The following is a 56,512-nucleotide window of genomic DNA, read 5'->3' as shown; positions in this document are numbered from 1 at the left end:
CTTGGGATTACCCGGAGGGTTCAGAATCGCCTGCATGTGCCCGGAATGCGACAGGACGTAAGTGATGTCCTTCGAACCGAAGAGGCGGGTGGAGCGATAGGTCGCCTTCCACGGTGTGATGTGGTCGGTCACGCCGCCCAGGATGAAGAGGTCGCTGGTCACCTTCGACAGGTCGATCTTGTGGTCGACCATCTCGACCTCGCCCTGCTTGGTGAAGGCGAGCGTTTCGAACACGGTCAGGAAGTCGCCCATCAGCGCGCCCGACAGGTTGGTGGCGTCCGCATTCCAGAACAGCACGTCGAAGGCCGGCGGATCCTGTCCGAGCAGGTAGTTGTTGATGACGTAATTCCAGATCAGGTCGTTCGGGCGCAGCCATGCGAACCCTCGGGCAAGATCGTCACCCTTGATGACACCCTTCTTTGAAGCGCGGCGGCGGGCCAGTTCGAGCCCGTTCTCGCTCACCAGCGAACCTGCCTCGATATCGTTCTGTTTGGGGTGCAGCACGCAGACCATCAGCGTGAGCGCGCCGAGGAGGTCGTCCTCGTCTGCCGCCATCTTGCTGGCTAGCATCGATGCGGTCTGGCCGCCCGAGCAACCGGCCGAGACATTGACCTTCTTGCTGCCGGTGATCTTGCTGACCGCCTCCATCGCCTCGCGGCAGGAGCGGACATAGTCGGCCATATCCCAGTGGCCTTGGTCCTTGCTGGGGTTCTTCCAGCTGATGACGAAGGTCTGGATGCCGTTGTCGACCTGGTACTTCACCACCGATTTTTCGGGGCTGAGGTCGTTGATGTACATCTTGTTGATCTGCGGCGGGATGGTGAGCTGCGGGATCTCGTAGACCTCGTCGGTCGTGGGTGCGTAGTGCACCAGTTCCATCATTTCCGTGCGCAGGACGACATCGCCCTTCGAGGTCGCGATGTTCTCGCCCAGCTTGAAGGGCTTCTTGTCGACCTGGCTGACCATGCCCTTGTTGTTGACCATGTCGTCATAGGCGTTCTTGAGACCCTTCACGAGGGAGAGGCCCCCGCTGGTGATGGCCATCTTCTGCGCGCTGGGATTGCCGACGAGCGTATTGGTCGGCGCGAGGCTGTCGATGATGATGTTGGAGATGAACCGGGCGCGGTCCTTTTCAAGCTCGTCCAGCTCGAGATCTTCGAGCCAGCGCGATGCGCCCTTCTGTACCGCAAGGTAATACTGCATGCCGGCACGCATGAAGGGGTTGTACTGCCAGGTCGGGTCCTGGAAGCGGCGGTCCTTCGGGTCGGGAGCAAGATCGCTCTTGCCGGTCATGATCTTGATCATGTCCTCGCCCATCGCCTGGCTGTGTTTCATCAGGCGCTGCGGATCGGAGGCCGTTTCGCGCAGCATGACGGCAACTGCGCCGAAAATGTCTTCGCGCGTCAGGCCGATGAGAGGTCCAAGGGCGCTGGTATGCTGGGCGGCTTCGTCTTCGAGCTTGGGCATTTGGCAGGCTTGTCCTTGTTCGATCAGTCTTGTTTCAAATCAACGGGCGGTGCGACCCAGCCGTTCCGTGTCAGTTTCTTGCGGCGATCATGCTTTCGATATCGACGAATTTCTCTCTTGGCGAGCCATCGCGTGCCGCGGCAGCCTCGGCCTCTTCGATCTTCTGCCAGTCGCGGAAGGTCACGATATCCAGCCCGCGTTCGGCGGCAAGATCATCGAAACCGTCGCGCCCGCGCTTGCGCGAGCCCATGCCGATGTCCTCTGAGACCAGCTCGATGACGCCGTAGCCGTCGGGCCGGTTGGTACCGATGGTGCCGGTCGGACCGCGCTTGGCCCAGCCGACGGCGTAGAGGCCCGGCAGGATGCGCCCCTCGTCATTGGCGAAGCGTCCGGCGCGCTCGTCGAATGGCACGCCTTCGATGGGCGAGGAGCGGTAGCCGATGCAGGTGATGACCACGTCTGCCGGTACCTCGTAGGTTTCCCTCGTACCGACCGCGCGGCCTTTTTCGATAGTGGTCCGCTCGACCTCGACGCTGCGAACCTTCCCGTTCTCGCCGAGGAAGGCCTTCGGGTTGGCGAAGAAGTCGAACTCGATCGTGATCGGGGTTTCGCCATGGATGTTCTCGGGGATGGCGGCGAAGTCACGGAGCAGGGTCACCGACTTGCGCAGCCCCGGCTCGAGGATCGCATCGTCATCTTCCGGCGGAAGGTCGGACTTGTCGACATAGGGGCTTGCCCGGTCGAGCCGCATCAGCTCGCCCAGTTCCTTGGGCGTCATCATGATCTGGTGCGGCCCGCGGCGGCCGAGAATGGTGACTGTCTCGAGGTTCGAGGTCTTCAGCGCCTCGAGCGCATGCGCGACAATGTCGGAGCCCTCGAGTTCGGCCTCGGTCTTCGACATGATCCGCGCCACGTCCAGCGCGACATTGCCCATGCCTACCACCACCGCGTGCTTGCCGGAGAAATCCGGATCGAGCGAGGCGAACTGGGGGTGGCCATTGTACCAGCCCACGAATGCAGCGCTGCCGAAGACGTTGCCGAGATCTTCGCCTTCGAGGCCGAGCTTGCGGTCATGCGGCGCGCCGGTGGCAAAGATCACCGCATCGTAGAATTCCTGCAATTCGGTGACAGATACGTCCCTGCCGACGTGGACGTTGCCGACGAAGCGGACATTCTCGCTCAGTGCGGTCTTCTCGTAACGCAGAGAGACTTTCTTGATCGACTGGTGGTCGGGGGCGACGCCGGTGCGGATCAGTCCATAGGGGACGGGCAGTGTATCGAACACGTCGACACTGACATCATCGCCCCATTGCTTGCCCGCCGCTTCGGCGGTGTAATATCCCGCCGGACCCGAACCCACGATAGCGATGTGACGCATTGACGGTCTCTCCCCCCGGTCAATTTCACCCTTCATGAAGCGACTGCAGTCCGGAGGCAAGCGCGCAGCGCCGCTGTCCTGCTTACTCTGCATGGTTATGCGTTTGGTAAGGAATACTGACTATGCGGATTTGCGGCGTGTTTCAGGACCGCCTCATAAAGAACAAAAGGGTTGCAAGCAGGGTGAGTTGAACTGGGATGGGCGGCTTCTTTTCCATAAAGGCCAAGCGGGGTCATAATGGTGACGCAGCCGCACCGGTCGTGCCCATTACCCCGAAGGATTTCGCGCGGCGCGTAGAACTTCTCGACAGCTTCGAAAATGCAGGCCTTGGATGGTTCTGGGCCACCGACGCGCACGGTCGGCTCATCTACCTTTCCGAAAACGCGATGGAACGCTTCGGCCTCGACCCCAACGAAACCATCGGCAAGCCGCTGACCGACCTCTTCATACCCTGCAGCCAGAACCCGGACGGGCAGCTGGCTTCCAGTGAACGTCCGCTGGCGTTCTATCTGAGCGCGCGTAACTCGATTGCGCAGATCGAGGTTCAGCTCGCCTGCGCCAAGAAGGTCGCCTGGTGGGAACTGGCCGGCAAGCCGCAGTTCGATTCCAAGCAGCGCTTCATCGGCTATCGCGGCAGCGCGAAGGACATCACGATTACCCGTGAATCGCAGCGCGATGCCGAACGGCTGGCCCAGTACGATTCGCTGACCGGCCTTTCCAACCGGCACCGCATGAACAAGGTGCTGAGCGCCAAGCTCACCGCATTCCGCAGCTCGAAACGCGTCTGCGCGCTGATGATGCTCGACCTCGACCGGTTCAAGCAGGTCAACGACACGCTCGGCCATCCGGCGGGTGACGAACTGCTAAAGCAGGTCGCCGCGAGGCTCGAGCGCATCGTGGGGGATCGCGGCGAGATCGGACGGCTCGGCGGCGACGAGTTCCAGATCATCCTGTCCGATATCGACGATCGCGGAGAGCTGGGCGACCTTGCAGCACGCGTGATCCAGATGGTCGGCCAACCCTACTCGATCAACGGTTCGCGAGCGATCATCGGCGTCTCGCTCGGCATCGCGATTGCTCCCTACGACGGCCTCGACGCGGACGAACTGGTCAAAGCGGCGGACCTTGCACTCTATGCTGCGAAAGGTGGCGGGCGAGGGCAATACCGCTTCTACTCGAGTGACCTAAAAGAAGGCGCCGCATTGCGCCGTATGCTCGAGGAAGACCTGCGCGATGCGCTCGTCAATGACGAGCTGAGCATGCATTACCAGCCGATCGTCAAGTCGGACACCTACAAGGTCGCCGTTTTCGAGTCCCTAATACGCTGGGAGCATCCCCAGCGGGGCTTCGTGTCTCCCGAGGAGTTCGTCGCGGTCGCGGAAGACCTCGGGATCATCAACGAGATCGGCGAATGGGCCCTGCGCAAGGTGTGCGAGCATGCCGTCCATTGGCCGGTGGAGCTGCGCGTGGCGGTGAATGTCTCGGCGACGCAGTTCGTGCAGGAGAACTTCGTCGACATAGTCAAGAGCGCTCTTCAAACCAGCCAGCTCGATCCCGCGCGCCTCGAACTTGAAATCACCGAAAGCGTCTTCATCGGCGATGCCGAGCAGACGCAGAAAACCTTCCTCGCGCTCAAGAAGCTCGGCGTGCGGCTGGCACTCGACGATTTCGGGACCGGCTATTCCTCGCTCAGCTATCTGCAGCACGCGCCGTTCGACAAGATCAAGATCGACCAGAGCTTCGTGCGCGGCGCGACCGAACCCGACAACAACAATGCTGCGATCATGAGCGCCATCGTCGGCCTTGCCGATGCGCTCGGCATGGAGACCGTCTGCGAAGGCGTGGAGACGAAGGACGAGCTCAAGCTCGTGTCGGCGCGCGGCGCAACGCATATCCAGGGCTATCTTTTCTCGCGTCCGATCACGCACGAGCAAACGATGGAGAAGCTGGGGACCGGCGATCTCGTCTATGAACCGCGTGGTCCGGAGCATTCACGCTCGGAACGCCGGAGCGTTTTCCGCCGGATCGGCGCGATTCACGACGATCATCGCTACAAGGTCGTGCTGCGCAATATCTCCAAGACCGGTGCGAAGATCGAAGGCCTGCTGGATGTGCCGGTCGGAACCGATTTCGTGCTCGATCTGGGCGACGGGCAACTGGCAGTGGCGAAGGTGCGCCGCTCCAAGGGCCATGTCCTGGGTCTCGAATTCGAAACGCCGCTCATCAGCGACGGCGCCGACGGTTTCTGTACGCGCCACCGCGTGTCGCCTTACGCCATCGAGGCCGCCGGGCGTCCGCTGGCCGCTCTTCCGTCGGATGCCTATGGCGCTCTGAAGGGACCGGGGGCCGTCGCGACATCGTCCATTCCGCAGTTTGCCGAAGTGGAAGTCAGCGGCGGATAATCGCCTCGATTGCAGCGCTTTTTCCTGGCCGCGTTAGGTCAATACTAACCATTTCTCGCTAGGCCGAATGAACCAAAACGGGTTTGACGAGGTCTGACTGATATGGGCGCCATGCCCTTCACAGAATTTTTCAAGGGCAAGAAAGGGTCTGGCGGCGACCGGGGTGTACCCGCGCCTCCCGAGTTCTCTGCCTCTGAAAAGCTCGCCATCGTCGAACAGCTTGAAAGCACCGGCGCCGCCTGTTTCTGGGCCACCGATTCCAAGGGTGTGCTGACCTATCTCAGCAACGCCATATACGAGCGGATGGGGCGCAAGGCTGCCAAGGCCTTCGAACTCCCGCTGCAACATGTCTTCGATCCTGCGGCCGGTGATGGCGATGCCCGTTCGCTCGGCCTCAAGCTCGGGACCCGCAAGAGCTTTGCCGGCCTGACCGTCGAGACGGGTGATCCGGATGCCGATCTAGTGCTGCGCCTCTCCGGACGGCCGCTCCATGACCGTTCCGGCGAATTCATCGGGTTCCGCGGTACCGCGACCGACATCACCGAGGAATACCGCAGCGAAGAGGAGGCAAGCCGCCTCGCCAAGTTCGATTCCCTGACCGGCCTCGCCAACCGTCACCGCATGGAGCAGCGGATCGATTCCACGCTCCACGCTTTCCGCAGCGCCAAGCGCGCAGCCGCGCTGCTGATGCTCGACCTCGACCGGTTCAAGCAGGTCAACGACACGCTCGGCCATGCGGCCGGCGACCAGCTGCTGCAGCAGGTCGCAGAGCGCCTCAACGGCGTCATCTCGAGCCGCGGCGAAATCGGGCGCCTGGGCGGAGACGAGTTCCAGATCCTAGTCCCCGACATGGATGACCGCGGCGAGCTTGGCGAAATGGCCAAGAAGATCATCCAGATCATCTCGCAGCCTTATTCTGTCGAAGAAGGTCGCTGCTCGATCGGTTGTTCGGTCGGTATCGCGATCGCGCCCTATGACGGGGTCGAGCGCGAAGAGCTGACCCGCGCAGCCGACCTCGCGCTCTATGCCTCGAAGAACGGTGGCCGCGGCCAGTTCCGCTTCTATGCCGCCGACCTGGAACATGAAGCCAATCTTCGCAAGCGCATGGAAGATGACCTTGCGCAGGCGATCGATGCTGGCAACTTCACGCTCGAATACCAGCCTTGCGTCGATCTCGGCAGCAACAAGGTCGTCGCCCTCGAAGCCCAGTATTGCTGGGAAGACGAGGAGCGCGGCAGGGTCGCCCAGGAAACCTTCCTGCCGGTGGCAGAGGGCAGCCGCCTGATCGTCCCGATCGGCGAATGGGCCCTGCGCAAGGCCTGCGAGGCGGCCAAGGACTGGCCGGAGAGCCTGCGGCTTTCGATCAACATCTCGCCCGTCCAGTTCGAGGCCAACGGCTTCGTCGAGATGGTCGCATCGGTGCTCGAGGAGACCGGGCTCGATCCCGCGCGTCTCGATCTAGAACTCAACGAATCCGTCCTGCTCGGTGAAGCGAGCAGGGTCGACGGGGCGCTCGGCGCGCTGTTCAAGCTCGGTGTACGCCTGACGCTCGACCAGTTCGGCACGGGCCTGTCCTCGCTTTCCTACCTCCGCCGTGCGCCATTCAATTCGCTCAAGATCGGGGCGAATTTCTTCGAGCCCATGATGGGCAACGAACTTGGCGACATGGAACTGGTGCAGGCCGTCGTCGCGCTCGCAGGCGCGATGGGCATGGAAACCGTTGCCAGCGGCGTTCACGCCATGAAGCTGATGGACGAACTCAAGAAGATCGGCGTCAGCCACGTCCAGGGCTTCGTCTTCTGCGAAGCCGTGAATGCCGAACGCGTGCTCGAGGAAATCGCACAGGGCGAATGGGTGCTCGAGCCGACCGACCAGGGATCTCAGCGCGCCAGCCGCCGCACCGTGTTCCGCAAGATCGGCCTGATCCACGAGGATCACTATTACGACGTGACCCTGCGCAACATGTCGCGCTCGGGTGCAATGATCCAGGGTCTCGAAGATGTGCCTGTCGGCACGCAGTTCGTCCTCGACTTCGGCCAGGGCCAGCTTGCCGTGTGTACCGTGCGCCGCTCGATGGACGATACGCAGGGCGTTGAATTCGAACAGGAACTGGTCGACGACGGGGCAGGGGGCCTTTGCACCCGTCATCGTGTCAGCCCCTATGCACTTGCAGCTGCCGGAGCTCCGCTCACGGCGCTTCCGCCCGGCAAATACAGCCAGGCGCCCGAGGCCGCGCCGGGCACCTTCGCCCAGTTCAAGCTGTCGGCAAACGCGCCCAAACAAGGCGGCGGACCGCAGGAAGGCATCTAAGCGCTCGCTTTGCTGCTGACAGGCCCTTGCACTGCGGCTAAAGGCGCAGCGCAATGACCGACCTTTCCAAGATCCGTAACTTTTCGATTATCGCCCATATCGACCACGGCAAGTCCACACTTGCCGACCGGTTGATCCAGCATTGCGGCGGCCTGACCGAGCGCGAGATGTCCGAGCAGGTGCTCGACAACATGGACATCGAGAAAGAGCGCGGGATCACCATCAAGGCGCAGACCGTGCGCCTCAACTACACCGCGCGCGACGGCGACACCTATGAGCTCAACCTCATGGACACGCCCGGCCACGTCGACTTCGCCTATGAAGTCTCGCGCAGCCTCGCCGCTTGCGAAGGCGCGCTGCTGGTGGTCGACGCCGCGCAGGGCGTGGAAGCGCAGACCCTCGCCAACGTCTACCAGTCGATCGAGCACGACCACGAGATCGTGCCCGTCATCAACAAGATCGACCTGCCCGCCGCAGAGCCCGACAAGGTCAAGGCGGAGATCGAGGACATCATCGGCCTCGACGCATCGGACGCCGTCCTCACCAGCGCCAAGTCCGGCATCGGCATCGAAGATACGCTCGAGGCGCTGGTCGCCCGCATCCCGCCGCCCAAGGGCGACCGTGACGCACCGCTCAAGGCCATGCTCGTCGACAGCTGGTACGACCCCTACCTCGGCGTCGTCATCCTCGTGCGCGTGATCGACGGGGTCATCAAGAAGGGCCTCAACGTCAAGTTCATGCAGGGCGGCACGCAGCACCTGATCGACCGCGTGGGCGCCTTCACCCCGAAGCGCGTGGACCTGCCCGAGATCGGCCCGGGCGAGATCGGCTTCATCACCGCGCAGATCAAGGAAGTCGAACAGGCCCGCGTCGGTGACACGATCACCACGGTAAAGGGCGGGGCAGAGAAGGCGCTGGCGGGCTACAAGGAAGTCCAGCCCGTGGTCTTCTGCGGCCTCTTCCCGGTCGACGCCGCCGATTTCGAGAAACTGCGCGAAAGCATCGGCAAGCTGCGCCTCAACGATGCGAGCTTCAGCTACGAGATGGAAAGCTCCGCCGCGCTGGGCTTCGGCTTCCGTGCCGGCTTCCTCGGCCTGCTGCACCTCGAGATCATCCAGGAACGCCTCAGCCGCGAATACGACCTCGACCTCATCACCACGGCCCCGTCCGTGGTCTACCGCGTGCACCTCGCCCGCACGAAGAACGAGGACGCCGCCGTGGTCGACATCCACAACCCCGCCGACTGGCCGGACGTGAACCGTATCGACGTGGTGGAAGAGCCGTGGATCAAGGCGGTGATCTACACGCCCGACGAATATCTCGGCGCGATCCTCAAGCTGTGCCAGGACCGCCGCGGCATCCAGACCGACCTCACCTATGTCGGCGGCCGCGCGCAGGTGACCTACGAGCTGCCGCTGAACGAGGTGGTGTTCGACTTCTACGACCGCCTGAAGAGCATCAGCCGCGGCTATGCCAGCTTCGATTACGAGCAGATCGGCCTGCGCGAAGGCGACCTCGTGAAGATGAACATCCTCGTCAACAACGAGCCGGTCGACGCGCTATCGCTGATCGTCCACCGCTCCGTGGCGGAAGAGCGCGGCCGCGGCATGTGCGAGCGCCTGAAAGACCTCATCCCGCGCCACCTGTTCAAGATCCCGATCCAGGCCGCGATCGGCGGCAAGATCATCGCCCGCGAAACCATCGCCGCCCTGCGCAAGGACGTCACCGCCAAATGCTACGGCGGCGACATCACGCGTAAGAAAAAGCTGCTCGAGAAGCAGAAGAAGGGCAAGGCAAGGATGCGCGAGTACGGAAACGTGAGCATTCCTCAGGAGGCGTTTATTGCTGCGCTGCGGATGGGAGAGGAGTAGGGCTCCTCGTCATCAGTACCTAGCTAAGCGGCGATGTCGTTCAGGAACTCGCCGACGGCGGTTTCGAGTTCGCCCAGCTGGTCGGTGATCAGCGCGAACATGTCCTCGACGCGGCTGCACTGCTTGTCGACGTCCTGCGCGGCGGTGCTGACGCCGGCGATGGTCTCGGCCATGGAGCTGGCGGTCATCGCGGTCTCGTCGATCATGCTGGCGATGCTGGTCACCTGGCCGGTCTGCTCCTGCATGGTGCGCTCGAAGGCTTCGCTGGAGTTGCTGACGGCGCCGATGTGATCGCTGATCGAGCGGTTGGCCTCGACCGTGCGGTCGCCCGAGGAGCGGATCTCGGCGATGCGGCGGACGATCTCGTCGGTGGCGTTCTCGGTCTGGCGGGCGAGGGCCTTCACCTCCTCGGCGACGACCGCAAAGCCTGCACCGGCTTCGCCCGCGTGGGCGGCCTCGATGGTGGCGTTCAGTGCGAGCATGCGGGTGAGGTCGGCGACTTCGCGGATGATGTCGACGACGTTGGCGATCTCGCGGGTGTCCTTGCCGAGCGTCTCGATGACCTCGCTGGCGTGGAGGGCCTGGCCGGCGGCATCGCGGCTCGCCTGGCTGATCGCGCCGACTGAGCCGCGCACGTTCTCGATGCTCTGGACGAGGTCGCCGCTTTCGCGCGCGGCATTGCCCATGACGGTAGCCGACTGCTCGGCCGCAGCGGCGATCTCGGCGGCGTCGGACGCCATCGAGGTGGTCGAGCGGCGGGCGCGCTGGGCGAGCTTGCTGACGAGCGAGCTGCGCTTGGTGGTCTCGCCGACGAGTTCGGCAATGGTGCTGTGGAACCGCTCGGCGATCTCGGCGCGGCGGGCTTCCTCGAGGCGGCGGGTGATCCGGTTGAGGCGGGCGACCATGAGCTCGGCAGTGATGCGGTCGACGGCGCCGAGGACGAGCATACGCGCCTCACGGTCTTCCTTGTCCGAAGCGTGTGCACTGGCGAGCTGAGAGGCGCGCGAGAAGACGTGGTGGAGCACGCCGACGACGCGGTAGGGCACGGCAGCGTTCTCGTGCGTCCAGTTGCCGAGCGAGGCGGCGGCCTTCATCCAGGCCTCGTCGACCGGCTGCGTGAGGCGGTTGACCATCCAGTCGTGGAACTGGGTGCAGGACTTGTCGATGTCGCAATCGGCCGAGAGGTTGCCGCTGTCGCGCATGCTCTCGAGTGACGGGCGCAGCGGTTCGAGGATCCAGTCGATCTCGCCGACGATCTCGCTGCCGATCTTCGACAGCAGGTCCTGTTCGGCAGCGCCGATGCCGAACGCCTCGAGGCGTCCGTTAACTTCGATGCGGTTCTTGCCGTTGCTTGCAGCCATGCGGCCTGTGTCCCCCGGGAATAGATCTCGGGGGAGGCCATAGCCCTAGCTATTTACCTTATGGTTAACGCGGCGTTTGAGAATTGGCTCAGGGACGCGTCTGGCCGGTGCCGTGGACGAGGTACTTGAAGCTGCACAGCTGTTCGAGGCCGACGGGGCCACGTGCGTGCATCTTGCCCGTCGCGATGCCGATTTCGGCGCCCATGCCGAATTCGCCGCCGTCGGCGAACTGGGTACTGGCGTTGCGCATGACGATCGCGCTGTCGATCGAGGTCATGAAGCGGCGCGCTGCATCGTCATCCTCGGTCATGATCGCATCGGTGTGGTGCGAGCTGTGCTCGTCGACCCATGCGATGGCTTCGTCGAGACCGCCAACCACCTTTACCGAGGCGATGGGATCGAGATATTCGGTGTTCCAGTCGGCTTCGGTTGCAGGCTTGATGCTGCGGTCGATAGCGACGGCTTCTTCATCGCCGCGCAGTTCGCAGTCGCTGCCCATGATCGCGGTGAGACGGGGTACGAATTCCTTTGCCACTGCGCGGTCGACGACGATGCTCTCGGTCGCGCCGCATACGCCGGTGCGGCGCAGCTTCGCGTTGCGGATGACCTCGGCTGCCTTGTCGAGATCGGCCGCCTCGTGGACGTAGCTGTGGCAGTTGCCGTCGAGGTGGAGAAGGGTGGGGACGCTCGCCTGGTCGCGGACCAGTTCGACGAGGCCGCGGCCACCGCGCGGAATGACGAGGTCGACGAATTCGTCGGCCTTGAGCAGCGCTGCCACAGCATCGCGATTGGTGGTGCCGACGGTCTGAACGGCGTCTTCGGGCAGGCCTGCTGCCTTGAGGCCTTCGCGCATGCAATCGACGATGACCCTAGTCGAGTGGCGGCTTTCGCTGCCACCGCGCAGGATCACGGCATTGCCGCTCTTCAGGCATAGCGCGCTGGCGTCTGCACCGACATTCGGGCGGCTTTCGTAGATCATGCCGATCACGCCGATGGGGACGGCGACGCGTTCGATGCTGAGGCCGTTGGGGCGTTCGAAGGTCGCGAGCGTGCGGCCGACAGGGTCGGGCAGCTCGGCAATCTCTTCCAGCGCACCGGCCATGCCTTCGACCCGGTCTTCGGTCAGCTTCAGGCGGTCGATGAAGCTGTCGGGCTTCTTACCCTCGACGCTTTTCACGTCTTCGGCATTGGCAGCGAGAAGCTCATCCATCGAGTTGCGCAGTGCCTTGGCGGCTTCGCGCAGCGCTGTGTTTTTCGCCTCGGTGCTCGCCGAGAGCAGGCCCTTGGCTGCTTTACGGGCATTCCGGCCGAGCGTGGCGATATGGATCTGGGGGTCTAGGGTCTGGTCGTTCATGATATCTCTCTTGTTCGTTTGCGGGGCAGGAGGCGCTGTGATGTCAGCGCAGCTCGACCGCCCTGTCGTAAGCTGCCTGCAATGTAGCATGCAGGCGATCGGAAAGGCCATCGTCGGAATTGAGCGCATCGAGGCCAGCGGCGGTGGTGCCCCCCTTGCTGGTGACCGAATTGCGCAATTCCTCGAGACCGGGTGCTGATGGCTCGCTGGCCATGGCGACCGCGCCGCCCATCGTGCCGAGCACCATGTCGCGTGCCTCGTCCTCGTCGAAGCCCTGCGCCATCGCTGCCTCGGCATAAGCGCGGGCGATCTCGAAAACGTATCCGGGGCCCGAACCTGCGACAGCCGTCACGCGGTCGAGCTTCTCTTCGCTGTCGACGGTGATGGTCGAACCGGCGCGGCGCATGAAGGCCTCGGCATGGACGAGGTGATCGGACGAAGCGTGGGGGCCAGGGCAGATACCGCTCACTCCGCGGCCGATGGCTGCCGGCAGGTTAGGCATGGTGCGCACAACAGGTGCATCGCCCATCAGGCGCGATAGGCGCCCGGCGGAATAGCCCGCCGCGATCGAGAGGATGTAGCCACCCGGCGCGATGTTTTCGCGATACGCGGGCATGACCTCGTCGATGAGCTGCGGCTTCACCGCTGCAACGATGCAATCGAAGCGCTGCGAAGCGATTTTCTCGCGGTCGGGCACCAGCGCGACCCCTTCAGGAAGGTCGCTCGCCATCGGGTCGACGACGGTTACCGATTCGGGTCCGGCCACCCACTGAGAAAGTAAAGCGGAACCCATTTTTCCGCATCCGATAATAAGAACTGAATTAATGATGTTAGAAATCCATTCCCGTGCAAATCACACGTTATGTAATTCTTGAAGTTAGTTGAATGTAAAATATCGATCCGAGAAACGTAGATTTATTCTGATTTAATTAAGGTTCTCTACTTGCGCATTCGATATTTTAGAAAAGGCGGTTGTGCACTGCACAATCCCTATCTACATTGTGTGCGAGAAATTTCAAGTTATGCAGATATTCGGAATATGACCCAGAAACGAAACATCGTTGTCAAAATCGGTTCGGCGCTTCTTGCGAACCAGGACCTGCTGACGCCGCGTTACGGTTTCCTCCAGCGCCTGCTGGAAGACATCGCCGTACTGCGCTCGCAGGGCTTCAATGTAATCCTTTGCTCCTCCGGCTCGGTCGCGCTCGGCCTGCGTATCATCGGCGAAACGCCGGACAGCGCGGGAGTTTCCGACAAGCAGGCAGCTGCCGCTTGCGGAATGCCGCTGTTGCTCAACGCCTATAAGCAGGTCGGGCACGAGTTCGGCTTCGAGATCGCGCAGGTTCTCCTGACCCTCGGCGATTTCGAGGACCATCGCCGTTTCCTAAATACGCGCAACACGGTTCATCGCCTGCTGGAATCGGGCATCGTACCCATCGTCAACGAGAACGATACGATCACTACCGAGGAAATCCGGGTGGGTGACAATGACCGTCTGGCCGCCAAGGTTTCGCAGATGGTCGGGGCGAGCGATCTCATCATCCTGACCGGCGTAGACGGCCTCTACGACCGCAATCCCGACGATCCCGAGGCGCAATTCGTGCCCGAAGTCGAGGACGTGAACCAGTATATGGACGCGACCAAGGGCAAGAGCACGCTCGGCACGGGCGGCATGGAAACCAAGCTCCAGGCTGCAAACATGGCGCAGGAAGCAGGCGTGACCACCTGGATTGCCCAGGGCGAGATCGATCGTCCGCTTTCGACCGTCCTCAATGGGGAGCGCCGCGCGACCAAGGTCATCCCCAATCCCAATCCGCTTTCAGGCTGGGACAGCTGGATCGCGAACCGCCTGCAGATGGCGGGCAGCATCGTCGTGAGCGAGCAGACAGCAGATGCACTCGGGCAGGATGACCGCCCGATCTCGCGCAGCGACATCCTTTCGATGGACGGCGATTTCACCCGCGGCGACGTGCTGCATGTCTACGACAGCAAGGGCATCGAGCGGGCGAGGGGGCTCAGCGATTTCACCTCGGAGGAATTGCGCGTGCTGATCCACAACCCCGATACCGCTGCCGAGCAGCTGCTTGGCTACAAGACACGGGGCGAGATTATCCGTTCGAACAACCTCGTCATGCTCGAGAACCGGCACCTTCTGTGGGATGCTCCCGAGGCCGTGGTCGGATAAACCGCTAACAGAAATCGACGAAATAAATCCGGTTTTTCTTGGAACCGGACCGATCCTGTCGTATTTAAGTTTGTGCGGACCGGGCCCCTCTGGCGGGTGTCTTTCCAGGCACTCGTGATGTCGGACCGTATCGGATTAGCCGATGCGAGCTGGTGGGCCCCTTTCCCCTCCCAATCCCCAGCCCGCGGCCGCATCGGCTAACCGATCGAACCCACGATTTCGATTGCGGAGGTCCCGATGACGGCCCGGATGTACAGACTTACCCAGATCCACCAGCGTATCGACGAGCGCCTGCGGTTCGAGGCGCGCAAGGCAAGGCCCGATGGCCTGGAAGTCTTGCGCCTCGCCGCGCTGAAAGCGCGCGCAAAGACTGCTCTCGCTGTGTTGACTGGACGCACCGTCGTACCTGCCTGAGGGCGGCCACAACCGATCAGATCACGAAAACCGGCACCGTTCCCTTGGTGAGCGTTCGTGCCGTGCCGTTTTCGTCAGAAGAACAGGGGCCGGAATATGGTCAGAGCGATAACACCCATGCTGCGCGATTTCCTCCAGAAGGAAAGCGCCGGCGGCATAGTCCTGATACTTGCAGCAGCCTTGGCGTTGGCCGTGGCCAACTCGCCGCTCTCGGCTGGCTATTTCGACTTTCTCGACATACCCGTCGTTGCCGCTTTCGGCAGCTTCGTGATCGACAAGCCTCTGCTGCTCTGGATCAACGACGGTCTGATGGCCGTCTTCTTTTTCCTCGTCGGGCTAGAGGTTAAGCGCGAGGTTCTCGAGGGCCAGCTATCGAGCTGGAACAAGGCATCGCTGCCGCTGATCGCAGCGATTGGCGGTATGGCTATCCCCGCGCTGGTCTTCATCGGCCTCAACCTGGATTCGCCCGACAACATCCGCGGATGGGCCATCCCCGCCGCGACGGATATCGCCTTTGCGCTTGGCATCCTCTCGCTACTGGGCCCCCGCGTCCCGGTGGCGCTCAAGGCGTTGCTGCTCGCCATTGCGGTGATCGACGACATCGGAGCCATCGCGATTATCGCCCTGTTCTATTCCGGCGAGCTCGACACAGGCATGCTCGGTGCCGCCGCCATCGTATTCGTGTTCATGCTGGCCCTCGGGCGGGCCAAGGTCCAGTCAACCATTCCCTACGTCCTGCTCGCGATCCTTATGTGGGCGTTCGTACTGAAATCGGGTGTCCATGCGACGCTGGCAGGCGTGGCGGCGGCTTTGACGATCCCGCTGGACGCGAAGAGCGATCACGGACCGCTTGAGCGAATGGAGCACGCGCTTCACCCCTGGGTGGCGTTCCTCGTCATCCCGATCTTCGGTTTTGCGAATGCCGGCGTGACGCTGGTCGGCCTGCAGCCTTCGGCTCTGCTCGAGCCTCTGCCTCTCGGCATCGCTCTGGGTCTCCTGATCGGCAAACAGCTCGGCATCTTCGGATTTGCCTGGCTCGCTGTGAAGGCCAGGCTGGCCGAGCTCCCCGACGAGGTGAACTGGCGCCAGATCCACGCGCTTTCACTGCTTGCGGCGATCGGTTTCACCATGAGCCTGTTCATCGGAAACCTGGCCTTCAGCACTGCCGAACAGGTCGATGCGGTTAAGCTCGGCGTGCTGTCCGGTTCCACGATTGCGGCCATCGCCGGATACATCCTCCTGAAGATCTCGCTGCCCGCCGGCGAGGCCGAGAACGAGATCGACAAGACATGGTAGAATTCCTCGCTCAAGACTGGCTCGGAACCCCCGTGTGGTTCTGGGCCGCTTTCCTCACGATCGTCATCGTCCTGACGGCCTTCGATCTCGGCTTCCTGCACAAGGAAGACCGCGAGCTCGGGATACGTGAAAGCCTAAAGCTCTCGGTCTTCTACATCGGCGTAGCGATGCTCTTCGGCCTGTGGGTCTGGTTCGAGCGCGGACCGGACGCGGGAATGCAATATTACACCGGCTTCTTCATCGAGAAGGCTCTGTCGATCGACAACGTCTTCGTGATCAGCCTGATCTTCACCTATTTCGCCATTCCTGCGAAGTACCAATACCGCGCGCTCCTCTGGGGCATCATGGCGGTGATCGTCCTGCGCGGCCTGATGATCGCAGGGGGCGCGGCACTCCTCGCAGAGGCATACTGGGTCCTGTACCTCTTCGCGGCCTTCCTGATCGTGACCGGCATCAAGATGTTCTTCGCCGGCGACGAGCCGATGGATGTGGGCAACAATCCCTTCGTGAAGTGGATCTCGCGCCACATGCGCGTGACGCCCGAGCTGCATGCCCAGAAGTTCTTCGTAAAGGTGGAGGACGAGAAGACCGGCCGCATGGTGCGCGCCGCGACGCCGCTATTCCTCGCGCTTGTGGTCATCAACCTCGCCGACCTCGTCTTCGCGGTCGACAGCGTGCCGGCGATCTTCGCGATCACGACCGACACCTTCATTGTCTACACTTCGAATATCTTTGCGATCCTCGGGCTGCGCGCTCTCTACTTCGCGCTGGCGGCGATGGTGCACCGCTTCCATTACCTGAAGTATGCGCTCGCAGCGGTCCTAGTCTTCATCGGCAGTAAGATATTCGTCGCCGATTTCCTGATGGACGGGGCGAAGTTCCCGGCCTGGATCAGCCTCGGCGTGACTGCCGCGCTGATTGCAGCAGGCGTGCTCTATTCGCTCTGGAAAACCAGAGGGGAAGATGAGGCCGACTGGCCCGCAGTGAAGGAATGATCAGACGTTGGCGGTGGACATGGTCGTGCTGACCGTGTCCAGCGTCGCCCCGAATTCGTTGCCGAGGGTCTGCATGGCCGCGATAGCGGTCACGGCGATGAGCGCAACGATCAGACCGTATTCGATCGCCGTCGCGCCTTTGTCGTCCTCAAGGAAGCGCTTGATTGCGTTCATTTTTGCCAAATCCCGTCCATGATTCTGCGGACCGAGCCGCACTGCTGACAATATTTGGCCACGTTTCCTTAAAATCTACTTAAGTTTCGGCCCGCTGGCCGGCGTCATCGCGCACGGGGAAATCCTGACGAACTTCACTTGGCGTTCAGCAGGGTGCTGGCTATAGGCTCGACCCTATGAACACAGTTTCGCGCTTCCGTCGCCTGCCGGCCATCGGCTCCGTCCTCGCCGCCACCGTCTTCCTCGCGGCCTGCGCGGGTACGGGTTCCGCCCCGAAGGACACCGCTTACGTGGCCCGCGACGTCGAGACGCTTTACGCCGAGGCGAAGGACCGCCTCGATCGCGGAAACGCGACTCTGGCGGCTGCCCTGTTCGACGAGGTCGAGCGCCAGCATCCCTATTCGCCCTGGGCCCGCCGTGCGCAGCTGATGAGCTCGTTCAGCTATTATGTCGCGAGCGACTACAACAAGTCGGTGCAGGCCGCGCAGCGCTTCCTCTCGATCCACCCGGGCAACAAGGACGCGCCCTATGCCTACTACCTGATCGCTCTAAACTATTACGAGCAGATCAGCGACGTGCAGCGCGACCAGAAGATCACCGAGCAGGCGCTCACGGCTCTCAACGAAGTCGTCCGCCGCTTCCCGCAGACCGAATATGCCGCCGATGCGCGTCTCAAGATCGACCTCGTGCAGGATCACCTCGCGGGCAAGGAGATGGAAATCGGCCGCTTCTACCAGCGCTCGGGCAAGTGGATTGCCGCGCAGGTCCGTTTCCAGAACGTGGTCGACGATTACCAGACGACCAGCCACGCGCCCGAAGCGCTTTATCGCCTGACCGAGACCAGCCTTGCGCTGGGCATCCCCTCGGAAGCGGTGAAGTATGCTGCCGTCCTCGGCGCGAACTATCCCGGGAACGAGTGGTACGAGAAAGCCTATGAGCTCGTTCAGGACCACGCGCCGGACGTCACCGCCAGCTGATAAGCCAAATATTCACACCCGATCATAACGGGAACGGTGACGCGGGCTTTGGCCTGCGTTAAGGGATTGGCGATGCTGACCCGCCTGTCCATCCGCAACATCGTGCTGATCGAAGCGCTCGATCTCGATTTCGGGCGTGGCCTTGGCGTGCTCACGGGCGAGACGGGTGCGGGCAAGTCGATCCTCCTCGATTCGCTCGGGCTGGTGCTGGGCAACCGCGCCGACAGCGGGCTGGTGCGCGCTGGCGAGGAGAAGGCCAGCGTTTCGGCGAGCTTCGAATTCGCAAAGCTTCCTGATGCAATCGCCGAAGCGCTCGACGATGCGGACATCGAGATCGAGCCGGGCGAACCGCTAATCATCCGCCGCCAGCTCAAGGCAGACGGGGGCAGCAAGGCCTTTATCAATGACCAGGGCGTGGGCGTCGCGCTACTGCGCGAGATTGCAGGCGTGCTGGTCGAGCTTCACGGTCAGCATGACGATCGCGGGCTGGTCAATCCTCGCGGGCACCGTGCGCTGCTCGACCGGTTTGCAGGTTCAGATACCGCGAAGGTCGAACAGGCCTGGACCAAGTGGCGCAGCACCGAGGCACGGCTTGCCGAAGCGCGCGAAACACTCGAACAGGCGAAGCTCGATCAGGACCTGCTGCTCGCGCATCTTGCCGAGCTGACCGCGCTCGAACCGCAGGCGGGTGAAGAAGCAAGACTAGCGGAAGCGCGCGCCGACATGCAGAAGGGCGAGCGCCTTTCGGGCGATCTCGAAGAACTCCGCCATCTCTGGGAAGGCTCGGACTCGCCGCTCGCGTCATTGCGTGTGGCGGCCCGGAAGCTTGACCGGATCGCGCCAGAACACTCGCTCTTGGCCGACGCATTGGCCTCACTTGATCGCGCCGTGATCGAGGCCGGAGAGGCGGAGGAGAAGCTGGAAGCTGCCGCAGCGGCTCTGGTCCACGATCCTGCCGCTCTGGAAGAGGCGGAAACCCGCCTGTTCGAACTGCGCGCTCTGGCCCGCAAGCATCGCTGCGAAGTCGACGAGCTACCTGAGAAGATCCGCGAGATGCGCAGCCAGCTCGATTCGATCGAGGGCGGCGAGGCCGAGCTCGATGCGCTCGAAGCCGCCGCAGAGGAAGCGGGCAATCGCTATCGTGCCGAGGCCGAGGCGCTCCATGCGAACCGTGTGGCTGCGGCATTGCGCCTCGACGAAGCCGTCGCGGCGGAACTGGCGCCGCTCAAGCTCGATGCGGCTCGCTTCAAGACGGCTGTGACTGCACTTCCGGAAGAGCGCTGGGGCGCTCATGGGCTCGACAGCGTCGAATTCCTCATCGCCACCAACCCGGGTGCCGATTTCGCGCCGCTCGCGAAGATCGCCAGCGGTGGCGAGCTATCGCGCTTCATCCTCGCGCTGAAAGTCGCCTTGGCCGAGCAGGGCGGGGCAGCGACGGTGATCTTCGACGAGATCGACCGCGGCGTGGGCGGCGCAGTGGCCAGCGCTATTGGCGAACGCCTCGCAAGGCTGGCCTCGGACGGACAGCTGCTGGCTGTAACGCACAGTCCGCAGGTCGCTGCGCGCGGGCAGACGCACTACATGATCGCCAAGAGCTCCGACGGCACGGTGACGCGCACTAGCGTGGCGCTGCTGGACGAGGCCGGTCGCCAGGAAGAGATCGCCCGCATGCTTTCGGGCGCTGAAGTCACGCCCGAAGCGAGGGCGCAGGCGGATCGATTGCTCGAAGGCGTCTAGGGCCTAGTCGGCAGCTTCGGGCTGGCAAAGATAGATCAGCACGAAGAAACCGAAAGCCGCGAAGGTAAATGCGTCGGCCATCGAGCCGTGCCCGATCTGTGTCTGCCACATGTTGTAGGCCGCGCCGCCGAAGACGTTGAACAGCCCGAACCAGGTAAAGATCACGAGACCGCAGCCCAGCTTCGCCAAGGTCATCGCATTCGCATATGCCGCGGCATCGCTCCTTCCGGTCCACAACTTCAATCCGGCCCAAAGGCTGGCTACACCGGCAGCGATTTCGCTTGCGAAGATCACGATCAGAACGATCCACGCGACACCCGGACCCATCGCGGGCATGATGTTGGCCGGATAGATTTCGTGATCCTTCTGCGAAAGCACATAGCCGATGTTCTCGTGTGCTATCGCGAGGTTGATCAGGTTGTGGCCGACATAGAACAGGGCCATCAGCCCTAGCAGCACCATGAAAAGGGCTTTGAGATTACGGTCGATCATAGTTTCCCCCACCTGTGAAACCGCGACCCGTCTGATGCACTTTTCCCCGTGCCTCTGCTCATGCATAGCGATGGAAAGGGGAATCGACCAAATGCCCGCGAGCAAGCCTGTGGACATGACTGAAGCCGACGCCGCCAACGAGCTCATGCGGCTCGCGCGAGAGATCGCGAAACACAACAAGCTCTATCACGCCGAAGACGCGCCCGAGATCAGCGATCCGGAATTCGACGCGCTGGTCCGCCGCAATGCGGTGCTGGAAGAGGCTTTCCCGCATCTCGTGCGCGAGGATTCGCCTTCCAAGGTGGTCGGCCACGAAATCGCGGCCTCGCCGCTGTCCAAGGTCACCCACGAGGTTCGCATGATGAGCCTCGACAACGCCTTCTCTGCCGAAGAGGTCGAGGAGTGGGTGGCACGCGTACGGCGTTTCCTGTCGCTCGACGAAAGCGAGCAGGTCTCGATCACCGCAGAAGACAAGATCGACGGCCTGTCCTGTTCGCTGCGCTACGAGAAGGGCAAGCTTGTTCGTGCTGCGACCCGCGGTGACGGGCAGGTTGGCGAGGACGTCACGCCCAATGTCGCGCATATCGCGGATATTCCGCAGCAGCTCGCGGGCGATGTGCCGGAGGTCTTCGAGATCCGTGGCGAGGTCTACATGTCTAAGGCCGACTTCCACGCGCTCAACGCCGCGCAGGAAGAAGCAGGCGGCAAGCTCTTCGCCAATCCGCGCAATGCCGCTGCCGGCTCGCTGCGCCAGAAGGATGCGAGCGTGACGGCAAAGCGTCCGCTCAGGTTCTGGGCGCACGGCTGGGGCGCGGCCTCCGATGTGCCCGGTGCCACGCAGGAGGAGGTGGTGCGCAAGATCGAGAAGTGGGGAGTGCCGGTCTCACCGCTATTTACTGTCGTTCAGGATGTCGCAGAAATGCTGGCGCATTACGAAAGCATCGGTTCGCAGCGTCCCGACCTTCCGTATGAAATCGATGGGGTCGTCTACAAGGTCGACCGGCTGGACTGGCAGCAGCGCCTCGGCTTCGTGGCCAAGGCGCCGCGCTGGGCGCTGGCGCACAAGTTCCCCGCGGAGCAGGCCGAGACCACGCTCGAGGCGATCGACATCCAGGTCGGGCGTACAGGCAAGCTTACCCCTGTAGGCCGCCTCGCACCGGTCCTGGTGGGCGGTGTCACCGTAACGAACGTCACGCTCCACAACCGAGACGAGATCGAGCGGCTCGGCGTCAGGCCCGGCGACCGCGTCGTCGTGCAGCGCGCGGGCGACGTTATTCCACAGCTTGTGGATAACCTGACCCGCGAGGTGGAACGCGAGCCTTTCATCTTCCCCGATCACTGTCCCGAATGCGGCAGCGAGGCCGTGGCGGCAGAAGGCGAGGTCGATGTACGCTGCACAGGCGGTCTCATATGTCCCGCACAACGTACTGAAAGATTGAAGCATTTCGTCAGCCGAGGTGCGCTCGACATCGACGGGCTCGGCGAGAAGACCATCGACCAGTTCTTCGCACTGGGCTGGCTCGAAAGTCCTGCGGATATTTTCCGTCTCCACGAACGTCGTGACGCCATTCTCGCGCTCGAGGGCTGGCAGGAGCGCTCTGTGGATAAGCTTGTGGATAGCATCGAGGCACGGCGCCAGCCGGATGCGGCGCGATTGCTGTTCGGGCTTGGCATCCGCCACATCGGCGCTGTGACGGCGCGCGACTTGATGAAGAATTTCCACGAGTTGCCGGCCTTGCGCCAGACAGCCGAGGCTGCACGCGCGGGAGACGAGGAAGCTGCGCAGGCGCTGACGTCGATCGACGGCATCGGCGGCGCGGTGGTCGAGGCGCTCGGCGACTTCTTCCACGAGGATCACAACAAGGCAGTCTGGGACGACTTGCTCAATGAAGTTTCGCCCCCTCGCTACGAGGTCGAGACGAAGGAAAGTCCGGTCAGCGGCAAGATCGTGGTATTCACCGGCAAGCTCGAGACCATGAGCCGCGACGAGGCCAAGGCCCAGGCCGAGCGTCTCGGAGCCAAGGCAAGCGGTTCGGTCAGTGCCAAGACCGACCTGTTGGTCGCCGGTCCCGGTGCGGGCAGCAAGCTCAAGAAGGCCGCCGACCTCGGCATCGAGGTGATCGACGAGGCTGGCTGGGCCAAGATCGTGGCGGAAGCGGAGTAGGGATCATGAACGCGCAAGGCATCTCGCTAGGGCTGATTTTCGGGGTCATGTTCGGGGTCGTCTTCGACAATCTCGCGATCGGTCTCGGGCTGGGTGTCGCTTTCGGAGCCGCCTTCAGCGCTTCCATGTCGAAGAAGGACGAGGACGATGAAGAGGACGACGAGGGCGCGGATTCAAAAAGCTGACGGCAATCTCGGAAACCATCTGATTTGATGGCGTTAGTTGGATGTGAGACGCTCCCCGATCCTGTTCCTGACTGTCCTGATCGTAGGCGCCTTCCTGGTGCTGGCGACGTCCGTAAGCACGCCCGGCGAAACGCCCGAAGAATTCGAACGGCGCGTCATGGCCGCGGCATCCCAAGAGCCTCCCCCGCCGCCCGAACTCGATGCAGCGCAGCTGGCACTCCAGGAAGATCTGCGGGGCATAGGCGAAAGGTTTGCCGGTGAGCTCGGCATTGCCGTCACGCGAGTGTCCGATTTGTCGACGATGGCCCACAATGGCGGTGAGCCGTTCCCGCAGCAGAGCGTAACGAAGCTGTGGGTCGCGTTGACCGCGCTGGACCTTGCGGAAGAGGGCGGCCTCTCGCTCGACGAGATGGTGACCATCCGCAACGCAGATCTCACGCTGTTCTACCAGCCCGTCAGGAACATCGTGAAGGCGCGAGGGGCATTCACGAGCGATTATCGCGACCTCCTGACCCGCGCGATTACGCAGAGCGACAATACCGCCAACGACCGCCTTCTCCGCCGGATAGGTGGGCCTCAGGCGGTGGAGGCATTCCTCAGGAGAAACCGGATTAGCGGCGTGCAGTTCGGCACCGACGAGCGCAGCAAGCAGAGCGAGATTGCCGGGCTGGAGTGGCGCCAGTCCTATTCGACGGGAAACGCCTTCTACGAGGCGCGCGACCGCGTACCCGAGGAGCGCCGGCGACAGGCATTCGAAGCCTATCTTGCGGACCCGCTCGACGGAGCCAGCGCTGCAGGGATCTCCGAAGCGCTTGCGAAGCTTGCGCGCGGCGATCTCTTGTCGCCCGCGTCCACCAGCTTCATGCTCGACACGCTAAAGCAAACGAAGAGCGGCCCGCGGCGCCTCAAGGGCGGTGTACCCGGGGGCTGGGAGTTCGGTCACAAGACCGGCACGGGCCAGTACTTCGACGGTGTGCAGTCCGGCTATAACGACGTCGGTATCCTCACCGCTCCCGACGGCACGCAATACACCATCGCCGTCCTGATCGGGCAGACCCGCACATCCTATGCGGAGCGTTTCGACATGATGCAGGAAGTCACGCGTTCTGTGGTCCGCTATCACGAGGGGCGGCAGGACCCGGTCGCCTAGTCGGCGGTCGGATCGTCCACCCATTTCATCACGCCGCCCGCAAGCGGTGTCCACTGGCCCATTTTCACTCCTGCACGAGCGAGCGTGTCGCCCACCCACTGGTTGCATGTATTGCCGAGCGTGTAGCGGCCAAGCGCGTCGTAATTGCGCGCGCCTTTCTCGAAGCTCTCGTAACTGAAGCGCTCGCCGGTTTCCGGGGGCGGGGGCAGGGTCGCCTCGATCTCCGCCACCAGAAGCCGGTATTCCTCCGGCCTCAAGGTCAGGTAGCGATGGTATTCGGATGGGCGCGGGTTCACGTAATGGCCGACGCGCATCAGGCCGTCACCGCCCATGAAGGCGATCCGCAGCGCGGTGCTGACCTTGAGATCACCCCATGTCGGCGTGTTGAGGAAAACCTCTTTCTCACCCCATCCGATCGCCACGTGGGTCGGTATCCAGCCATCGGTATCGCGGGGCATTCCCGCCGAGGGGAAGGTTTCGCGCCAGTCCTTCTCCTGCGTGATGATGGGCATCACGATGCCGGTGTGGATGCCATTGGTTTCGATCATGATCCGGATGCCCGTTTCCGGCTCGGTCCAGTCCGCGTTTCGCGGTATCGAGCTCCCGATCCAGGCCGCAAGGAAGAACAAGGCCGCAAGTAAAAGCGGGACGGCGAGAATGCCGCCGAGCCACTTCAACGCGCGTTTGCTTCTCAACGCACCCGGCTCCGGCGCAGCCACAGGATCGACCAGTCGCCATTCGTGACACGGCGGGCGAGGCGGAAGCCCTGCCTCGCGTATGCCGCGCGGACTTCGGCTTCCTGCGTCTGGAGCAGGCCTGCAAGGAGGAGGCTGCCACCCCTCTCGGTGACTGCAGCGAAGTCGGGCGCCAGTTCCACGAGAGGGCCAGCGAGGATATTGGCGATCAGCAAATCGTAAGGCGCGCGCGCCTGGATCAGCGCGTCATCGGTACCGGGAGCGATGATCATCGTCAGTTCGCCGGGACCGGCACCTGTGGGAACATCGTTCATGGCGCAATTGTCCTCGACCACTCCGGCGCAGACATAATCGATGTCCGACGCGGTCGCCTTGGCATTGGGCCAGAGGTGCATGGCGGCGAAGGCGAGCAACCCGGTGCCGGTGCCGATATCGGCGTGATTCTTCACCACCAGCCCCTCGCGCTTCATCAGGTCGAGCATTGCGAGGCAAGCGGCGGTCGTCTCGTGCTGGCCGGTGCCGAATGCCTGGCTTGCAGGGATGATGAAATCGATCAGTTCCGGATCGGCCGGATGCTCTGGCGTGCGCACGTGGAAACGACCGGCCCGGATGGGCTCGACGCCCAGCTGGCTTAGCGTCACCCAGTCCTGTTCGGGCAGCTTCTCGGCCTCGAAATCGGGCGCGCCGTCGGCAAAAAGCGATGCGACGGCCTTCTTGTCCGCCGCAGTCGGCTTGTGATCGAGCCAGACCTCGAGGATCCATTCGTCCGGCTTGTCCTCGGCGATCTCGCGGCCGGATACGACCAGCTCCTCGGGAAAATCCCATGCGTCCTCATGGGCGAGGAGAGCTGCCTGCACGACCTTCTTGGGAGCCTCGCCCGATAGCTTCCAGGCGCTCACTGCGCGGCTTCCTTCGCAAGGCGCTCGTCGAGGCGTTTGCCAAGCGCATCGGCATAGCGCTGGCACTCGCCGGGCTTGCCATAGGTACCTTCGCGCCAGCGCTCGATCATGTTGCTCGATGACGGGTGCGGAGTGGTCAGAATATCGCAGGGCAGGAAGCGCACCTTGTCGATGCTGGTACGGAAGGCGCCGACAGTCTCAGGATGGTCGGTGAAGCGATAGTCGTCCCCGGACACTGCGGAGAGGCTGTCGACATAGACCATTCGGCTGCAGACCGGTGGTTGGTCGGGCGGCGTGCACGACCACCAGGTCCAGCTAAGCGCGCCCGGTGTGTGTCCCGGTGTCGTATGTGCAGTGATCCTGAGATTGCCCAGCTCGACGACATCGCCGTCCGCTGCGATCCTGCTCACCTCGACCGGTTCCATGTCAGGATGCCCCGAGTTAGCCTGCGGGTCGTCGCTCGCCACTTTTCCGCTCACGAGGACCGGCGCGGCGCGCTCGGAAGCCACGATCTCGGCTCCGGTCGCTTCGGCGATCGCTGCATGACCGGCGACATGGTCGAAATGCTCATGGCTCATGAGGATGTAGCGGATGTCGGAAGGCTCGAAGCCGAGCGACCGGATGCTCGCGAGCACGTGGGGCGCAGCGGCTTCCACTCCGCTGTCGAGCAGGATGTGACCCTCGTCGCCCGCCACCAGAATGGCCGAGATGCCGCAGGTGCCGACATACCAGCTGTTGCCCATCAGGCGGAACGGCCGGGCAGGCTTGTCCCACTCGTCCCACTTTTCGCATGCGTCCACGAAGCGCTCTTCCGGTACTTGCGGCTCCGCATGTGCGGACGGGACGGGGTCGGTATGACCGGTGTGAGCGTTGGCACAGGCACCAAGCACCATGGCGAGGGGAAGCGCAAGTCTAGCGAACATAGCTTGCCCCGTTGGCATCAAGCGTCGCGCCCGTCATGCTGGGCGGTGCATCGAGTGCACAGAATTCGATGATCTTCGCGATTTCCTCCGGTTCGGCCACGCGGCCCAGCGGAATGTCTGCAAGCAATCCTGCCCCGCCGCGGCTCTCCAGGTAATCGCCTGCCATGGCCGTATCGGTGAAGCCCGGCGTGATCGCGAAGCTGTAGATCTTCTCCGAAGCGTAGGCGCGCGCGATGCTCTTGTGCATCGCAAGCATGCCGCCCTTGCTGGCAGCATAGTGCCAGTGCGCCGGCGAATCGCCGCGGTGACCGGCACGGCTCGCTACGTGGACGATACGCCCCTCGCTTCCGCGTGCGCGCCAGTGCTTGATCGCAAACCGGCTTAGCTGGGCCGCAGCGGTCAGGTTGATGCGCATCGTATCTTCCCAGGCATCGAGCCATTCGATGTCGGAGCGCTCGATCGGGTTGGGCGCGAAGAGCCCGGCATTGTTGACGAGCACGTCGATCTTGCCGCCCGCGCGGGCGAGGGCGGCCTGCCACAACTCCTGCGGTGTGAAGGGCTCGCGAAAGTCCGCCGGCACGGTATCGGTGGCGTCACTCGAGGTTGCCTGCCCGATGACTTTGGCGCCTCGCGCCTCGAGAGCTGCCTTGGCAGCAGCGCCGATCCCGCGCGATGAGCCGGTGAGAAGAATGCATGTCATGCATCACGCTATTCGAAACTTTGCGACAAATGTCGAGGCCGCGCGCCTTGCCTCGCACGCCAGCTTCGCTAAGGAGGCGCGACGAATTACCGTAACGGACGATAACGCATGGCAAACCGCCCGCTCTCACCGCACCTGCAAATCTGGAAATGGGGCCCGCATATGCTGGTCTCGATCCTCCACCGTATCACCGGCGACGGTATGGCCATTGTCGGCCTCGCCGTCCTGCTCTGGTGGCTCGGCGCAATGGCCGGTGGTCCCGAAACCTATGCGACCTTCCAGGAAGTCATGGGCTCGCCGATCGGCATGATCGTGCTCGTCGGTCTGAGCTGGGCTTTCTTCACCCACATGATGAGCGGGCTTCGCCACTTCGTCCTCGACATCGGCGCCGGCTATGAGCTGGACATGAACCGGGTCTGGTCGATCCTTTCGCCGATCATCGCAATCCTCCTGACCGCCGGTTTCTGGGCGGTCGTCCTGCTTCGCTAAGGAAGACCCGGACACATGGCACACGACACACCCATCAAACGCGTGCGCGGGCTCGGCTCCGCACATGAGGGCGCGCATCACTGGCTGGTGCAGCGCTTCACCGCTATCGGTAACCTGGTGCTGATGCTGTTCCTCGTGATCAGCCTCGCGCTGCTTCCCGACTATGGCTATTCGACCGTGACCGGCTGGGCCTCGCAGACGCTGCCCGCGACCGCGCTGGCGCTGCTGATCATCAGCGTGTTCTGGCACGCGCGCCTCGGCCTGCAGGTGCTGATCGAGGACTATGTCCACGATGCCGGAACCAAGTTCGCCACGCTTACCATTCTCAATCTTGCAACCATTGGCGGCGGCGCATTCGCTCTCGTTTCGATCGCCCGCATCGCCCTTGGAGGAGCCGCCTGATGGCCCACAGCGCTACTTTCGAAATCGGCGGTCGCAGCTATCCGATCGTCGACCACCTCTATGACACCGTAGTCGTCGGCGCCGGCGGCTCCGGCCTGCGCGCCACAATGGGTAGCGCGGAAGCCGGCCTCAAGACGGCCTGCATCACCAAGGTTTTCCCGACGCGTTCGCACACCGTGGCCGCACAGGGCGGTATCGCCGCATCACTCGGCAACAACACACCCGACCACTGGTCGTGGCACATGTACGATACGGTGAAAGGCTCCGACTGGCTCGGCGACCAGGACGCGATCGAATACATGGTCCGCGAAGCACCGCAGGCAGTCTACGAGCTGGAACACGCGGGCGTGCCCTTCAGCCGCAACGACGATGGCACGATCTACCAGCGGCCCTTCGGCGGCCACATGCAGAACATGGGCGAAGGCCCGCCGGTGCAGCGCACCTGCGCCGCAGCCGACCGTACCGGCCACGCCATGCTCCACGCGCTCTACCAGCAGAGCCTGAAGTATGACGCGGACTTCTTCATCGAGTATTTCGCGCTCGACCTGATCATGGAAGACACGGCCGACGGCAAGGTCTGCCGCGGCGTGATCGCGATGTGCCTCGACGATGGCACCATCCACCGTTTCCGCAGCCAGGCCGTGGTCCTCGCGACCGGCGGCTATGGTCGCTGCTACTTCACCGCGACGTCGGCCCACACCTGCACCGGCGACGGTGGCGGCATGGTTCTGCGCGCGGGCCTGCCGCTGCAGGACATGGAGTTCGTGCAGTTCCACCCGACCGGCATCTACGGTGCCGGCGTGCTCATCACCGAAGGTGCGCGCGGCGAGGGCGGCTACCTCACCAACTCCGAAGGCGAGCGTTTCATGGAACGCTATGCGCCCTCCGCGAAGGATCTCGCATCGCGCGACGTCGTCAGCCGGTCGATGGCTCTGGAAATGCGCGAAGGTCGCGGTGTCGGCCCGGATGGCGACCACATCTACCTGCACCTCGATCATATCGATCCCAAGGTGCTGGGCGAGCGTCTGCCGGGCATCACCGAAAGCGGCAAGATCTTCGCTGGCGTGGACCTGACGAAGCAGCCTCTGCCGGTTACCCCGACGGTTCACTACAACATGGGCGGCATCCCCTGTAACTATCACGGCGAAGTGATGGCGGGCGATCCGAACGATCCGGAAAAGATCGTTCCCGGCCTGTTCGCAGTCGGCGAAGCGGCCTGCGTCTCGGTCCACGGCGCGAACCGCCTCGGCTCGAACTCGCTGATCGACCTCGTGGTGTTCGGCCGTGCAACCGGCCATCGTCTGAAAGAAATCATCAAGCCGGGAGTGAGCCAGGACGAACTGCCCAAGGGCAGCGCCGAACTTTCGCTGTCGCGCCTCGACCACTTCCGTCATGCCGACGGCAGCACGCCGACTGCAGCCCTGCGTGCCGACATGCAAAAGGGCATGCAGAAGCACGCTGCCGTGTTCCGCGACAGCAAGCTGCTTTCCGAAGGCGTCGAAGTCCTCAAGGACGTCAACAAGCGGATGCAGGACGTCAAGGTCCACGACCGCTCGCTCATCTGGAACAGCGACCTCATCGAGACGCTCGAGCTCGACAACCTCATGGCGCAGGCCAACGTCACCATGGCATCGGCCGAAAACCGCAAGGAAAGCCGCGGCGCCCACGCGCACGAGGACTTCCCGGAGCGCGACGACAAGAACTGGATGAAGCACACTATCGCCTGGTTCGATGGCTGGGGCGGCAACGGCGGCGGCGTGAAGATCGATTATCGCCCTGTCCACGAGTACACGCTGACCGACGATGTGAAGTATATCGAGCCGAAGAAGCGCGTTTACTGATGCGATGGCGGCGAGGCTTCGTTCTCGCCGCCGTTTCGCTTTCGGCCTGTACGACAGTTCCCGGAGCGCCTCCCACAGGGCTGGGCGCAGAAGCGTTTTATGCGAAGCATATAGACGCAAGCGGCATTCCCATACTGTCGTCCGGACAAGTGCCGGACGAGGCGCTGGTTGCAGCGCGCGACATGACACGCGGTATGCTCGCCCAACGTCCCGACCTCGCCGAATGGCTCGCTGCCAACGACTACCGCATCGCCATCATCGCGGAGGACGAGGCGCTGCTGGACCTTCCGGACAAGGCTGGCTGGACCAAGCCTGCGCGCGATGATCCGCGGCTAACGCGGTGCGAGCTCAAGCATTACGATGTACGCATCGGGGCCAAGACCGATCGCGAATACTGGAACGAGCGCGCCCGCGCCATCGGCGGCAAGCGCATGGCAGACGGGGCGGAGGATGTGCTCGGCCTGCCGTCGAGCCGCTATTGGGGCGAGACGATCTTCGTGCACGAGATGGGGCATCTCGTGCTCGATGCCATCCAGGCCACCGATCCCGTGCTCTATGCCGAGGTTGAAGCTGCGTATGCCAACGCCTTGGCGAATGATCTCTGGCTCGACGAGTATACGACCACGACGATCCAGGAATATTGGGCCGAAGGTACGCAATTCTGGTTCAACTCGAACCGCATCCAGTCATTCGACGGGCGCCGCATCCTCAACCATGCCGATCTCGAGGCCTACGATCCGCATCTCTATGCCGCGCTCGCCAAGGCCTATGGCGACAGCCACCGTCTCAAGTCCGATCCCTTCTGGATGAGCCCCGCGCGCGTGCCGCCCGGACCCATTCCCGAAAACACCGCCGAGGTTTGCTGAAGACCCGCGGCAACGATAAGTTTACGTCCCGGGTCTATTCGGCGCTTTCAAGTATTTGAAAGACGGGGGCAATCATGGGTTTCGGACGCAAGGGTCTCGCATCTGGTGAGATAGCAACAGGCCCAGCGGGAATGCAGCAGGGTTTCGGGCAAACGCCTCGGCAAAACCTTGCCGCCGCCCCGCCGGCAGCAGGCGCGCGCCAGTTCGACGTGACACCCAATCCGCTGCTCATGCTTTTCTGCCTCCTCTTCTTCGGAGCGGTTGCTGCCTATCTCGCCTATGAAGTGACCGATCCGCGCGGCTTGATCCTCAACGGCATCATCGAGCTTGGCCCGTTCGGTGCGGACATCTTTTTCGGCGTGCTGGCCCTTTCGGCTGCAGGCTGGGCGCTCATCGGCGGTGCGGGTTTCATCACCAGCCTCAGCGGGAAGAGCTACCTGAGGCTGGACGCGAACGCGGTCGAAGGCACTTCGGGTGTCTTGTCGCGCACCCCGACACGCATCCAGTATGCGCTCATCAAGGACATCAAGCTGGACGAGTATCAGGGGAAGTTCAGCGTCGAGATCGTCGACCGCGGCGGAGAAAAGATTTGCGCCGCATCACAGAACTTCAAATCGCATGACGAGTTCGAGGAGTTTCTCGAACTGCTGAACGAGCGGATGGCAGCCGTTCGCCGCTAGTCGATTTCGACCGGTTCCACGCGCCGAACGTCGACAATCGTCACCGGTTCGGCAAGCATCTGACCCTTCATCCAGCCTTCGCCTGCCTCCGGATCGCGGGGGCTGTCATGGATTGCGTGGACCACATCCATTCCGTCGACAACGTATCCGAACACGGCATAACCCGCCTTGAGATTGGGGTCGTCGCTGTCGGGCTGGGCGTCGAGACCTTTCTGGTCCTTGATCATGATCGAGAAGTCGCCGGTAGCCGTTCCGGGATCGAGTCGTGCCATCGACAGCGCGCCATTCGTGTGGCTGAGCCCCGTCTCGTTGGTCGGCTCGTGCGGCACGCCTTCGAGGATGCGGTCGGGATTGTTCTGGGTCCCGCCTTGCAGCAGGCCGTTGGGCGGTTCGCCCCACTGAAGATGCATGGCGCGGTAGAAGACCGTCCCGTCGAACCTGTCCTCGTCCGCATAACGCAGGAAATTGCCCGCCGTGATCGGCGCGCGTTCGGTTTCGAGCGCTACGGTAATGTCGCCCATGGTCGTCTCCAGGACCACCAATGTCGTCTCGAAATCAACCTCTTGGGGCGGAGCTGCGGTCTCGTCCTGCGCTGCAAGCGGCGTGGAGAGGAGGGCGAGCGGAGCAAGGATGCGTGCGATCATGGAGCGAAGAATACCGCGCGCATGATTGTCGTCCATCGAATTCTTGATGGTCCACGCAGAGCTCCGCTGGACCGCGAAAACGGAAAATGCTTCCTGAACGCGCGTTCATCTACGCTTCATGTTTACAATCGTAGTCGATACGGCTACAGGCGTAATCGAACGCAATTCGAGAGGGGAGTACGGAGTGATGGCCAGGCGCAAGCAGGGACCCGGTGACCGGATCAGCGAAGCCGAGCACGCCGTCATGGAAGCGCTGTGGGACGAGAGCCCGTTGTCCGCTGCCGAGGTCTGCGACCGCGTCTGCGCGGCCAACGACTGGTCGATCCCCACAGTGAAGACGCTACTGAGCCGCCTTGTCGCGAAGGATGCGGTGGGGACGGAGCCTCAGGGCCGCAAGTTCCTCTATCATCCGCTGGTCGAGCGATCGGACTATGTCGGCGGCGAAAGCCGTCGTCTCGTCGATCGCCTTTTCGGAGGCCGTGCAGCACCGCTTTTCGCCCATCTCGCCGAGAGCGAAGCGCTCACCGATGACGATCTCGCCGAGATCGAGGCACTCCTCAAGGAGATGCGCAAATGACCGAGCTCCTGAGAGAATACTGGGACTGGTTCCTGTTTGACACGCTGGTGTGGACGGGCGCGCTGATTGCGCTGGTCATGGTGCTTCGCCGCCCGGTTGCCCGCCATTTCGGAGCAGGAGCTGCTTACGCGCTCTGGTTCCTCCCGCTTGCCCGCCTTGTCATTCCCCCTTTCACGCTCCCGGCCTGGATGCGCCCGGTGACCGAGACGGTCGTCGAGACGGAACCGGCCTTCGCGTTGCAGTCCGAAACCATCGTCCTGCCGGTTGCCCAATCGGGCGCCGCGCTTCCGACGACGCTCACCACGGCTGCCGAGCCGGTCGATTTCCTGACGCCGCTGCTCCTCCTGTGGCTGGGCGGGGCAATGGTCATGCTTGTGCGCCGGTTCTGGCTCTACTTCGCGCTGCGCCGCGAACTGCTCGAGGATGCGCGTCCGGTCGGCGAGGTCGGCTCCATCAGGCTGATCGAGACCTCGGCCATTTCCGGCCCGATGGCCTTCGGCGTGCTCGATCGCGTCATCGCGCTGCCCAACGGTTTCATGTCGAGCCGAGAAAGAGCGGCCCGCGACCTCGCGATTGCGCACGAGCTTTCGCACCACCGCGGCGGCGACCTCATCGTCAACATGCTGGTCCAGCCGCTGTTCGCGATCCACTGGTTCAACCCGCTCGGCCATATCGGGTGGAATGCGCTGCGGCGCGACCAGGAAGCTTTCTGCGATGCCCGTGTCGTGGCCGCCCGTTCGCATGACGAGCGTGCCACCTACGCCAATGTCATCGCCGATTTTGCACGCCGTCCGGCACTTGCACCGCGCCCTGCGCTGGCTGCGCCGATGGCTTGTCCGGTTCTGGGGGACAAGTCGATAATCCATCGTTTGAGGAGTTTATCCATGTCCGATATTTCGCCGCGCCGCCGCCTTCTGGGCCGGGGTGCACTGGCTTCGGCCTTCCTGGCCGTGCCACTGACTGCATCGATCTGTTATGCCGAAGGTACGCCCACTCTGCTGGCTGCTACGGCGCAGGCCGCGGAAACCTCCGTCGAGGAGTGGACCGAGGCCGATGTGCAGGAAGTCCGCGAGGAGCGGATCGAAACCGAAATCGAGGTCGAGCGCGAACTCGCTGAAGCCGAGCGTGAAGTCGCAGAGGCCGAGCGCGAGGTTGCCGAGGTCCGCCGCGAGATCGTCGAGATCGAGCGTGAACTGGCCGAGGGCGACGAGCGCCGTGTCGAAAAGCGCCGCATCCGTATCAACGGCAAGGACTGGGACAAGATGAGCGAGGCCGATCGTGCCGAGCTCCGTGCCGAAATGGCCAAGCTGCGTGAACAGTTCGCCGAAGGCGGCGACTTCGACATCGAGATGAAGAAGCTGCGCGAGCAGTTCGCCGAAGGTGGCGAGTTCCGCCGCGAAATGCGTCTCGCTGTCGCACAGGCAGGCGAGGCCGCGAAGATGGCACCCGAAGTGGTCGTATCCTGCAAGGACAAGTCGAAGCCTGTCACTTCCTCGACCGACGCCAAGGGCAAGACCACGCTCTTCGTTTGCGAGACAGCTGCCAATGAGCTGGCGCTCCAGGCGCTGAAGTCTGCTCGTACGGCGATCGCTAGCGAGAGCTCGCTGTCGGCCGAAGAGCGTGCCGAAGCACTGCGCTCTGTCGATGCCGAGATCGCGGAGCTCCAGAAGAAGAAAAAGTAAGAGGCGCAGGGACTGCGGGTCCTGCGTAACCCGACGGTCGGTGCAGCGATGCGCCGACCGTTTTCGTTCACCTGAGCGCAATTCAATGCGTATTCAGTTCGTCGCTCACACAGAACGCTTCATCGCAGCAACGATGGAGATGTGTGATGCAAGAAAGATCCCCCGGTTTCAAATTGGTCCTCGCCGGACTCGTCGGGCTTGTCCTGATGATCCCGCTCATCATGGTCTATGGGCTGGTGTCCGACCGGCAGCACCAGGCGCGTGTTGCGCAGGACTCGATCACGGCCGGGTCGGGCGGTGCGCAGGTCGTCTCCGGCCCGGTTCTAGTCATTCCTTATGAAGAGCGGCGCGTCAGCAACGAGACGGTGAACGGAGTTGCGACGACGCGTACGCAAACTATCCGCAAGCAACTTTTCCTGTCGCCCGAGCAGCACACGCTCGAAACGACACTGGAACCCGAACGCAAGCGCAAGGCACTCTACGAGACGGTCATCTACCTTGCGCAGATGGACGGGACGGCGCGTTTCGTACTGCCCGATGACCTGTCGCGTTTCGGTGCGACGCGCGAACAGCTTCTTCTCGACGAGGCGCAGATCCGCTTCGGCAACTCCGACCCCCGGGGGCTCCGCGCGGTGGCGGATGTGCGCGTCGATGGCGAGCCGATCGAATTGCAGCCGGGTGAGGGCGTTCACTCAAGCGGAGGCGCCGGATTCCACGGCAATATCGACTGGTCTTCGGGCGAGCCGCTTTCGGTCGCCTATGATTACACCTTGCGTGGCAGCCTCTCGCTGACGCTGGTGCCGCGTGGCGGACAGACCGACTGGAAGGTTTCCTCGCCCTGGGCACACCCCGGCTTCGGCGGAAGTTTCCTGCCCGACCGCAGCGAGATTTCATCCGACGGCTTCACCGCGAACTGGTCGATCGGCAATCTGGCACTGGGCCAGTCGATGGTCATGCAGGAAGACCTGCCGCCGGTTCGCGTGAGCAATTTCTCCGGTGACGTCTACACCTCCTCCGAGCCCGTCGAAGCGGCGTCGGGCAAGACCGCAACCATCAGGATGGTCGAGCCTGCCGATATCTATGCGCAGGTCGACCGTAGCGTGAAGTACGGCTTCCTGTTCATCGGCTTCACCTTCCTCACCTACCTGCTGTTCGATGTGGTCGGTGGCGCTCGTGTCGCCCCAGCGGAATACCTGCTGACCGGTGCCGGTCTGGTGCTCTTCTTCGTGATGTTGCTCGCTTTTGCCGAGGTGATGGGCTTCGCCCTTGCATACGTGCTGGCAAGTGCCGCGATCATCGGGCTCCTCACCGCCTATAGCGCTGCGGTGTTGGGCGGGTGGAAGCGCGCCGGCTTCATCGGGGTGCTGCTCACGGCCCTTTATGCCGGGCTCTACATCTTGCTCAGCCTCGAGGCCGCATCGCTGATCGTGGGATCACTGTCGATGTTCCTTGCACTGGCCGGTGTTATGTACGCGACCCGCAATGTCGAATGGTCGCGCGCAGGAAGGAGCGATGAGCTCGCCGAGAGCTGACATACGCTCTGCAAATGAGAAGGGGGCGCGACCAAGCCCGGTCGCGCCCCCTTTTTCGTGCGTTCTGATCTCTCAGCGCAGGACCGTGATCTCGTCACAGGCCCGGTCGTCTCCCCGCAGACCCAATCGAAGGGCCTGGCTGCGCTGGGCGCTGGTGCCATGGGTGAAGTTCTCGGACGAAACGCGCCCGCCGGTGAGCCGGTCGTCGCCGATGGCTGCAGCAGCCTGCATGCCTTCCTCGATATCGCCCGGCTCGATCAGGTTGCGGTTCCTGCCCGCCCATACGCCGGCATAGCAATCGGCCTGGAGTTCCATGCGGACCTGCAGCTGGTTGGCCTCTGCCCTGCTTGCTCGCTGTTGGGCGCTGCGGATCTGGCCCGAGATGCCGGTGATCGTCTGGATGTGGTGGCCATACTCATGCGCGAGGACATAATAGCGCGCGAAGTCGCCGCGGTTGCCCGCCATGCGTGCCAGCTGGTCGTAGAAACTGGTGTCGATGTAGATCGTCTGGTCGGCCGGGCAGTAGAACGGGCCTGAAGCCGAAGTGGCACTGCCGCATCCTTGCGTGGTCACGCGCCCGTTGCGGAACAGGTCGAGCGTCGGCTGCTGGAAGCGGTCGCCGAGGCCCTGTTCTTGGAAGAGGCGTGCCCATGTCTGGTTCAGCGACTGCAGCCCGTTGCAGGCTTCGAGCGCATATTCGCTCGAATTGCAGATCTCTTCCTCGTTCGTATTGGCAGGCCCGCTTTGCTGCGTGGTCTGCTGAACGCCTTCGACGGTCGAGATGGTCTGCATCGGGTCGAGCCCGAATGCGAAATAGCCGATCGCTGCAAGGATGATGGTCCCGCAACCGATGCCGCCGGCCTTGCCCACGCCACCGCCGCCGCTCGAACGGACCTTGATATTATCGCTGTTGAACGGATTGAGCCGCATTTCCTTCCCCCATCATTGGCCGCTTTACAGAGCCGCGCCGGTGCGCGATGGCCGCTATCGATGTAACCCTAACGCTCGGAGAGCCAAATGTTTCTCGAAGGAAAGCGCGCACTTGTCACCGGATCGACCAGCGGGATCGGCCTCGCCATCGCCCGGGCACTCGCGGCCGAAGGGGCGAAGGTCGTCCTGAACGGCTTCGGCGACGAGGCGGAGATCGCAAAACTTTGCGAGGAACTGGGCGCGACCCACAGCGGCGCCGATCTGACGGACGTGGCACAGGTCGAAGCCATGATGGCCGAGGCAGGCGAGATCGATATCCTCGTGAACAACGCCGGCATGCAGCACGTCTCGCCGGTCGAGGATTTCCCGCTCGACAAGTGGGACAAGCTCGTTGCGCTCAATCTTTCGGCCGTCTTCCACTGCACGCGCCTCGTCGTGCCGGGCATGAAGAAGAAGGGCTGGGGGCGCATCATCAACACCGCCAGCGCGCACTCGAAAGTCGCGAGCCCGTTCAAGAGCGCCTACAATGCGACCAAGCACGGGGTGGATGGTTTCACCAAAACTATTGCACTCGAACTCGCTGAATTTGGTGTGACTGCGAACTGCATCAGCCCCGGCTATGTCTGGACTCCTCTCATCGAGGGCCAGATCCCCGATACGATGAAGGCGCGCGGAATGACCCGCGAGCAGGTGATCAACGATGTGCTGCTGGTGAAGCAGGCCACCAAGAAGTTCGTCCAGCCCGAGGAAATCGGCGCGCTCGCCGCATTCCTTTGCCGTGATGAAGCGCAGAACGTGAACGGTGCAAACTGGAGCGTGGACGGAGGCTGGACGGCGGAGTAACCGCGCCCTCTAGCATCCGCCACAAACCGTCGTTACATGGGCCGCCACATTCCTCCGGCAGGCGATTCTCATAGTGGCACATCTCGACATTCCCCTCGGTCTTACCTTCGACGACGTTCTCCTGCGTCCGGCCGAGAGCGAAATCCTTCCGTCGATGGCGAATACCGCCACGCGCCTGACGCGCGAGATCCAGCTCAATATTCCCGTGATCTCATCGGCGATGGACACGGTGACCGAGGCGGACATGGCAATCGCCATGGCCCAGCTCGGTGGTATCGGCGTGCTGCACCGCAATTTCGAGATCGACGAACAGGCCGCCGCGGTGCGCGCCGTGAAGCGGTATGAGAGCGGTATGGTGGTCAACCCGATCACCATCACGCCCGACGCGACGCTGGGCGAAGCTCAGGAGCTGATGGCCTCGAACCGCATCAGCGGCATCCCGGTGACCGATACCTACGGCAAGCTTGTCGGCATCCTGACCAACCGCGACGTGCGTTTCGCCGAAAACCCGCGCCAGCCGGTCAGCGAGCTCATGACCACCGAGAACCTCGCTACCGTTTCGCTCGGTACCAGCCAGGAAGAAGCGCGCCGTCTCCTGCACCAGCGCCGCATCGAGAAGCTGCTGGTGGTCGACGATGGCGGTCACTGCGTCGGCCTCATCACCGTCAAGGATATCGAGAAGGCGGTTGCCTATCCCGCCGCCACGAAGGACGAGCAGGGCCGCCTGCGCGTTGCTGCAGCCACCACGGTCGGCGACAAGGGCTTCGAGCGCACCGAGGCGCTGATCGATGCCGGCGTCGATGTCGTGGTGATCGACACCGCGCATGGCCACAACAAGGAAGTCTCCAAGGCTGTCGAGCGCGTGAAGAAGCTCTCGAACGCGGTCCAGGTCATTGCAGGCAACGTCGCGACCGGCGAAGCGACCAAGGCGCTTTGCGGCGCAGGCGCGGACGCGGTGAAGGTCGGAATCGGCCCGGGCTCGATCTGCACCACGCGAGTGGTCGCCGGTGTCGGCGTGCCGCAGCTCACTGCGATCATGGACAGCGTCGAGGAAGCCGAAAAGATGGGCGTCCCCGTCATCGGCGACGGCGGCCTTCGTACCAGCGGCGATGCGGCCAAGGCTCTCGCTGCCGGTGCATCGAGCATCATGGTCGGCTCGATGCTCGCAGGCACCGAGGAAGCGCCGGGCGAAACCTTCATCTACCAGGGCCGCAGCTACAAGAGCTACCGCGGCATGGGCAGCGTCGGCGCGATGGCGCGCGGCAGTGCGGACCGTTACTTCCAGGCGGACGTCAGCCAGCAGAAGCTGGTCCCCGAAGGTATCGAGGGCCAGGTCCCCTACAAGGGCCCGGCAAGCGCGGTGATCCACCAGCTCGTCGGCGGCATCAAGGCGGCGATGGGTTACACCGGTAGCGCCACGATCGACGACCTGCGCAAGCGCGCGCAGTTCGTGCGCATCACCAACGCGGGTCTTACCGAGAGCCACGTGCACGACGTGTCGATCACGCGGGAAGCCCCGAACTATCCGACACGCTGATCGGGGAGGGGAGACATGACCCCCGCCGCACGAGTCCAGACCTCGATCGAGCTGCTCGACGCGATCATCGAATCCGCACGCTCCAAGGGCGCGCCCGCGGACCGGATCCTTGCCGAGTGGTTCCGCAACAACCGCTTCGCCGGATCGAAGGACCGCCGCGCTATCCGCGAGCTGGTTTTCTCCGCAATCCGCGCTTGTGGCCCCGTGCCGGAAAGCGGCAGGGCCGCCATGCTTCGCCTAGCCGAGGTCGACGATAGCATCCTGCCCCTGTTCGACGGCTCGAACTACGGGCCCGATTCTGTGAGAGACGACGAGGTGGCAACTGCCGGCGGTGTTGCTCCGGAGTGGCTGGCTCGCCTGCTCGAGAAATCCGACATCGGGGAGGCTGAAGCCGACGCATTGCTTGGCCGGGCGCCGCTCGACCTGCGCGTGAACACGCTCAAGGCAGATCGCGCGACGATCTCGCTCCCTACCGAAGCGGTAAAGACCGATGCGCCCCATGGGCTGCGTCTCGAGCCCGGCACGCATGTCGAGCAATGGCCCGAATGGCGCGAAGGCAAGATCGAGGTGCAGGACACCGGTTCGCAGCTGGCCTGTCTTGCTGTCGATGCGCAGCCCGGCGAGACCGTGATCGACCTGTGCGCCGGTGGCGGGGGCAAGACGCTCGCACTTGCCGCGGCAATGGACAATCTCGGTAAGCTCGTCGCCTCCGACACCGATCGCAATCGCCTCTCGCGCCTCGCCCCGCGGGCAGAGCGCGCCGGAGCGACAAATATCGAAACTCGCCTGCTCGACCCCAAGCGAGAGATGGAAGCGCTCGCCGACCTGGCCGGGCAGGCCGATGCGGTGCTGATCGATGCACCCTGTTCGGGTACGGGCACGTGGCGACGAAATCCGGAGGCGCGTTGGCGTCTCGACGAGGGCGAGCTTGCGCGCCTGACGAGCCTACAGGCCGAAATTCTCGATCTGGCAACGAATTTGGTTAAGCCCGGCGGGCGACTGGTCTTCGTTACCTGTTCCCTGCTTGATGAAGAAGGTGCGGACCAGTTCGAGGCGTTTCTTTCGCGGCATCAGGAGTTTAGCGCCCAGGAAGTGGCGCTTCCCGTAGGCCGACAACGCGGGAACGGCATCCGCCTGACGCCGTATCACGATGGTACGGACGGGTTTTTCATCGCCCGTGCAGCTAGATCGTGTTAGCTTTCCCGCTATGGCTAACACTCAGCCTTCCGCGAGATCATCGCTAACGGAGACGATTATGCGTTTTGCCCCCGCCGCCGCCGCCCTTTCCCTGGCTCTTGCCATGACTGCGAGCGTTAGCGTGGGACAGGAACGCGATCCGACCCCGCGTGCGGCGATGCTTATCGCTCAGGGTGAAGCGGCGCTTAAGCAAGGCAGCACGCAGGCTGCGATCGACGCTTTCGAGGCCGCGCTTACCGTGGACCCGGGATATACGCCGATCTTCCTCCACCTTGCCGAGGCAGCGCGCGAGGACAAGCTGCAGGGCAAGGCGATCCGCTATTACCGCGAGGCGCTTTCGCGTGATCCGGACAATCTCGCCGCGATTGCAGGCGAGGGTGAGGCACTTGCCGAGAAGGGCGCGCTTGAGAAGGCGCGGCTAAGCCTCGCGAAGGTCCAGTCGCTCTGCGGTGACAGCTGCCCTGAAACGCAGGGTCTGGCGAATGCGATTGCTGCAGGCCAGCGCGCTCCGGTCGTGACCGCAGAGGCCACGATCCCCGATGCGCCTACTCCCCAGTCGAACTGATCGTCAGACCAGCTCGCGGAACTCCGCCACGACCGCGCGATAGACGCGTTTCTTGAACGGTACGATGAGCTCGGGCAGCTGCTCGGGCTCTACCCATTTCCAGTCGCAGAATTCGGCCGGGTCATGTGCCTCGAGGTCGATGTCCTCGTCCGCGCCAGAAAAGCGTGCGAGGAACCAGATCTGCTCCTGCCCGCGATATTTCCCGCCCCATAGTTTGCCGATGAGCTCTTCCGGCAGGTCATAGCGGATGGGTTCCTTGGTCCGGTCGATCAGCGAGACGTGCTCGGGCTTGGCACCGGTCTCTTCCGCCAATTCGCGCAGCGCCGCCTGGTCGAGGTCCTCTCCCTCGTCGACACCGCCCTGGGGCATCTGCCACCAGTCGCCTTCCTTGTTATCGATCCGCCTACCGACGAATACGCGGCCCTGGCTGTTGACCAACATGACGCCGACACAGGGCCGGTATCCGAGTTCGCTCACCTGTAACGCTCCACCATGAGTTCTACCGCGTCGAGGAAGGCATCGAGGTCCTTCTGCCCGCTCGGCATCGCTTTCCTAAGCGTGGTAAAGCCATGAATGATCCCGGGAAATTCGAGATAGACGACTTCGGTGCCCTGCTGGATCAGGTGCGCTGCGTATTCGCGGCCCGAATCCCGCAGCGGATCGAGCCCGGCAGTGCAAACCACAGTCGGCGGCGTATTTGAGCAGTCGCCGACCATGGGCGTGTGGCGCGGATCGTCCGCGCTGCCGCCATATTGCTCGGTGAACCAGCTCATTGCCGCTCCGGTCAGGAGGAAGCCTTCTGCGAAATCCCTGAGCGAGCGATGCTGCGAGACGTCGCTTGCCACCGGATAGATCGGCGCCTGCACGATCACCGGTACGTCCGCTGGATCATTCACCAGCTGGTTGGTGGTGACGATCGTGAGATTGCCGCCCGCGCTGTCGCCGGTGATCACCAGCCCGGTAATCTTGCGCCCGAGCGCGTCGGGTGACGAAGCGATCCACCGCGCTGCCGCCTCGCAATCGTCGGGAGCTGCGGGGAAGGGGTGCTCCGGTGCGAGCCGGTATTCGACCGAAACCACCGGCAGATCGAGTCGGTAGGCGATCTCGGTGCAGAGCGAATGGTAGACGTCGATGTCGCCGATTACGAATCCGCCGCCGTGGATGAAGACCACGCAAGGGGAGGGATCGCGCGTTTCCTTCGCGTCGTAGAATCGTAGCGGGATGTCACCTGCTGGTCCGGGGCAGGTGAGGTCCTTGATGATCGCGAGGTCGCGCGCGGGAGCTTCCGCCAGCGCCCCCAGCGTTTTCATCTGTGTTCGGCCTTCCTCCGCGCCGACTTCTTCGACTCCCTTGCCGCCCATCTGTTCGAGCATGTCGAGAAATGCGCGCACGTCGTCGCGCACGAAATGTTCGGTATCGGCCATGGTGCTCTCTCCCTTCGCGTTGCAAAAAGGGACTAACCGTCTCGCTCGCGCTTTTCCACCAGCCTTTTTGCGGCTAGCAGAGAAACTTCATTGCGAGAGGATGGGACGCCTCCTAGGTGGCGCTCCCGCAGAGACAGCGCCGATTATGGCGCGCGACAAGGAATTGACCGGATGGCAACAGCCGCCAGCCTGCCGCAAGACGGCGTCCCCGCCAGCCCCGATGCGATCGTCGTGCGTTTCGCCGGCGACTCGGGCGATGGTATGCAGCTCACCGGGGGGCAGTTCACCCTGTCGACCGCGCTTGCCGGGAACGATCTTGCGACTTTCCCCGATTTCCCCGCCGAAATCCGCGCGCCGCAGGGCACGCTGTTCGGTGTGTCGGCTTTCCAGATCAACTTCGGCAGCCGCTCGATCAACACTGCAGGCGACGCGCCGGATGTGCTGGTTGCGATGAACCCGGCAGCGCTGAAGGTGAACCTAGCCGCGCTCAAGCCCGGCGGCCTGATCATCGCCGACACGGGTGCCTTCACGAAGCGCAACCTCGACAAGGCGAAGTACGATGCCAATCCTCTCGAGGATGGCAGCCTTGCGAAATACGACCTGCTCGCTTTCGATATCAGCGAGAAGACGATCGAGGCGGTAAAGCCCTTCGGTCTCGGCAACAAGGACGCGCTGCGCTCGAAGAACATGTGGACGCTCGGCCTTGCGCTGTGGATGTTCGACCGCGACCGCGAGCCGATCCACGAGTGGCTGAAGCAGAAGTTCAAGTCGAAGCCCGAGATCGCCGATGCCAACATCGCGGCGCTCGATGCAGGCCATGCCTATGGCGAAACGGCAGAGCTCGCCGGACCGCTCAAGCAGGTCCATGTCGACCCGGTCCCGACTGCTCCGGGCCTTTATCGCACGGTCACGGGCGCGGAAGCCGTCAGCCTCGGCCTTGTCGCAGGTGCCCAGCTTGCAGAACTGCCGATGTTCTTCGGCGGCTACCCGATCACGCCCGCCTCGGCGATCCTCCATCACCTCGCGCGGCTGAAGGAATTCGGCGTCACGACCTTCCAGGCGGAAGACGAGATCGCGGCCATCTGTGCTGCCATCGGCGCGAGCTATGCCGGCCAGCTTGGCGTGACCAGTTCGTCGGGTCCGGGCATTGCGCTCAAGACCGAGGCCATCGGCCTTGGCATCATGACCGAGCTTCCGCTGGTCATCGTCAATTCGCAGCGTGGCGGTCCTTCGACCGGCCTGCCGACGAAGACCGAGCAGAGCGATCTCTACCAAGCCGTCTACGGCCGTAATGGCGATGCGCCGATGCCGGTCATCGCGGCATGCAGCCCTTCCGATGCATTCGAGGTGGCGATCGAGGCCTGCCGTATCGCAACGCAGTACATGACCCCGGTCATGCTGCTGACTGACGGCTACATCGCCAATGCCGCCGAGCCGTGGAAGGTGCCCGATCCCTCGACGTTCGAGCCGTTCCCTGCAAAGTTCCTGACGGAGAAGAACGGCACCGACGAAGAAGGCAATGCGACCTTCCTGCCGTACAAGCGTGACGAGAAGGGCGCGCGTCCCTGGGTGAAGCCCGGCACGCCCGAACTGATGCATCGTATCGGTGGCATCGAGAAGCACGAGCTTACGGGCAACATCGATTACTCGCCCGACAACCACCAGCGCATGACCGATGCGCGCAAGAACAAGGTGGAAGGCGTCAAAGTGCCCGATCAGGAAGTTGCTCTGGGCGAAACTTCCGGCAAGCTCGCGGTCGTTGGATGGGGCAGTACCTACGGTCCGATCCACCAGGCCGTGCGCCGCAGTATCGAGAAGGGCTGCTCGGTCAGCCATATCCATGTGCGCCACATCTGGCCGATGCCGAAGAACCTTGGCGACCTGCTGCGCGGCTTCGACCACGTGCTCGTGCCGGAGATGAATACCGGCCAGTTCAAGACGGTGCTGCGCGACCAGTTCCTCGTCGATGCGCAGCCGCTTACCAAGACCAGCGGGCAGCCTTTCCAGATCGCCGAGCTCGAGGCGGAAATCGCCAAGTTCTTCGACGATATTCCCGGAAACGAAGGCGGGCAGGTCCCCGCCAACGACCAGCAGCTTCCGAGCACGGAAGGAGGCGCAAAATGAACGCACCCGTCAAGATCGAAACCACGCTCAAGGACTGGGAAACCGACCAGGAGGTTCGCTGGTGCCCGGGTTGCGGTGACTACGCGATCCTCAAGGCCGTCCAGCGCACGCTGCCGCAGCTTGGCGCAGACCCGAAGAATACGGTCTTCATCAGTGGCATCGGCTGTTCGAGCCGCTTTCCCTATTATGTCGAGAGCTACGGCTTCCACACCATTCATGGCCGCGCGCCCGCTTTTGCGACCGGCGCGAAGCTAGCCAATCCGGATCTCGACGTCTGGCTGGTGACCGGCGACGGTGACGGGCTTTCCATTGGCGGCAACCACCTGATGCATGTCCTGCGCCGCAACGTGAACATGCAGATCATGCTGTTCAACAACGAGATTTACGGTCTCACCAAGGGCCAGGCTTCGCCGACAAGCCGCGAGGGTACCAAGTCGCCTTCGACCCCGATCGGTAGCTACGACCATCCCGCGCGCCCGGCAGCATTCGCACTGGGAAGCGGTGCACGCTTCATCGGCCGCGGTTTCGACGTGTCGAAGAACCTGCCCGACGTGCTCAAGGCTGCTCACGCGCACAGGGGCGCGGCCTTCATCGAGATTTTCCAGAACTGCATCGTCTACAACAAGGACGTCTTCAACGATTTCGCCGCGCCCAAGGGTGCAGAAGACCAGCAGCTCTGGCTCGAAGACGGCAAGCCGATGCTGTTCGCCAAGGACACCAAGGGTATCGCGCTCAATCGCGAAACGCTGAGCCTCGAAGTGGTCGACGTGACCGATGGCGACTGGGAAGCCGCGGGCGTGATCGTCCACGACGTCACCAACCGCTCGGTCGCCCACATGCTGATCGAAATGCCCTTCGGCCCGTTCCCGATGGCGCTGGGCGTCCTTTATGACGATCCGCGTCCGACGTTCGAGGATGCGGTCATCGCCGAACGGAACAAGGCTAGCGAAGGCAAGGAAGCCAATCTCGCCAAGCTGCTCGGCAAGGGTCAGACCTGGACGGTAGACGGCACGGCGGAGGATCCCGTTTGAAGCGCCTGGCGGCCAGCTTCGCTACTCTAGCGCTGGCTGCAGGTGCTGCCGGGCCACTTTCGGCTGATGAGGGCGACGAGCCCGAGGTGTTCGCCGCGGTTTTCGAACTGCATGACGATCAGGCCGAGTACGACGGCTACTATTGTCCGCCCGATCCGGACGAGAATTCCATCTGCCTAGGGGCGAGCATCCTCATCCAGAAGGGCGAGGTAGTCCGCTATCTGGGCGCCGAACCTCCTGTCGACGCACCGATGATCCGCAAGGCGCGGGGCGGTGATGTCTACGGCGATTACCTGCGTTTCCGGATGATCACCGGTCATGCCGTCAAACGCGTTCTGCCCGGGCGGTTCGTCGCGGTGCTGGAACCGACAGACAACGGCTATATCTTCGTCCAGTGGAAAGAGGGACTAAGCCACGGGCGGCCCTGCCTGCCCGATTTCGTGGTCGAGCATTACGGAGATCGTCTCGATCTCTCGATGGGGTCCGAGAAGACCGACGGATCGGTCTGCTTCTAGATCAGGCGGGATCTTCGCCGGGCTGTTCCATCTTCCGGCTCGCCTGGAGCCGGGTTGCAATCAAGCCCATCGCAAGCGCCCATGTCGCGCCGACCGTCCAGCCGCCAAGTACATCTGTGGGGTAGTGAACCCCAAGATAGAGCCGCGTGAAGCCGATCGTCAGAACCAGCAGGGCGGCAACACCGATGATGAAGATGCGGGTCTTGCGCTCTTCGAAACTGCGCGAGATCATCACCGCCAGCGTAAGGTAGACGATGGCGCTATTCATCGAATGCCCACTCGGGAAGCTCAGCGAGTTTACTTCCACGAGGTGCGGGACCACTTCGGGGCGCGCGCGGGCGAAGAGGCTCTTGAGCACGGTGCCGAAGATGGCACCGCCGCCGGTCGCCAGTGCCGTGTAGAATGCCTGCTGGAACCTGCCGCGCGTTATCAGGAAAACGACCGCCAGCGCCGCGACCAGCGTCAGGACCGTGACACCGCCCAGCGCGGTCAGATCGCGCATCGAGGATAGCAACCAATGCGGACCGATCGGCGTGCCCAGGTCTCCCGCCACACGCAGCGACTTCAGAAAGGCGAGATCGAAGGCCTGGGTCTCCCCTTCAGCCATTTCGCCTGCCAGTTTGATGAAGCCGGTTGCCAGTGCAGCACCGATGACGAGACCCACAAGGAGACGTTGTTCGCGGTGGAGATATGTCTTTAGACTGGCGAGTGGCACGAAAATTCCTCTAGAACGACGCGAACGCAACGCACGGGGACGTGGATATTTCCTCGAAGGAGAGGTCGCCTGGACAATCTAACCCATTCGCTTGTCGGTGCGCTGATCGGGCAAGCGGGGCTCAAGAAGAAGACCGGGCTAGCAATGCCCGCGCTCATCATCGGGGCGAACCTTCCCGATGTGGATGCAGCATGCCTTTTCTGGCTCGAAGGCGTCGAGCATCTCGGCTTCCGGCGCGGGATTACACACGGTCCGCCAGCACTCGTGCTGCTGCCGCTGATCCTAGCGGGCCTGCTCTACGGCTACGACCGCTGGCAGGCGAGCCGCGGGAAACGTCCCGCGGATCGCTTGCCGGTGAGTTTCAAGTGGCTCTTCCTGCTCAGTTTCATCGGCTGCCTGACGCACCCGGCGCTCGACTGGCTGAACGTCTATGGCATCCGCCTGCTCGAGCCGTTCTCGAGCCAATGGTTCTATGGCGATACCCTTTTCATCATCGACCTCTGGCTCTGGGCGCTCTTGGGCATCTCCACGTGGTTTTCGCTGAGGCGTGAGAAGAAGGGCGGGGAGTGGCAGAAGCCTGCGCAGATCTCGCTCACGGTGGCCTCGCTCTACATCGCGTTCCAGGGGCTGCTGACTGGTGCTGCAGAGCGCGAAGTCACGGAAAGCCCGACGGGAACAGACATCGTGATCGCAAGTCCGCCGCCGTTCTGGTCGTGGGAACGCGATATGATAACGGGCGGAAACGGGCTCTACACACTCAACGGCGATACGACCTTTCCCGGCGTGCCGCTTGATCGCTGTGATCTCGAAGCTGCGCGTGAGGCAAATAGCGAGGTCGACGCCTTCCTGTTCTGGTCGCGCACGCCCTACATCGTACCCAAGGAAAACGGCACACTCTGGCTACAGGACGCGCGCTTCTCGGACCCGCGCGCAAGCGGGCGTTTCGAGGTTCAATTGCCAGACGATGTCTGCGAGGGCGTGAAGACGGAACCGACCGAGTAGCGCGGCGGTTAGAGCCGCATGAGTTCTCCCCAAATCGTCTGGCTGCGGCGCGACCTCCGCATGGCCGATCAACCCGCCCTCCATGCTGCGGCAAAGGCCGGGCCCGTTATTCCCGTATTCGTCCTCGATCAGGATCGTGCGGGCGATCACGCCTATGGCGGCGCATCGCTGGTCTGGCTCCACTATTCGCTCGAGAGCCTCGGCAAGAGCTTCGGAGGTCGCAATTCGAGGATAGTGCTCCGGAAAGGCGATGCTCCGCAGATCCTCGCGGCGCTCGCCGATGAGGTCGGCGCGACCTGCATCCATGCGATCCGGCACTACGAGCCATGGTGGAAGGAAGCCGAGGACGAACTGCGTGATGCCTTGGGCGATGAGCGCAAGCTGTGCCTCTATGACGGCAACTACCTGCTGCCGCCCGGTTCGGTAACGACGGGTTCGGGCGATCCGTACAAGATCTACACGCCATTCTCGAAGGCCATGCTCGAACGCATGCCTCCGCGCGACGTGCTGGACGAGCCGGAGACGATCTCCTCGCCCGGCAACTGGCCTGAAAGCGACGTTCTCGGCGATTGGGAGCTTCTCCCGACCAAGCCGGACTGGGCAGGGGGCATCCGTGCGTTCTGGGACTTCGGCGAGGCAGCGGCGCACGACCGGCTCGACTGGTGGACCGACGAGGTCGCCGAATACGACGAGGGGCGCAACCTTCCATCCGAGGACATCACCTCGCGCCTGTCGCCACATCTGCACTGGGGCGAAATCAGCCCGGCGCAGGTCTGGCACAAGCTCAAGGACAAGCGCTCCGACGGCTGGAGGACCTACGCCAAGGAGATCATCTGGCGCGACTATGCCCAGAACGTGATCGACCAGTTTCCCGACTACCCGCGCGAGAGCTACCGCGAATATGACGAGCGCACCTTGTGGCGGAACCCCAATGCCGGCCACCTCATCCAGCAGGATCTGGAATGCTGGCAGAAGGGGATGACAGGCTATCCGGTGGTCGACGCAGGGATGCGGCAGCTCTGGCAGACCGGCTGGATGCACAACCGTGTGCGGATGATTTGCGCGAGCTTCCTCGTGAAACACCTGCTGATCGATTGGCGTTTCGGCGAACAATGGTACTGGGACACGCTGGTCGACGCCGACTACGGTAACAACGGCGTGAACTGGCAGTGGATTTCGGGCACCGGCGTCGACAGCAACATGTTCGTGCGCATCATGGCGCCGCTCACGCAGAGCGAGAAGTTCGACGCTGCTGGCTACATCCGCGAATACGTGCCGGAGCTCGCAGGCTTGTCCGACAGCGAAATTCACGATCCGCCGGACTCGAAGCGTGGAGACTATCCGGTGAAGATCATCGCCCACAAGGAAGCGCGCGAGCGGGCTCTCGAGGCATACAAGGCCAGCAAGTCGTAGCGGACTTGTCGTCTCAGTTCCTGCGCGGCATAGCGCCGTTCATGGACATGCAGACCTCTCAACGCGGACGCGACCTTATCGAGGGTTCGAAGGCATTTGCGAGAAAGCCGGGTCTGTTCGCGCGGCTGATCGCGCCGGGTGTCGAGAAGATGCTCTCCCGCATCGACTTGGGGCTTGCCAGCGGAACGATTCACGGGACGCTTCCAGACGGTTCCAAGCGCACCCTCGGTGGCCGCGCGCCCGGTTTCGAGTGCCATTTCGAACTGCGCAGCTACCGCGCGCTGATCCGCATCGCGACCAATGGCTCGGTCGGCCTCTACCAGGGCTGGGAAGCGGGTGAGTGGTGGAGCCCCGATCCGGTGCCGCTCTTTGCGCTCTTTATGCAGCATGCCGAGCGGCTGGGAGACACGGCGCGGGCCAAGGGGCCTTTCCGCCACGCGCTGAAGCTTGCGCATCTCGTAAACCGCAACACGCATGCAGGCGCGCAGAAGAACATCTCCGCGCATTACGACCTCGGCAACGATTTCTACCGCGCATGGCTCGATCCGACGATGAGCTACTCCTCGGCGCTCGATGTCGAAGAGGATCGGCTCGAAGCAGCGCAAAAGCGCAAATGGGCCGCCCTGGGCGAGCGCATCGGCGAGCCTGAAAGCGTCCTCGAAATCGGTTGCGGCTGGGGAGCGCTCGCCGGCTATCTCGCGGGCAGGGGCAGCCATGTCACCGCGATCAGCCTGTCGGACGAGCAATTGGCGTGGGCGCGCCAGCACCAGTCGAGCGCGATCGATTTCCGCAAGCAGGACTATCGCGACACCGCGGGCAGTTATGATGCCATCGTCAGCGTGGAGATGGTCGAGGCGCTTGGCCGCGAATACTGGCCGACCTTCATGGACTGTATCGCACGCAACCTTAAACCGGGTGGGCGCGCCGCAATCCAGTATATCTCGATCCGCGACGAACTGTTCGACGACTACGCGAAGAGCGCCGATTTCATCCAGGCCTACATCTTCCCGGGCGGGCTGCTGATACGCACGAGCGAGTTCCGCCGCCTTGCGGAGGAGCGCGGCCTCACATGGCAGGACCAGCACGATTTCGGTCTCGACTACGCCGAGACCCTGCGCCTCTGGCGCGAACGGTTCGATCTGGCGGCGGCGAATGACGAGCTGCCGGTCGGTTTCGACACACGCTTTTGCGACCTGTGGCGCTACTACCTGATGTATTGCGAAGGCGGATTCCGTGGCGGCGGGATCGACGTCCACCAGGTCACGCTGGTGAAAGAGGGAGAGAGGGCATGAAGAATTGGCTTGTCGGAGCAGCGGCACTGGCGCTCGCCGGGTGCGGGACCACAGCTACCGGGGACATGCAGGCGGCCTCGGCTCTTGCACAGATGCCGGTTGTCTCTCAGGTCATGCCCGAACAGATGGCGAGCATGGATCCTTCGGACTCGATCCTGTTCTGGAGCGATGAGCGCCGGTCTGCAGCATTCCGTGACATGGAATCCCTCTTTCCCGGTCTCGAAGTGACGCCGCGCTCAAAGGCACGCAGCCTGCCACGCAGCGAGAACGCGCTCTCGAGCGAAACGGTGAACGCGATCCGCGGCTTCATGCGGGATACCTCGGTGTCCGGCCTAATGGTCCTGCGCGGTGGCGAAGTCGAGTTCGAGGAATACGGCCTGGGTCTTGGCGCGGAAGATCGCTGGACCAGCTTCTCCGTTGCGAAGAGCTTTACCTCGACCCTGCTCGGCGCAGCCATCGAGGACGGTTTGATCGAGAGCCTCGATACCCCGGTTACGGATATCATTCCCGCGCTGTCGGGCACGGCCTACGACGGCGTTACCGTCGGCCAGATTGCGACCATGACATCTGGCGTCGCGTGGAACGAGGACTACACCGACCCGGCAAGCGATGTCGCGCGCATGCTCGCGGTGACACCGGTGGCCGGAGAATCGCAGGCCGTGACCTATGCCCGTACGCTCGAACGCGAGGCTCCCGCGGGTGAGAAGTGGGTCTACAAGACGCTGGAGACCAACCTGCTCGGCCTGATCGTCGAGGAGGCGACCGGCATGTCGCTCGCCGAATACGCGGCCAAGAAGATTGTCTTCCCGGCGGGTTTCGAAGGCTCGCTGTTCTGGATGCAGGACCTCACCGGCGGGAATATCGGCGGATGCTGCCTGTCGCTGACGCTGTCGGACTATGCGCGTTTCGGGCAGTTCGTGCTCGAGGGTGGCAAGGGCGTGGTGCCTTCAGGATGGTTCGATGCTGCCGGCGATGCGCAGGTCGATTTCGGGCCGCGTGCGCCCGGCTTCGGCTATGGCTACCAGTGGTGGGCCTATCCGGGCGAACAGTACGGGGCGCAGGGCATCTTCGGGCAGGCGATCACCATCGTGCCCGATGCCGATCTCGTTGTTGCGGTCGTCAGCAATTGGCCGACTGCCACGAGCTCGGAGAACCGTGCGAAGTTCCGTGAAATCGTCGGGATGATTGCTGCAGAAGGGGAGTAGGGCAGTCCCCGATACAAGTGGTGGCCGAGGCCACTGGGGCGCACGGCCACCGACGACGAGCCATCCGGACGAGGTTCAGGCCAGGCCCTTCAGGCCGCCGCCAAAGCTGTCGGTGTCGTCACCTGTCTTGCGAGATCAGTAGGGACGGTAGGTGTTCTCGCCGCTGTAGCGGGCGAGGATGTTGTCGTGCACGATCGGCGAGAGCAGCTCGCTGAATGCACAACCAACCATGCAGTTTTCCCACCACACGACCTGCGCCTGGAGCGATTCGAGGCCGGGGAGGGTCAGCCAGCACATCTGGCCTTCATGCATGCGGTTGATCGCCGCAGCCGAGAAGCCCGAGATCGAAAGATCGTGAACCACGGTCTGGAATGCGCGTCCGCCACTGGCGCGAAGCTGCCCCGGAATCGTGAGCTTGGTCCGCGGTGCGCAACGATCTTCCTGTGCCGCCATCAAGTAGCGATCTTGCGTCTGGTAATTCATATCTCGAGACCTTCTGCCCTGATCCGATCCAACGATCCCGCCCACGTGAAAAACGTGCGCGCGATATCGGGCGAATGTCGCGATTCGAGATTAAGAAATGGTCACCGGCGAAGGTTAACTTACTTTTCGACCCGCTCTCGGTGGCCGGTCGGGAAGTCGTTAACCAGAAGCTCCACCAGACGCTGTGCCACCTCCTCGGGCGGCTTGACCGTTTCCGGATCCTCTCCGGGATAGGCCTTTGCGCGCATGTCGGTGCGCGTTGCCCCGGGATCGACGATGGCGACACGCACGTTGCCGATCTTCTCGACTTCCTGCGCATAGCTTTCGAGCATGTTGTCGAACGCCGCCTTGGTAGCACCATATGCCGACCAGTACGCCCTGGGGTCTTTACCTACGCTGCTGGTAAGGCCGATGACACGGCCAGCACCGGCCCGCTTGAGCAGCGGATCGAAATTCGCAAGCAGCGCCTGCGTCGCGAGCAAGTTGATAGTCACGGCCTGGCTGAACTGCTTGCCGTCGATCTGGGTGACGGGGCTGAGCGTAGGCAGATAGGCCGCGCTGATCACCATCGCATCAAGCTTGTCCCAGCGTCCGGCGATTGCCGAGGCCAGGCGTGCGATCCCGTCGCTCTCTGCCAGATCGACGGGCGCGATGGTCGATGCGCCGCCTGCCTCGTGGATGCGATCCTCGACAGCTTCGAGCGAGCGGACATCGCGCGCGGTGAGCACGACATGCGCTCCGGCTTCGGCCAAGGCTACTGCGGTTGCAGCACCGATGCCCTTGCTGGCACCCGTGACGAGCACGAGCTTTCCTTCAAGCGGTTTCGTCATTTCAGGCGACCTTGTCGACGGGCAGGGCGAGCTGCTTCTGCTTGTCCTCGCGGCGCGAAAGATCGGTCAGCGAGGTGGGGTAATCACCGGTGAAGCAGGCATCGCAGAACTGCGGACACGACTTAACACGCGGCTTCTCACCCACGGCGCGATAGAGGCCGTCGATCGAGACGAAAGCGAGGCTGTCCGCCTTGATGAATTCGCGCATCGGCTCGATGTCCATCCGCGCAGCGAGCAGCTTGCTGCGCTCGGGCGTGTCGACACCGTAGAAGCAGCTGTGCGCGGTCGGCGGGCTGGCGACGCGGAAGTGGACTTCCTTGGCGCCTGCATCGCGCATCATCTCGACGATCTGCATCGAGGTCGTGCCTCGCACGATCGAATCGTCGATCAGGACGATGCGCTTGCCTTCCACCAGGCTGCGATTGGCATTGTGCTTGCGCTTGACGCCGGCATGGCGCGCGCCGTCGGAAGGCTGGATGAACGTGCGTCCGACATAGTGCGAGCGGATGATGCCGAGTTCGAACGGAATGCCTGCTTCCTGCGCATAGCCGATGGCTGCGGGCACGCCGCTGTCGGGGACCGGCACGACGAGGTCGGCTTCGACCGGGTTCTCGCGGGCCAGCTCCACGCCGATGGATTTGCGGGCTTCGTAAACGCTGCGGCCTGCAAAGAAGCTGTCGGGACGGCTGAAATAGACATGCTCGAAGATGCAGGGGCGCGGGCTGTGGTTGCCGAAGGGATGGAGCGAATCGACATTGCCGTCGAAGTCGACACGGATCAGCTCGCCCGGCTCGACCTCGCGGACCATTTCGGCGCCGACGACGTCGAAGGCCACGCTCTCGCTGGCAAAGGCCGTAGCATCGCCGATCTTGCCCATCACCAGCGGGCGGATGCCCAGCGGGTCGCGGCAAGCGATCATGCCCTCGGGCGTCATCACGATCAGCGCATAGGCACCCTCGAGCAGGCGGAGCGCGTCGATCAGGCGGTCGACGATGGTCGGGTAGCGGCTCGTCGCAACGAGGTGGATGATCACCTCGGTGTCGGATGTCGACTGGAAGATGGCGCCGCGCTGCACCAGCTCTTCGCGCAGCACGCCCGCGTTCGAGATATTGCCGTTATGCGCCACGGCGAATCCGCCGCTTGCGAGGTCGGCATAGAGCGGCTGGACGTTACGAAGGCCTGCGCCGCCGGTTGTCGAATAACGGACATGGCCGGCGGCCATATGGCCCGGCAGTTCGGCAATCGCTTCGGAAGAAGAGAAGTTCTCGGCGACGTGGCCAAGACCGCGGCGGGCGCGGAATTCAGCGCCGTCCCAGGCGATGATGCCGGCAGCTTCCTGTCCGCGGTGCTGCAGTGCGTGCAGGCCGAGCGCGGTCGCCGCAGAGGCGTCTGTCGCGTTGATTACGCCAAATACGCCGCACTCTTCGCGTAGCTTGTCGCCATCCGCGTCGAGGAAGGGGTGGGTGCAATTCATGGTGTAGCCCGCGCTGCCATCCGGATGCCGCCCCAATGACGATGTTACGGCAGGATTACAAGGCTTGTGAGGCGGATCGCGGGGGAGATTTCACGCACGTTCATTGCGCGGCCACGAAACTGTGCCTAAACGCCCAAGGCAACGGACGACCACACCCGATCACCTCTATTCTGGGGCCGCCTTGCTTCTTTCTCCATTCGAACGGACGATCGCCAAACGTTACCTGCTCCCGGGCAGGAGCGAGGCGTTCATCGCGCTAGTCGCGGGCATTTCCATAACCGTCGTCATGCTTTCAGTCGCGATGCTGGTCATCGTGATGAGCGTCATGAACGGCTTTCGTGCCGAGCTGCTCGACAAGATCGTGGGCCTCAACGGCCATGCCATCGTGCAGGCCTATGGCGGTCGGCTAGATGATTGGGAGAACGTCCTCCAGGAAGTGAAGCAGACGCCGGGCGTGGTCGAGGCTTCGCCACTGATCGAACAACCGCTGCTCACCACTTTCAACGGCCGCGTCGAGGCGATCCTGCTGCGCGGCAACACCATGCAGGACATCCGCGGCCTGTCCGAGAAGACCGTCGCGGGAAACATGGACCTGCTCCAGCCCGGTGCCAGCAAGGTCGCCATCGGCGTGAGGCTGGCGGAAAATATCGGTGCGCGGGTGGGTGATACGATCACCATCATCAACCCGCAGGGGCGCTCGACTCCCTTCGGCACGGTTCCGCGCCAAGTTGGCTACGAAGTCTCGGCGATCTTCGAAGTCGGGGTCTATGACTATGACGGTGCGTTCGTCGTGATGCCGATGCAGGATGCGCAAACGCTCCTGCTGACCGGCGACACGATCGGCATGATCGAGGTGAAAGTCACCGATCCCGACGAGGTCGAAAACATTCTCGCCCCGGTTCAGCAAAGCCTTGCGGGCAGGGCGGTGGTCCGTGACTGGAAGACCATCAACGCGACACTGTTCGAAGCGCTCGAGGTCGAGCGTGCGGCAATGGCATTCGCATTGAGTTTCATGGTTCTGGTGGCGGCATTTAACATCCTTTCGAGCCTCGTGATGCTCGTTCGTGCGAAGACGAGGGATATCGCGATCATGCGTACGATGGGCGCGACGCGGCGCAGCCTGACCAAGATCTTCGTGACGACCGGTTTCACGGTCGGCGCGCTCGGCACTATCGCCGGATTGATACTGGGTGCGCTGGTCCTCGGTTTCCGCGAGCAGATCGTTGCCGCCATTGGCTGGCTGACCGGTGCCGAGCTCTGGGACCCGCAGGTTCGCTTCCTGAGTTCGATCCCCGCCAAGGCCGATCCGGTCGAGATCGCGATGATCGTCGGCCTTGCCCTGGTGATGAGCTTCCTTGCGACGCTGTATCCGGCGCTCAAGGCTGCCAGTACCGACCCCGTGCAGGTGCTTCGCTATGAGTAACGCCCACATGCGCCCCGTCGTCGAACTTCGCGGCCTTACTCGCAGCTTCGAGCAGGGCGGCGTGCGCATCGACGTGCTGCGCGGCGTTGATCTCGACATCATGCCGGGCGAGATCGTGGCGCTTCTCGGGCCTTCCGGTTCGGGCAAGTCGACCCTGTTGCAGGCTGTCGGCCTGCTGGAAGGTGGCTTCGGCGGCGAGATCGTGATTGCGGGCCATTCGGCGGAAAAGAGCGATGCGAATGCACGCACCAGCCTGCGTCGCGATCACTTGGGTTTCGTCTACCAGTTCCACCATCTGCTGCCCGATTTCGATGCGCGCGAGAATGTCGTCCTTCCCCAGCTCGTTGCCGGCATTGACCGGAAGGATGCAGAGGCGAGGGCTGAAGAGCTGCTGACCGCGCTTGGCCTTGGGCACAGGCTCGATCACCGGCCCAGCCAGCTTTCGGGCGGCGAGCAGCAGCGCGTTGCCGTGGCGCGCGGACTGGCCAACCGTCCGGATCTCGTCCTTGCAGACGAACCGACGGGCAATCTCGACGAGGCCACTTCCGACCGCGTGCTCGAGCAATTCCTTGCGCTTGTCCGGGGCGAGGGTAGCGCCGCGCTGATCGCCACGCACAACGAACGGCTCGCTGCACGCATGGACCGGGTCGTGCGCTTGCATGAGGGT

The 56,512-nt window shown here is 63.1% G+C and carries 52 protein-coding genes (2 of these 52 running past the window's edge); 33 read left to right on the top strand and 19 right to left on the bottom strand.

Annotation, left to right across the window (positions count from 1 at the left end; all coding sequences use genetic code 11):
• Nucleotides 1-1,467 carry the 5' portion of a PHA/PHB synthase family protein gene (locus K3163_RS08730; RefSeq protein ID WP_221428270.1) on the bottom strand. The gene continues 222 nt to the left of window position 1, outside the view, so only the first 1,467 of its 1,689 coding nucleotides appear in the window; its start codon is at nt 1,465-1,467; its stop codon lies off the left edge, out of view.
• A 70-nt stretch (nt 1,468-1,537) separates the two neighbouring features.
• Nucleotides 1,538-2,845: an FAD-dependent oxidoreductase gene (locus K3163_RS08725; RefSeq protein ID WP_221553848.1), complete on the bottom strand. Its 1,308-nt coding sequence runs from the start codon at nt 2,843-2,845 to the stop codon at nt 1,538-1,540.
• Nucleotides 2,846-3,042: 197 nt separating this feature from the next.
• On the opposite strand from K3163_RS08725, the gene K3163_RS08720 reads away from it, so the two are divergent.
• The 3 genes from K3163_RS08720 to lepA all read left to right on the top strand — a co-directional run bounded on the left by K3163_RS08720 (nt 3,043) and on the right by lepA (nt 9,428).
• Entirely contained in the window at nt 3,043-5,247 is a 2,205-nt protein-coding gene (locus tag K3163_RS08720) for an EAL domain-containing protein (protein ID WP_221553847.1), read from the top strand.
• Nucleotides 5,248-5,358: 111 nt separating this feature from the next.
• The gene (locus K3163_RS08715; protein ID WP_247712497.1) at nt 5,359-7,557 is read left to right on the top strand and encodes a putative bifunctional diguanylate cyclase/phosphodiesterase; all 2,199 of its coding nucleotides are present in this window, start codon (nt 5,359-5,361) and stop codon (nt 7,555-7,557) included.
• A gap of 53 nt (nt 7,558-7,610) precedes the next feature.
• On the top strand, nt 7,611-9,428 hold the full coding sequence (lepA, locus tag K3163_RS08710) for a translation elongation factor 4 (RefSeq protein WP_221553845.1): 1,818 nt from the start codon (nt 7,611-7,613) through the stop codon (nt 9,426-9,428).
• Between the two features lie 23 nt (nt 9,429-9,451).
• Here lepA and K3163_RS08705 read toward each other — a convergent pair whose 3' ends face one another.
• The 3 genes from K3163_RS08705 to K3163_RS13700 form a co-directional block, all read right to left on the bottom strand.
• Nucleotides 9,452-10,789, bottom strand: a complete 1,338-nt coding sequence (locus tag K3163_RS08705; protein ID WP_221553844.1) for a methyl-accepting chemotaxis protein — start codon at nt 10,787-10,789, stop codon at nt 9,452-9,454.
• Between the two features lie 88 nt (nt 10,790-10,877).
• A complete protein-coding gene (locus K3163_RS08700) occupies nt 10,878-12,143 on the bottom strand; it encodes a glutamate-5-semialdehyde dehydrogenase (protein ID WP_221553843.1) in 1,266 nt (421 codons plus the stop codon).
• 43 nt (nt 12,144-12,186) lie between these two features.
• Nucleotides 12,187-12,951 carry a pyrroline-5-carboxylate reductase family protein gene (locus tag K3163_RS13700; protein ID WP_282098450.1) on the bottom strand — a complete coding sequence of 255 codons (765 nt, stop codon included), beginning with the start codon at nt 12,949-12,951 and terminating at the stop codon, nt 12,187-12,189.
• Nucleotides 12,952-13,182: 231 nt separating this feature from the next.
• On the opposite strand from K3163_RS13700, the gene proB reads away from it, so the two are divergent.
• The 4 genes from proB (at nt 13,183) to K3163_RS08675 (ending at nt 17,033) form a co-directional block, all read left to right on the top strand.
• Nucleotides 13,183-14,328, top strand: coding sequence for a glutamate 5-kinase (gene proB / locus K3163_RS08690; RefSeq protein WP_221553842.1), 1,146 nt, complete (start codon nt 13,183-13,185; stop codon nt 14,326-14,328).
• 249 nt (nt 14,329-14,577) lie between these two features.
• On the top strand, nt 14,578-14,742 hold the full coding sequence (locus K3163_RS08685; RefSeq protein WP_221553841.1) for a hypothetical protein: 165 nt from the start codon (nt 14,578-14,580) through the stop codon (nt 14,740-14,742).
• A 96-nt stretch (nt 14,743-14,838) separates the two neighbouring features.
• Complete coding sequence (gene nhaA, locus K3163_RS08680; RefSeq protein ID WP_221553840.1) at nt 14,839-16,038, top strand: Na+/H+ antiporter NhaA; 1,200 nt, start codon at nt 14,839-14,841, stop codon at nt 16,036-16,038.
• The gene (locus tag K3163_RS08675; RefSeq protein ID WP_221553839.1) at nt 16,032-17,033 is read left to right on the top strand and encodes a TerC family protein; all 1,002 of its coding nucleotides are present in this window, start codon (nt 16,032-16,034) and stop codon (nt 17,031-17,033) included. Before nhaA ends, K3163_RS08675 begins: the two co-directional genes overlap by 7 nt.
• On the opposite strand, the gene K3163_RS08670 is transcribed toward K3163_RS08675, so the two are convergent.
• The gene (locus K3163_RS08670) at nt 17,034-17,207 is read right to left on the bottom strand and encodes a Flp family type IVb pilin (RefSeq protein WP_221553838.1); all 174 of its coding nucleotides are present in this window, start codon (nt 17,205-17,207) and stop codon (nt 17,034-17,036) included.
• 176 nt (nt 17,208-17,383) lie between these two features.
• Here K3163_RS08670 and K3163_RS08665 point away from each other — a divergent pair, with 176 nt between their 5' ends.
• Both K3163_RS08665 and recN read left to right on the top strand, forming a co-directional pair.
• Nucleotides 17,384-18,184 carry an outer membrane protein assembly factor BamD gene (locus K3163_RS08665; protein WP_221553837.1) on the top strand — a complete coding sequence of 267 codons (801 nt, stop codon included), beginning with the start codon at nt 17,384-17,386 and terminating at the stop codon, nt 18,182-18,184.
• A gap of 72 nt (nt 18,185-18,256) precedes the next feature.
• A complete protein-coding gene (gene recN, locus K3163_RS08660; RefSeq protein WP_221553836.1) occupies nt 18,257-19,921 on the top strand; it encodes a DNA repair protein RecN in 1,665 nt (554 codons plus the stop codon).
• Nucleotides 19,922-19,924: 3 nt separating this feature from the next.
• Here the strand turns inward: recN and K3163_RS08655 are convergent, their stop codons facing one another.
• Nucleotides 19,925-20,413: a DUF2165 family protein gene (locus K3163_RS08655; RefSeq protein WP_221553835.1), complete on the bottom strand. Its 489-nt coding sequence runs from the start codon at nt 20,411-20,413 to the stop codon at nt 19,925-19,927.
• A gap of 115 nt (nt 20,414-20,528) precedes the next feature.
• Here K3163_RS08655 and ligA point away from each other — a divergent pair, with 115 nt between their 5' ends.
• From ligA to K3163_RS08640, 3 genes are read left to right on the top strand one after another with little or no spacing between them, the layout of a single operon-like run.
• Nucleotides 20,529-22,577 (top strand): NAD-dependent DNA ligase LigA, encoded by a 2,049-nt coding sequence (gene ligA, locus K3163_RS08650; RefSeq protein WP_247712496.1) that lies wholly within the window; start codon nt 20,529-20,531, stop codon nt 22,575-22,577.
• A 5-nt stretch (nt 22,578-22,582) separates the two neighbouring features.
• Complete coding sequence (locus K3163_RS08645; RefSeq protein ID WP_221428287.1) at nt 22,583-22,762, top strand: glycine zipper domain-containing protein; 180 nt, start codon at nt 22,583-22,585, stop codon at nt 22,760-22,762.
• Between the two features lie 43 nt (nt 22,763-22,805).
• Nucleotides 22,806-23,912 (top strand): serine hydrolase, encoded by a 1,107-nt coding sequence (locus K3163_RS08640; RefSeq protein ID WP_221553833.1) that lies wholly within the window; start codon nt 22,806-22,808, stop codon nt 23,910-23,912.
• On the opposite strand, the gene K3163_RS08635 is transcribed toward K3163_RS08640, so the two are convergent.
• From K3163_RS08635 to K3163_RS08620, 4 genes are read right to left on the bottom strand one after another with little or no spacing between them, the layout of a single operon-like run.
• Nucleotides 23,909-24,607 (bottom strand): DUF2459 domain-containing protein, encoded by a 699-nt coding sequence (locus tag K3163_RS08635; RefSeq protein ID WP_247712495.1) that lies wholly within the window; start codon nt 24,605-24,607, stop codon nt 23,909-23,911. The genes K3163_RS08640 and K3163_RS08635 overlap by 4 nt on opposite strands.
• On the bottom strand, nt 24,604-25,506 hold the full coding sequence (locus tag K3163_RS08630) for a 50S ribosomal protein L11 methyltransferase (RefSeq protein ID WP_221553832.1): 903 nt from the start codon (nt 25,504-25,506) through the stop codon (nt 24,604-24,606). Before K3163_RS08630 ends, K3163_RS08635 begins: the two co-directional genes overlap by 4 nt.
• Nucleotides 25,503-26,429, bottom strand: coding sequence for a subclass B3 metallo-beta-lactamase (gene bla / locus K3163_RS08625; protein WP_221553831.1), 927 nt, complete (start codon nt 26,427-26,429; stop codon nt 25,503-25,505). The genes K3163_RS08630 and bla overlap by 4 nt, the downstream gene beginning before the upstream one ends.
• Complete coding sequence (locus K3163_RS08620; RefSeq protein ID WP_221553830.1) at nt 26,419-27,129, bottom strand: SDR family NAD(P)-dependent oxidoreductase; 711 nt, start codon at nt 27,127-27,129, stop codon at nt 26,419-26,421. Before K3163_RS08620 ends, bla begins: the two co-directional genes overlap by 11 nt.
• Before the next feature lie 108 nt (nt 27,130-27,237).
• On the opposite strand from K3163_RS08620, the gene sdhC reads away from it, so the two are divergent.
• The 5 genes from sdhC (at nt 27,238) to K3163_RS08595 (ending at nt 31,407) form a co-directional block, all read left to right on the top strand.
• Nucleotides 27,238-27,618 (top strand): succinate dehydrogenase, cytochrome b556 subunit, encoded by a 381-nt coding sequence (gene sdhC / locus K3163_RS08615; RefSeq protein WP_221428292.1) that lies wholly within the window; start codon nt 27,238-27,240, stop codon nt 27,616-27,618.
• Between the two features lie 15 nt (nt 27,619-27,633).
• A complete protein-coding gene (sdhD, locus tag K3163_RS08610; protein WP_221428293.1) occupies nt 27,634-28,020 on the top strand; it encodes a succinate dehydrogenase, hydrophobic membrane anchor protein in 387 nt (128 codons plus the stop codon).
• Complete coding sequence (gene sdhA / locus K3163_RS08605; protein ID WP_221553829.1) at nt 28,020-29,861, top strand: succinate dehydrogenase flavoprotein subunit; 1,842 nt, start codon at nt 28,020-28,022, stop codon at nt 29,859-29,861. Before sdhD ends, sdhA begins: the two co-directional genes overlap by 1 nt.
• 182 nt (nt 29,862-30,043) lie before the next feature.
• On the top strand, nt 30,044-30,727 hold the full coding sequence (locus K3163_RS08600; protein ID WP_247712494.1) for a glycoside hydrolase: 684 nt from the start codon (nt 30,044-30,046) through the stop codon (nt 30,725-30,727).
• A 131-nt stretch (nt 30,728-30,858) separates the two neighbouring features.
• A complete protein-coding gene (locus K3163_RS08595) occupies nt 30,859-31,407 on the top strand; it encodes a YdbT family protein (protein WP_221553827.1) in 549 nt (182 codons plus the stop codon).
• Here the strand turns inward: K3163_RS08595 and K3163_RS08590 are convergent.
• On the bottom strand, nt 31,404-32,051 hold the full coding sequence (locus K3163_RS08590; RefSeq protein ID WP_221553826.1) for a peptidylprolyl isomerase: 648 nt from the start codon (nt 32,049-32,051) through the stop codon (nt 31,404-31,406). The two genes, K3163_RS08595 and K3163_RS08590, sit on opposite strands and share 4 nt — an antisense overlap.
• 187 nt (nt 32,052-32,238) lie before the next feature.
• Here K3163_RS08590 and K3163_RS08585 point away from each other — a divergent pair, with 187 nt between their 5' ends.
• The 3 genes from K3163_RS08585 to creD all read left to right on the top strand — a co-directional run bounded on the left by K3163_RS08585 (nt 32,239) and on the right by creD (nt 35,842).
• Entirely contained in the window at nt 32,239-32,628 is a 390-nt protein-coding gene (locus K3163_RS08585) for a BlaI/MecI/CopY family transcriptional regulator (RefSeq protein WP_221428298.1), read from the top strand.
• Nucleotides 32,625-34,310, top strand: coding sequence for a M56 family metallopeptidase (locus K3163_RS08580; RefSeq protein WP_221553825.1), 1,686 nt, complete (start codon nt 32,625-32,627; stop codon nt 34,308-34,310). Before K3163_RS08585 ends, K3163_RS08580 begins: the two co-directional genes overlap by 4 nt.
• Before the next feature lie 146 nt (nt 34,311-34,456).
• Nucleotides 34,457-35,842: a cell envelope integrity protein CreD gene (gene creD / locus K3163_RS08575; RefSeq protein WP_247712493.1), complete on the top strand. Its 1,386-nt coding sequence runs from the start codon at nt 34,457-34,459 to the stop codon at nt 35,840-35,842.
• 72 nt (nt 35,843-35,914) lie between these two features.
• Here the strand turns inward: creD and ypfJ are convergent, their stop codons facing one another.
• On the bottom strand, nt 35,915-36,772 hold the full coding sequence (gene ypfJ, locus K3163_RS08570) for a KPN_02809 family neutral zinc metallopeptidase (RefSeq protein ID WP_221553823.1): 858 nt from the start codon (nt 36,770-36,772) through the stop codon (nt 35,915-35,917).
• A gap of 87 nt (nt 36,773-36,859) precedes the next feature.
• Here ypfJ and K3163_RS08565 point away from each other — a divergent pair, with 87 nt between their 5' ends.
• From K3163_RS08565 to K3163_RS08550, 4 genes are all read left to right on the top strand, one after another.
• Nucleotides 36,860-37,615 carry a 3-hydroxybutyrate dehydrogenase gene (locus tag K3163_RS08565; protein WP_221428302.1) on the top strand — a complete coding sequence of 252 codons (756 nt, stop codon included), beginning with the start codon at nt 36,860-36,862 and terminating at the stop codon, nt 37,613-37,615.
• A 73-nt stretch (nt 37,616-37,688) separates the two neighbouring features.
• A complete protein-coding gene (gene guaB / locus K3163_RS08560; RefSeq protein ID WP_221553822.1) occupies nt 37,689-39,152 on the top strand; it encodes an IMP dehydrogenase in 1,464 nt (487 codons plus the stop codon).
• 15 nt (nt 39,153-39,167) lie between these two features.
• Nucleotides 39,168-40,349, top strand: a complete 1,182-nt coding sequence (locus K3163_RS08555; protein ID WP_221553821.1) for an RsmB/NOP family class I SAM-dependent RNA methyltransferase — start codon at nt 39,168-39,170, stop codon at nt 40,347-40,349.
• Between the two features lie 103 nt (nt 40,350-40,452).
• Nucleotides 40,453-40,914: a tetratricopeptide repeat protein gene (locus tag K3163_RS08550; RefSeq protein ID WP_244920588.1), complete on the top strand. Its 462-nt coding sequence runs from the start codon at nt 40,453-40,455 to the stop codon at nt 40,912-40,914.
• 3 nt (nt 40,915-40,917) lie between these two features.
• Here K3163_RS08550 and K3163_RS08545 read toward each other — a convergent pair whose 3' ends face one another.
• Together K3163_RS08545 and K3163_RS08540 are read right to left on the bottom strand one after the other, a co-directional pair.
• Nucleotides 40,918-41,355, bottom strand: coding sequence for an RNA pyrophosphohydrolase (locus tag K3163_RS08545; RefSeq protein WP_247710200.1), 438 nt, complete (start codon nt 41,353-41,355; stop codon nt 40,918-40,920).
• A 32-nt stretch (nt 41,356-41,387) separates the two neighbouring features.
• Nucleotides 41,388-42,338 carry an alpha/beta hydrolase gene (locus K3163_RS08540; protein WP_221553819.1) on the bottom strand — a complete coding sequence of 317 codons (951 nt, stop codon included), beginning with the start codon at nt 42,336-42,338 and terminating at the stop codon, nt 41,388-41,390.
• 171 nt (nt 42,339-42,509) lie between these two features.
• Here K3163_RS08540 and K3163_RS08535 point away from each other — a divergent pair, with 171 nt between their 5' ends.
• From K3163_RS08535 to K3163_RS08525, 3 genes are read left to right on the top strand one after another with little or no spacing between them, the layout of a single operon-like run.
• Nucleotides 42,510-44,462 carry a 2-oxoacid:acceptor oxidoreductase subunit alpha gene (locus K3163_RS08535; protein ID WP_221553818.1) on the top strand — a complete coding sequence of 651 codons (1,953 nt, stop codon included), beginning with the start codon at nt 42,510-42,512 and terminating at the stop codon, nt 44,460-44,462.
• Nucleotides 44,459-45,493 carry a 2-oxoacid:ferredoxin oxidoreductase subunit beta gene (locus tag K3163_RS08530; RefSeq protein WP_221553817.1) on the top strand — a complete coding sequence of 345 codons (1,035 nt, stop codon included), beginning with the start codon at nt 44,459-44,461 and terminating at the stop codon, nt 45,491-45,493. The genes K3163_RS08535 and K3163_RS08530 overlap by 4 nt, the downstream gene beginning before the upstream one ends.
• Complete coding sequence (locus K3163_RS08525) at nt 45,490-46,008, top strand: hypothetical protein (protein ID WP_221553816.1); 519 nt, start codon at nt 45,490-45,492, stop codon at nt 46,006-46,008. The genes K3163_RS08530 and K3163_RS08525 overlap by 4 nt, the downstream gene beginning before the upstream one ends.
• Nucleotide 46,009: 1 nt before the next feature.
• Here K3163_RS08525 and K3163_RS08520 read toward each other — a convergent pair whose 3' ends face one another.
• Nucleotides 46,010-46,723 (bottom strand): phosphatase PAP2 family protein, encoded by a 714-nt coding sequence (locus K3163_RS08520; protein ID WP_221553815.1) that lies wholly within the window; start codon nt 46,721-46,723, stop codon nt 46,010-46,012.
• Between the two features lie 45 nt (nt 46,724-46,768).
• Between K3163_RS08520 and K3163_RS08515 the strand changes: the two genes are divergently transcribed.
• Genes K3163_RS08515 through K3163_RS08500 form a run of 4 tightly spaced genes read left to right on the top strand, consistent with a single transcriptional unit; the run spans nt 46,769 to nt 51,635 of the window.
• Nucleotides 46,769-47,725, top strand: coding sequence for a metal-dependent hydrolase (locus K3163_RS08515; RefSeq protein ID WP_345719722.1), 957 nt, complete (start codon nt 46,769-46,771; stop codon nt 47,723-47,725).
• Between the two features lie 18 nt (nt 47,726-47,743).
• The gene (locus tag K3163_RS08510) at nt 47,744-49,138 is read left to right on the top strand and encodes a cryptochrome/photolyase family protein (RefSeq protein WP_221553814.1); all 1,395 of its coding nucleotides are present in this window, start codon (nt 47,744-47,746) and stop codon (nt 49,136-49,138) included.
• Between the two features lie 41 nt (nt 49,139-49,179).
• Entirely contained in the window at nt 49,180-50,430 is a 1,251-nt protein-coding gene (locus K3163_RS08505) for an SAM-dependent methyltransferase (protein ID WP_221553813.1), read from the top strand.
• A complete protein-coding gene (locus K3163_RS08500) occupies nt 50,427-51,635 on the top strand; it encodes a serine hydrolase domain-containing protein (RefSeq protein ID WP_221553812.1) in 1,209 nt (402 codons plus the stop codon). The genes K3163_RS08505 and K3163_RS08500 overlap by 4 nt, the downstream gene beginning before the upstream one ends.
• A gap of 135 nt (nt 51,636-51,770) precedes the next feature.
• On the opposite strand, the gene K3163_RS08495 is transcribed toward K3163_RS08500, so the two are convergent.
• The 3 genes from K3163_RS08495 to purF form a co-directional block, all read right to left on the bottom strand.
• The gene (locus tag K3163_RS08495) at nt 51,771-52,118 is read right to left on the bottom strand and encodes a PilZ domain-containing protein (RefSeq protein ID WP_221428315.1); all 348 of its coding nucleotides are present in this window, start codon (nt 52,116-52,118) and stop codon (nt 51,771-51,773) included.
• A 119-nt stretch (nt 52,119-52,237) separates the two neighbouring features.
• Nucleotides 52,238-52,948, bottom strand: coding sequence for an SDR family NAD(P)-dependent oxidoreductase (locus K3163_RS08490; RefSeq protein ID WP_221553811.1), 711 nt, complete (start codon nt 52,946-52,948; stop codon nt 52,238-52,240).
• A 1-nt stretch (nt 52,949) separates the two neighbouring features.
• Complete coding sequence (gene purF / locus K3163_RS08485; RefSeq protein WP_221428317.1) at nt 52,950-54,422, bottom strand: amidophosphoribosyltransferase; 1,473 nt, start codon at nt 54,420-54,422, stop codon at nt 52,950-52,952.
• A 181-nt stretch (nt 54,423-54,603) separates the two neighbouring features.
• Here purF and K3163_RS08480 point away from each other — a divergent pair, with 181 nt between their 5' ends.
• Nucleotides 54,604-55,845 carry a lipoprotein-releasing ABC transporter permease subunit gene (locus tag K3163_RS08480; protein ID WP_221553810.1) on the top strand — a complete coding sequence of 414 codons (1,242 nt, stop codon included), beginning with the start codon at nt 54,604-54,606 and terminating at the stop codon, nt 55,843-55,845.
• Nucleotides 55,838-56,512: the 5' portion of an ABC transporter ATP-binding protein gene (locus K3163_RS08475; RefSeq protein WP_221553809.1), read on the top strand. Its footprint extends 12 nt past the window's final position; only the first 675 of its 687 coding nucleotides appear in the window; it begins with the start codon at nt 55,838-55,840; its stop codon lies off the right edge, out of view. The genes K3163_RS08480 and K3163_RS08475 overlap by 8 nt, the downstream gene beginning before the upstream one ends.

Source organism: Qipengyuania xiapuensis (assembly GCF_019711395.1).
GTDB lineage: Bacteria > Pseudomonadota > Alphaproteobacteria > Sphingomonadales > Sphingomonadaceae > Qipengyuania > Qipengyuania xiapuensis.
This window is presented reverse-complemented; position numbering and strand designations above follow the sequence as displayed.

Bases quoted from the DNA above. Each gene is read 5' to 3' on its own strand.
- K3163_RS08725 (WP_221553848.1), bottom strand. From the start codon at position 2,845: ATGCGTCACATCGCTATCGTGGGTTCGGGTCCGGCGGGATATTACACC.
- K3163_RS08720 (WP_221553847.1), top strand. From the start codon at position 3,043: ATGGGCGGCTTCTTTTCCATAAAGGCCAAGCGGGGTCATAATGGTGAC.
- K3163_RS08715 (WP_247712497.1), top strand. From the start codon at position 5,359: ATGCCCTTCACAGAATTTTTCAAGGGCAAGAAAGGGTCTGGCGGCGAC.
- lepA (WP_221553845.1), top strand. From the start codon at position 7,611: ATGACCGACCTTTCCAAGATCCGTAACTTTTCGATTATCGCCCATATC.
- K3163_RS08705 (WP_221553844.1), bottom strand. From the start codon at position 10,789: ATGGCTGCAAGCAACGGCAAGAACCGCATCGAAGTTAACGGACGCCTC.
- K3163_RS08700 (WP_221553843.1), bottom strand. From the start codon at position 12,143: ATGAACGACCAGACCCTAGACCCCCAGATCCATATCGCCACGCTCGGC.
- proB (WP_221553842.1), top strand. From the start codon at position 13,183: ATGACCCAGAAACGAAACATCGTTGTCAAAATCGGTTCGGCGCTTCTT.
- K3163_RS08685 (WP_221553841.1), top strand. From the start codon at position 14,578: ATGTACAGACTTACCCAGATCCACCAGCGTATCGACGAGCGCCTGCGG.
- nhaA (WP_221553840.1), top strand. From the start codon at position 14,839: ATGGTCAGAGCGATAACACCCATGCTGCGCGATTTCCTCCAGAAGGAA.
- K3163_RS08675 (WP_221553839.1), top strand. From the start codon at position 16,032: ATGGTAGAATTCCTCGCTCAAGACTGGCTCGGAACCCCCGTGTGGTTC.
- K3163_RS08670 (WP_221553838.1), bottom strand. From the start codon at position 17,207: ATGAACGCAATCAAGCGCTTCCTTGAGGACGACAAAGGCGCGACGGCG.
- K3163_RS08665 (WP_221553837.1), top strand. From the start codon at position 17,384: ATGAACACAGTTTCGCGCTTCCGTCGCCTGCCGGCCATCGGCTCCGTC.
- recN (WP_221553836.1), top strand. From the start codon at position 18,257: ATGCTGACCCGCCTGTCCATCCGCAACATCGTGCTGATCGAAGCGCTC.
- K3163_RS08655 (WP_221553835.1), bottom strand. From the start codon at position 20,413: ATGATCGACCGTAATCTCAAAGCCCTTTTCATGGTGCTGCTAGGGCTG.
- ligA (WP_247712496.1), top strand. From the start codon at position 20,529: ATGACTGAAGCCGACGCCGCCAACGAGCTCATGCGGCTCGCGCGAGAG.
- K3163_RS08645 (WP_221428287.1), top strand. From the start codon at position 22,583: ATGAACGCGCAAGGCATCTCGCTAGGGCTGATTTTCGGGGTCATGTTC.
- bla (WP_221553831.1), bottom strand. From the start codon at position 26,429: ATGTTCGCTAGACTTGCGCTTCCCCTCGCCATGGTGCTTGGTGCCTGT.
- K3163_RS08620 (WP_221553830.1), bottom strand. From the start codon at position 27,129: ATGACATGCATTCTTCTCACCGGCTCATCGCGCGGGATCGGCGCTGCT.
- sdhC (WP_221428292.1), top strand. From the start codon at position 27,238: ATGGCAAACCGCCCGCTCTCACCGCACCTGCAAATCTGGAAATGGGGC.
- sdhD (WP_221428293.1), top strand. From the start codon at position 27,634: ATGGCACACGACACACCCATCAAACGCGTGCGCGGGCTCGGCTCCGCA.
- sdhA (WP_221553829.1), top strand. From the start codon at position 28,020: ATGGCCCACAGCGCTACTTTCGAAATCGGCGGTCGCAGCTATCCGATC.
- K3163_RS08600 (WP_247712494.1), top strand. From the start codon at position 30,044: ATGACACGCGGTATGCTCGCCCAACGTCCCGACCTCGCCGAATGGCTC.
- K3163_RS08595 (WP_221553827.1), top strand. From the start codon at position 30,859: ATGCAGCAGGGTTTCGGGCAAACGCCTCGGCAAAACCTTGCCGCCGCC.
- K3163_RS08590 (WP_221553826.1), bottom strand. From the start codon at position 32,051: ATGATCGCACGCATCCTTGCTCCGCTCGCCCTCCTCTCCACGCCGCTT.
- K3163_RS08585 (WP_221428298.1), top strand. From the start codon at position 32,239: ATGGCCAGGCGCAAGCAGGGACCCGGTGACCGGATCAGCGAAGCCGAG.
- K3163_RS08580 (WP_221553825.1), top strand. From the start codon at position 32,625: ATGACCGAGCTCCTGAGAGAATACTGGGACTGGTTCCTGTTTGACACG.
- creD (WP_247712493.1), top strand. From the start codon at position 34,457: ATGCAAGAAAGATCCCCCGGTTTCAAATTGGTCCTCGCCGGACTCGTC.
- ypfJ (WP_221553823.1), bottom strand. From the start codon at position 36,772: ATGCGGCTCAATCCGTTCAACAGCGATAATATCAAGGTCCGTTCGAGC.
- K3163_RS08565 (WP_221428302.1), top strand. From the start codon at position 36,860: ATGTTTCTCGAAGGAAAGCGCGCACTTGTCACCGGATCGACCAGCGGG.
- K3163_RS08555 (WP_221553821.1), top strand. From the start codon at position 39,168: ATGACCCCCGCCGCACGAGTCCAGACCTCGATCGAGCTGCTCGACGCG.
- K3163_RS08550 (WP_244920588.1), top strand. From the start codon at position 40,453: ATGACTGCGAGCGTTAGCGTGGGACAGGAACGCGATCCGACCCCGCGT.
- K3163_RS08545 (WP_247710200.1), bottom strand. From the start codon at position 41,355: ATGTTGGTCAACAGCCAGGGCCGCGTATTCGTCGGTAGGCGGATCGAT.
- K3163_RS08540 (WP_221553819.1), bottom strand. From the start codon at position 42,338: ATGGCCGATACCGAACATTTCGTGCGCGACGACGTGCGCGCATTTCTC.
- K3163_RS08535 (WP_221553818.1), top strand. From the start codon at position 42,510: ATGGCAACAGCCGCCAGCCTGCCGCAAGACGGCGTCCCCGCCAGCCCC.
- K3163_RS08530 (WP_221553817.1), top strand. From the start codon at position 44,459: ATGAACGCACCCGTCAAGATCGAAACCACGCTCAAGGACTGGGAAACC.
- K3163_RS08510 (WP_221553814.1), top strand. From the start codon at position 47,744: ATGAGTTCTCCCCAAATCGTCTGGCTGCGGCGCGACCTCCGCATGGCC.
- K3163_RS08505 (WP_221553813.1), top strand. From the start codon at position 49,180: ATGGACATGCAGACCTCTCAACGCGGACGCGACCTTATCGAGGGTTCG.
- K3163_RS08500 (WP_221553812.1), top strand. From the start codon at position 50,427: ATGAAGAATTGGCTTGTCGGAGCAGCGGCACTGGCGCTCGCCGGGTGC.
- K3163_RS08495 (WP_221428315.1), bottom strand. From the start codon at position 52,118: ATGAATTACCAGACGCAAGATCGCTACTTGATGGCGGCACAGGAAGAT.
- K3163_RS08490 (WP_221553811.1), bottom strand. From the start codon at position 52,948: ATGACGAAACCGCTTGAAGGAAAGCTCGTGCTCGTCACGGGTGCCAGC.
- purF (WP_221428317.1), bottom strand. From the start codon at position 54,422: ATGAATTGCACCCACCCCTTCCTCGACGCGGATGGCGACAAGCTACGC.